Annotated in this window: 55 protein-coding genes and 2 tRNA genes (1 of these 57 cut by a window edge); 32 read left to right on the top strand and 25 right to left on the bottom strand. The window is 69.7% G+C overall.

What is annotated here, in order from left to right; all coding sequences use genetic code 11:
- The 8 genes from AC5Y5E_RS22350 to AC5Y5E_RS22315 all read left to right on the top strand — a co-directional run.
- On the top strand, positions 1-359 hold the 3' portion of the coding sequence (locus AC5Y5E_RS22350) for a hypothetical protein (RefSeq protein ID WP_499905130.1). 40 nt of this gene lie to the left of the window's left edge; the window shows 359 of its 399 coding nt (coding positions 41-399); the start codon falls outside the window, past its left edge; it ends in the stop codon at positions 357-359.
- A 139-nt stretch (positions 360-498) separates the two neighbouring features.
- Positions 499-1146, top strand: a complete 648-nt coding sequence (locus AC5Y5E_RS22345) for a sensor domain-containing protein (RefSeq protein WP_499905713.1) — start codon at positions 499-501, stop codon at positions 1144-1146.
- A gap of 143 nt (positions 1147-1289) precedes the next feature.
- Positions 1290-2558, top strand: coding sequence for an ergothioneine biosynthesis glutamate--cysteine ligase EgtA (gene egtA, locus AC5Y5E_RS22340; protein WP_499905129.1), 1269 nt, complete (start codon positions 1290-1292; stop codon positions 2556-2558).
- Positions 2555-3850 carry an ergothioneine biosynthesis protein EgtB gene (gene egtB / locus AC5Y5E_RS22335; protein WP_499905128.1) on the top strand — a complete coding sequence of 432 codons (1296 nt, stop codon included), beginning with the start codon at positions 2555-2557 and terminating at the stop codon, positions 3848-3850. The genes egtA and egtB overlap by 4 nt, the downstream gene beginning before the upstream one ends.
- A complete protein-coding gene (egtC, locus tag AC5Y5E_RS22330; protein ID WP_499905126.1) occupies positions 3850-4548 on the top strand; it encodes an ergothioneine biosynthesis protein EgtC in 699 nt (232 codons plus the stop codon). Before egtB ends, egtC begins: the two co-directional genes overlap by 1 nt.
- Positions 4545-5510 carry an L-histidine N(alpha)-methyltransferase gene (egtD, locus tag AC5Y5E_RS22325; RefSeq protein ID WP_499905125.1) on the top strand — a complete coding sequence of 322 codons (966 nt, stop codon included), beginning with the start codon at positions 4545-4547 and terminating at the stop codon, positions 5508-5510. Before egtC ends, egtD begins: the two co-directional genes overlap by 4 nt.
- Positions 5507-6637 (top strand): ergothioneine biosynthesis PLP-dependent enzyme EgtE, encoded by a 1131-nt coding sequence (gene egtE, locus AC5Y5E_RS22320; RefSeq protein WP_499905124.1) that lies wholly within the window; start codon positions 5507-5509, stop codon positions 6635-6637. The genes egtD and egtE overlap by 4 nt, the downstream gene beginning before the upstream one ends.
- A gap of 276 nt (positions 6638-6913) precedes the next feature.
- Positions 6914-8302, top strand: a complete 1389-nt coding sequence (locus AC5Y5E_RS22315; protein WP_499905122.1) for a PE family protein — start codon at positions 6914-6916, stop codon at positions 8300-8302.
- A gap of 9 nt (positions 8303-8311) precedes the next feature.
- Here the strand turns inward: AC5Y5E_RS22315 and AC5Y5E_RS22310 are convergent, their stop codons facing one another.
- Positions 8312-8989, bottom strand: a complete 678-nt coding sequence (locus AC5Y5E_RS22310) for a class I SAM-dependent methyltransferase (RefSeq protein ID WP_499905121.1) — start codon at positions 8987-8989, stop codon at positions 8312-8314.
- 7 nt (positions 8990-8996) lie between these two features.
- Positions 8997-10469 carry a glutamate-cysteine ligase family protein gene (locus AC5Y5E_RS22305; protein ID WP_499905119.1) on the bottom strand — a complete coding sequence of 491 codons (1473 nt, stop codon included), beginning with the start codon at positions 10467-10469 and terminating at the stop codon, positions 8997-8999.
- A gap of 124 nt (positions 10470-10593) precedes the next feature.
- Here AC5Y5E_RS22305 and glpK point away from each other — a divergent pair, with 124 nt between their 5' ends.
- Positions 10594-12120, top strand: a complete 1527-nt coding sequence (glpK, locus tag AC5Y5E_RS22300; RefSeq protein WP_499905118.1) for a glycerol kinase GlpK — start codon at positions 10594-10596, stop codon at positions 12118-12120.
- Positions 12121-12206: 86 nt separating this feature from the next.
- Here the strand turns inward: glpK and AC5Y5E_RS22295 are convergent, their stop codons facing one another.
- Entirely contained in the window at positions 12207-12908 is a 702-nt protein-coding gene (locus tag AC5Y5E_RS22295; protein WP_499905116.1) for a PadR family transcriptional regulator, read from the bottom strand.
- 211 nt (positions 12909-13119) lie between these two features.
- On the opposite strand from AC5Y5E_RS22295, the gene AC5Y5E_RS22290 reads away from it, so the two are divergent.
- On the top strand, positions 13120-13509 hold the full coding sequence (locus AC5Y5E_RS22290; RefSeq protein WP_499905115.1) for a hypothetical protein: 390 nt from the start codon (positions 13120-13122) through the stop codon (positions 13507-13509).
- Here the strand turns inward: AC5Y5E_RS22290 and AC5Y5E_RS22285 are convergent.
- A complete protein-coding gene (locus AC5Y5E_RS22285) occupies positions 13506-14372 on the bottom strand; it encodes an RDD family protein (protein ID WP_499905114.1) in 867 nt (288 codons plus the stop codon). The genes AC5Y5E_RS22290 and AC5Y5E_RS22285 overlap by 4 nt on opposite strands.
- A 36-nt stretch (positions 14373-14408) precedes the next feature.
- Here AC5Y5E_RS22285 and AC5Y5E_RS22280 point away from each other — a divergent pair, with 36 nt between their 5' ends.
- Complete coding sequence (locus AC5Y5E_RS22280) at positions 14409-15401, top strand: stage II sporulation protein M (protein ID WP_499905112.1); 993 nt, start codon at positions 14409-14411, stop codon at positions 15399-15401.
- A gap of 10 nt (positions 15402-15411) precedes the next feature.
- On the opposite strand, the gene AC5Y5E_RS22275 is transcribed toward AC5Y5E_RS22280, so the two are convergent.
- Genes AC5Y5E_RS22275 through AC5Y5E_RS22255 form a run of 5 tightly spaced genes read right to left on the bottom strand, consistent with a single transcriptional unit; the run spans position 15412 to position 20694 of the window.
- Entirely contained in the window at positions 15412-16734 is a 1323-nt protein-coding gene (locus AC5Y5E_RS22275; protein WP_499905110.1) for a DUF58 domain-containing protein, read from the bottom strand.
- Positions 16734-17702 carry an AAA family ATPase gene (locus tag AC5Y5E_RS22270; protein WP_499905109.1) on the bottom strand — a complete coding sequence of 323 codons (969 nt, stop codon included), beginning with the start codon at positions 17700-17702 and terminating at the stop codon, positions 16734-16736. Before AC5Y5E_RS22270 ends, AC5Y5E_RS22275 begins: the two co-directional genes overlap by 1 nt.
- Positions 17699-18838, bottom strand: coding sequence for a DUF4350 domain-containing protein (locus AC5Y5E_RS22265; protein WP_499905107.1), 1140 nt, complete (start codon positions 18836-18838; stop codon positions 17699-17701). The genes AC5Y5E_RS22270 and AC5Y5E_RS22265 overlap by 4 nt, the downstream gene beginning before the upstream one ends.
- Positions 18835-19488, bottom strand: coding sequence for a DUF4129 domain-containing protein (locus tag AC5Y5E_RS22260; protein WP_499905105.1), 654 nt, complete (start codon positions 19486-19488; stop codon positions 18835-18837). Before AC5Y5E_RS22260 ends, AC5Y5E_RS22265 begins: the two co-directional genes overlap by 4 nt.
- A 12-nt stretch (positions 19489-19500) precedes the next feature.
- Positions 19501-20694, bottom strand: a complete 1194-nt coding sequence (locus AC5Y5E_RS22255; protein WP_499905103.1) for a DUF7847 domain-containing protein — start codon at positions 20692-20694, stop codon at positions 19501-19503.
- A gap of 142 nt (positions 20695-20836) precedes the next feature.
- Between AC5Y5E_RS22255 and AC5Y5E_RS22250 the strand changes: the two genes are divergently transcribed.
- Together AC5Y5E_RS22250 and AC5Y5E_RS22245 are read left to right on the top strand one after the other, a co-directional pair.
- Entirely contained in the window at positions 20837-21301 is a 465-nt protein-coding gene (locus tag AC5Y5E_RS22250) for a GatB/YqeY domain-containing protein (RefSeq protein WP_499905102.1), read from the top strand.
- Between the two features lie 97 nt (positions 21302-21398).
- Positions 21399-23579, top strand: a complete 2181-nt coding sequence (locus tag AC5Y5E_RS22245) for an FUSC family protein (RefSeq protein WP_499905100.1) — start codon at positions 21399-21401, stop codon at positions 23577-23579.
- A 12-nt stretch (positions 23580-23591) separates the two neighbouring features.
- Here the strand turns inward: AC5Y5E_RS22245 and AC5Y5E_RS22240 are convergent, their stop codons facing one another.
- The 3 genes from AC5Y5E_RS22240 to AC5Y5E_RS22230 form a co-directional block, all read right to left on the bottom strand.
- On the bottom strand, positions 23592-25286 hold the full coding sequence (locus AC5Y5E_RS22240) for a SelB domain-containing protein (protein ID WP_499905099.1): 1695 nt from the start codon (positions 25284-25286) through the stop codon (positions 23592-23594).
- Positions 25274-26575, bottom strand: coding sequence for an L-seryl-tRNA(Sec) selenium transferase (gene selA, locus AC5Y5E_RS22235; RefSeq protein WP_499905098.1), 1302 nt, complete (start codon positions 26573-26575; stop codon positions 25274-25276). The genes AC5Y5E_RS22240 and selA overlap by 13 nt, the downstream gene beginning before the upstream one ends.
- 18 nt (positions 26576-26593) lie before the next feature.
- Positions 26594-26688 (bottom strand) — tRNA-Sec (locus AC5Y5E_RS22230).
- A gap of 19 nt (positions 26689-26707) precedes the next feature.
- On the opposite strand from AC5Y5E_RS22230, the gene selD reads away from it, so the two are divergent.
- The 8 genes from selD (at position 26708) to AC5Y5E_RS22190 (ending at position 35890) form a co-directional block, all read left to right on the top strand.
- Complete coding sequence (gene selD / locus AC5Y5E_RS22225; protein ID WP_499905097.1) at positions 26708-27709, top strand: selenide, water dikinase SelD; 1002 nt, start codon at positions 26708-26710, stop codon at positions 27707-27709.
- 57 nt (positions 27710-27766) lie between these two features.
- A complete protein-coding gene (gene fdh / locus AC5Y5E_RS22220; protein ID WP_499905711.1) occupies positions 27767-31063 on the top strand; it encodes a formate dehydrogenase in 3297 nt (1098 codons plus the stop codon).
- A complete protein-coding gene (locus AC5Y5E_RS22215) occupies positions 31038-32000 on the top strand; it encodes a 4Fe-4S dicluster domain-containing protein (RefSeq protein WP_499905095.1) in 963 nt (320 codons plus the stop codon). The genes fdh and AC5Y5E_RS22215 overlap by 26 nt, the downstream gene beginning before the upstream one ends.
- Positions 31997-33082 (top strand): NrfD/PsrC family molybdoenzyme membrane anchor subunit, encoded by a 1086-nt coding sequence (nrfD, locus tag AC5Y5E_RS22210; RefSeq protein ID WP_499905094.1) that lies wholly within the window; start codon positions 31997-31999, stop codon positions 33080-33082. The genes AC5Y5E_RS22215 and nrfD overlap by 4 nt, the downstream gene beginning before the upstream one ends.
- Positions 33083-33177: 95 nt before the next feature.
- Entirely contained in the window at positions 33178-34167 is a 990-nt protein-coding gene (locus tag AC5Y5E_RS22205; RefSeq protein ID WP_499905092.1) for an LLM class F420-dependent oxidoreductase, read from the top strand.
- A 178-nt stretch (positions 34168-34345) separates the two neighbouring features.
- Positions 34346-34900, top strand: a complete 555-nt coding sequence (locus AC5Y5E_RS22200) for a type 1 glutamine amidotransferase domain-containing protein (RefSeq protein ID WP_499905091.1) — start codon at positions 34346-34348, stop codon at positions 34898-34900.
- A gap of 109 nt (positions 34901-35009) precedes the next feature.
- Positions 35010-35693, top strand: a complete 684-nt coding sequence (locus AC5Y5E_RS22195) for a HemK2/MTQ2 family protein methyltransferase (RefSeq protein ID WP_499905709.1) — start codon at positions 35010-35012, stop codon at positions 35691-35693.
- Positions 35690-35890, top strand: coding sequence for a CDGSH iron-sulfur domain-containing protein (locus tag AC5Y5E_RS22190; protein ID WP_499905090.1), 201 nt, complete (start codon positions 35690-35692; stop codon positions 35888-35890). Before AC5Y5E_RS22195 ends, AC5Y5E_RS22190 begins: the two co-directional genes overlap by 4 nt.
- Here the strand turns inward: AC5Y5E_RS22190 and AC5Y5E_RS22185 are convergent.
- Genes AC5Y5E_RS22185 through AC5Y5E_RS22160 form a run of 6 tightly spaced genes read right to left on the bottom strand, consistent with a single transcriptional unit; the run spans position 35887 to position 41487 of the window.
- Entirely contained in the window at positions 35887-36906 is a 1020-nt protein-coding gene (locus AC5Y5E_RS22185) for an iron-containing redox enzyme family protein (protein ID WP_499905088.1), read from the bottom strand. The genes AC5Y5E_RS22190 and AC5Y5E_RS22185 overlap by 4 nt on opposite strands.
- Positions 36907-36949: 43 nt before the next feature.
- Positions 36950-39166 carry a SpoIIE family protein phosphatase gene (locus AC5Y5E_RS22180; protein WP_499905087.1) on the bottom strand — a complete coding sequence of 739 codons (2217 nt, stop codon included), beginning with the start codon at positions 39164-39166 and terminating at the stop codon, positions 36950-36952.
- Positions 39163-39735, bottom strand: a complete 573-nt coding sequence (locus tag AC5Y5E_RS22175; RefSeq protein WP_499905707.1) for a SpoIIE family protein phosphatase — start codon at positions 39733-39735, stop codon at positions 39163-39165. Before AC5Y5E_RS22175 ends, AC5Y5E_RS22180 begins: the two co-directional genes overlap by 4 nt.
- Before the next feature lie 46 nt (positions 39736-39781).
- A complete protein-coding gene (locus tag AC5Y5E_RS22170; RefSeq protein WP_499905706.1) occupies positions 39782-40192 on the bottom strand; it encodes an anti-sigma regulatory factor in 411 nt (136 codons plus the stop codon).
- Entirely contained in the window at positions 40182-40571 is a 390-nt protein-coding gene (locus AC5Y5E_RS22165) for an STAS domain-containing protein (RefSeq protein ID WP_066938003.1), read from the bottom strand. The genes AC5Y5E_RS22170 and AC5Y5E_RS22165 overlap by 11 nt, the downstream gene beginning before the upstream one ends.
- A gap of 22 nt (positions 40572-40593) precedes the next feature.
- Positions 40594-41487 (bottom strand): STAS domain-containing protein, encoded by an 894-nt coding sequence (locus AC5Y5E_RS22160; RefSeq protein ID WP_499905086.1) that lies wholly within the window; start codon positions 41485-41487, stop codon positions 40594-40596.
- Positions 41488-41641: 154 nt separating this feature from the next.
- On the opposite strand from AC5Y5E_RS22160, the gene AC5Y5E_RS22155 reads away from it, so the two are divergent.
- Together AC5Y5E_RS22155 and AC5Y5E_RS22150 are read left to right on the top strand one after the other, a co-directional pair.
- Positions 41642-42010 carry an STAS domain-containing protein gene (locus AC5Y5E_RS22155; RefSeq protein ID WP_499905084.1) on the top strand — a complete coding sequence of 123 codons (369 nt, stop codon included), beginning with the start codon at positions 41642-41644 and terminating at the stop codon, positions 42008-42010.
- Positions 42011-42127: 117 nt separating this feature from the next.
- The gene (locus AC5Y5E_RS22150) at positions 42128-42634 is read left to right on the top strand and encodes a DUF6328 family protein (RefSeq protein WP_499905083.1); all 507 of its coding nucleotides are present in this window, start codon (positions 42128-42130) and stop codon (positions 42632-42634) included.
- Here the strand turns inward: AC5Y5E_RS22150 and AC5Y5E_RS22145 are convergent.
- On the bottom strand, positions 42602-43294 hold the full coding sequence (locus AC5Y5E_RS22145) for an HAD family hydrolase (RefSeq protein ID WP_499905081.1): 693 nt from the start codon (positions 43292-43294) through the stop codon (positions 42602-42604). The two genes, AC5Y5E_RS22150 and AC5Y5E_RS22145, sit on opposite strands and share 33 nt — an antisense overlap.
- Positions 43295-43437: 143 nt before the next feature.
- Between AC5Y5E_RS22145 and AC5Y5E_RS22140 the strand changes: the two genes are divergently transcribed.
- The 5 genes from AC5Y5E_RS22140 to AC5Y5E_RS22120 all read left to right on the top strand — a co-directional run bounded on the left by AC5Y5E_RS22140 (position 43438) and on the right by AC5Y5E_RS22120 (position 46537).
- Positions 43438-43749 (top strand): hypothetical protein, encoded by a 312-nt coding sequence (locus tag AC5Y5E_RS22140; RefSeq protein ID WP_499905080.1) that lies wholly within the window; start codon positions 43438-43440, stop codon positions 43747-43749.
- Positions 43750-43811: 62 nt separating this feature from the next.
- Positions 43812-44084 (top strand): hypothetical protein, encoded by a 273-nt coding sequence (locus AC5Y5E_RS22135; protein ID WP_499905078.1) that lies wholly within the window; start codon positions 43812-43814, stop codon positions 44082-44084.
- Positions 44085-44210: 126 nt separating this feature from the next.
- The gene (locus AC5Y5E_RS22130; RefSeq protein ID WP_499905077.1) at positions 44211-44507 is read left to right on the top strand and encodes a DUF4193 domain-containing protein; all 297 of its coding nucleotides are present in this window, start codon (positions 44211-44213) and stop codon (positions 44505-44507) included.
- A gap of 92 nt (positions 44508-44599) precedes the next feature.
- Entirely contained in the window at positions 44600-45883 is a 1284-nt protein-coding gene (locus AC5Y5E_RS22125; protein WP_499905076.1) for a cytochrome P450, read from the top strand.
- 60 nt (positions 45884-45943) lie between these two features.
- Positions 45944-46537 carry a restriction endonuclease gene (locus tag AC5Y5E_RS22120; protein WP_499905074.1) on the top strand — a complete coding sequence of 198 codons (594 nt, stop codon included), beginning with the start codon at positions 45944-45946 and terminating at the stop codon, positions 46535-46537.
- Positions 46538-46688: 151 nt separating this feature from the next.
- On the opposite strand, the gene AC5Y5E_RS22115 is transcribed toward AC5Y5E_RS22120, so the two are convergent.
- The 4 genes from AC5Y5E_RS22115 to ponA2 form a co-directional block, all read right to left on the bottom strand.
- Positions 46689-46762: transfer RNA gene (locus AC5Y5E_RS22115), tRNA-Pro, on the bottom strand.
- 53 nt (positions 46763-46815) lie between these two features.
- Positions 46816-47928 carry an L-cysteine desulfhydrase Cds1 gene (cds1, locus tag AC5Y5E_RS22110; protein WP_499905073.1) on the bottom strand — a complete coding sequence of 371 codons (1113 nt, stop codon included), beginning with the start codon at positions 47926-47928 and terminating at the stop codon, positions 46816-46818.
- Positions 47925-48860, bottom strand: a complete 936-nt coding sequence (locus AC5Y5E_RS22105) for a metallophosphoesterase (RefSeq protein WP_499905704.1) — start codon at positions 48858-48860, stop codon at positions 47925-47927. Before AC5Y5E_RS22105 ends, cds1 begins: the two co-directional genes overlap by 4 nt.
- A 151-nt stretch (positions 48861-49011) precedes the next feature.
- Entirely contained in the window at positions 49012-51438 is a 2427-nt protein-coding gene (gene ponA2, locus AC5Y5E_RS22100; RefSeq protein ID WP_499905072.1) for a transglycosylase/D,D-transpeptidase PonA2, read from the bottom strand.
- Positions 51439-51798: 360 nt separating this feature from the next.
- Between ponA2 and AC5Y5E_RS22095 the strand changes: the two genes are divergently transcribed.
- Complete coding sequence (locus AC5Y5E_RS22095; RefSeq protein ID WP_499881476.1) at positions 51799-52149, top strand: WhiB family transcriptional regulator; 351 nt, start codon at positions 51799-51801, stop codon at positions 52147-52149.
- A 356-nt stretch (positions 52150-52505) separates the two neighbouring features.
- Here AC5Y5E_RS22095 and bagB read toward each other — a convergent pair whose 3' ends face one another.
- On the bottom strand, positions 52506-53660 hold the full coding sequence (gene bagB / locus AC5Y5E_RS22090; RefSeq protein ID WP_499905070.1) for an ATPase BagB: 1155 nt from the start codon (positions 53658-53660) through the stop codon (positions 52506-52508).
- A complete protein-coding gene (gene bagA / locus AC5Y5E_RS22085) occupies positions 53657-54679 on the bottom strand; it encodes an ATPase BagA (RefSeq protein WP_499905069.1) in 1023 nt (340 codons plus the stop codon). The genes bagB and bagA overlap by 4 nt, the downstream gene beginning before the upstream one ends.
- 77 nt (positions 54680-54756) lie before the next feature.
- On the opposite strand from bagA, the gene sp36 reads away from it, so the two are divergent.
- From sp36 to AC5Y5E_RS22070, 3 genes are read left to right on the top strand one after another with little or no spacing between them, the layout of a single operon-like run.
- Positions 54757-54918: a Sp36 family protein gene (gene sp36, locus AC5Y5E_RS22080; protein ID WP_007166633.1), complete on the top strand. Its 162-nt coding sequence runs from the start codon at positions 54757-54759 to the stop codon at positions 54916-54918.
- Positions 54919-54920: 2 nt separating this feature from the next.
- Positions 54921-55376: a RidA family protein gene (locus AC5Y5E_RS22075; RefSeq protein ID WP_499905067.1), complete on the top strand. Its 456-nt coding sequence runs from the start codon at positions 54921-54923 to the stop codon at positions 55374-55376.
- Positions 55377-55381: 5 nt separating this feature from the next.
- Positions 55382-56176 carry an MBL fold metallo-hydrolase gene (locus AC5Y5E_RS22070; RefSeq protein ID WP_499905065.1) on the top strand — a complete coding sequence of 265 codons (795 nt, stop codon included), beginning with the start codon at positions 55382-55384 and terminating at the stop codon, positions 56174-56176.
- Positions 56177-56212: the final 36 nt, after the last annotated feature.

Genomic DNA, 56212 nt, shown 5'->3' with positions numbered 1-56212 from the left:
TCGCCGCGGCCCCGCCTGCGTACGCGCCGGTCAAGCCTCCCCGGGTCTATGTCGCCGCCGCGTGGGTGGTGATCGTCGCCGGGATCGTCTTCATCCTCTCGACCGTCTTCTTCGCCGGTGCCATGGTCGTGGGAATCGGCCATCACTGGCACTATTACAAGCACCATCACGGCATGATGTACGGCCCCGGCGGCCCCGGTGGCGGACCGTGGCAGTACGGCGGGGGCCCGGGCATGGTCGTCGGCCCGTGGGGTCCGCCGCCGGGCTTCGGTCCGGGGGGTCCCGGTGGCCCCAGTCAGACGCCGACGCCCAGCGCTCCGGCGCCGGCACCGAACACCCCGGGCAATCCGCGCCCGTAGCCGCCTAGCGAAAGTTGTTGCGCTGATAGCTGAACGGCCTGGCCCAACGTCGAGTTGTTGGGCGGTTTTGGCGCAATTTCGCCCCACAACTCGACGTTGGAGGCCGACGGCCGCCCTGGCATGATCGAAACCCATGACCATGCGCATCCGCGCGGCGGTGATGACCATCGGGGTGGCGGTCGGGGGAGCGTTGGGTGTCCCTGCGGCGGTCGCGCACCCGTCGGAGCCCGGGGTGGTGAACTACGCGGTCCTTGCGAAGGGATCGGTCGGCAACATCGTCGGCGGGCCGATGGGCTGGGAGTCGGTGTTCACGCAGCCGTTCCAGGGTTATTCGGTCGACGTTGCGGTGTGCAACAACTGGGCCGACATCGGGCTGCCCGAGGTCTTCGACGACCCGGATCTGGCGTCGTTCAACGGGGCGACCACCCAGACGTCGGCCAGCGATCAGACCCACTTGGTCAAGCAGGCCATCGGCGTATTCGCCAGCAACGACGCCGCGGCGCGGGCCTTTCATCGCGTGGTGGACCGGACCGTCGGCTGCTCGGGCCAGACGACCGCGATGCACCTGGACAACGGGAGCACGCAGGTTTGGTCGTTCGACGGCGGCCCGGCGACGGGCGCGGACGCGAACTGGACGAAGCAGGAGGCGGGCACCGACCGCCGGTGCTTCGATCAAACCAGGCTGCGCGAAAACGTGTTGTTGCAGGCCAAGGTCTGCCAATCTGGCAACGCGGGACCCGCGGTCAACGTGCTGGCCGGGGCCATGCAGAACGCGCTGGGTCAGTAGCGTGGGTCCGAATCCTCGGGTGGTTCGGTCGTGGAAAAGTCCGGCAGGACGGGAATATGTCGGTGCGATCTGCAAGATGAAGTAGTGGCGTTGAATTTTCCGTTGACTTCGCAACAAGCGGCGCAGCCTGGAGGGATCGTGATATGACGTTCGCCCCGGCCAGCACCGCCCAAGCCGAGATGGTCGACTCCTCGGCCGCCGCGAAGTACATCGCCGAGACCTGCCTTAACGATGCACCGCTGCAGTCCATCGGTCTCGAGCTTGAAGGGCATTGCCACGACCCGGCCGACCCGTACCGCCGGCCCGGCTGGGACGAGATCGCCGACGTGCTCGAGCATCTCCCCCGCCTGCCGGGCTGCAGCGCCGTCACGGTGGAACCCGGCGGAGCCGTCGAACTGTCCGGCCCGCCCGCCGACGGGGTGCTGGCCTCGATCGATGCGATGAACCGGGACCAGGCCGTGCTGAGGTCGGCCTTCGCCGACGCCGGGCTGGGCCTGGTTTTCCTCGGGGCGGATCCGCTGCGGCCGCCGAAGCGCATCAACCCCGGCGCGCGTTACCAGGCGATGGAACAGTTCTTCCGCTCCAGCCGCTCCGGCGAGGCGGGCGCGGCGATGATGACGTCGACCGCGTCGATCCAGGTCAACGTCGACGCCGGGCCTCGGGACGGCTGGGCGGCGCGGGTCCGGCTGGCGCACGCGCTGGGGCCCACGATGATCGCGATCGCCGCCAACTCCCCGATGCTGGGCGGCGAGTTCACCGGTTGGGTCTCCACCCGGCAGCGGGTGTGGGGGGACATGGACTCGGCCCGTTGCGGGCCCATCCTGGGGGCCAGCGGCGACGACCCGGGCACCGACTGGGCGCGCTACGCGCTCAAGGCCCCGGTGATGCTGGTGCACAACCCCGACGCGACCGCGGTCACGGAGTGGGTGCCCTTCGCCGACTGGGTGGACGGCAAAGCGTTGCTCGGTGACCGGCGCCCGACGCTCGCCGATCTGGAATACCACCTGACCACGCTGTTCCCGCCGGTGCGGCCGAGGCAGTGGCTGGAGATCCGCTACCTCGACAGCGTGCCGGACGCCCTGTGGCCCGCCGTGGTGTTCACGTTGGTGGCGCTGCTCGACGACCCGGTTGCCGCCGACATCGCGGCCGAGGCCGTCGAACCGGTCGCCACCGCCTGGGACACCGCGGCCCGGGTGGGCCTGCGCGACCGGCGGCTCTACGCGGCGGCGAACAAATGCGTGGCCATCGCCGCCGAGCGGGCGCCGGCGGAGCTGGCCGACGCGATGCAACTGTTGGTCAGCGGAGTCGAGCGGGGCCGATGTCCCGGCGACGACTTCTCCGACGAGGTGATCGAGCACGGCATCGAGGCGACGGTCTCGAGGGCCGCGCGCTGGTCGCAAGGGGGCCCGTGACTTCTCGGGAAAAGCTGGCCGACGATTTGGCGCGGGCGCGGGCGCGGACGCTGCGGCTGGTCGAGTTCGACGACGCCGAACTGTGGCGGCAGTTCGACCCGTTGATGAGCCCGCTGGTGTGGGACCTCGCGCACATCGGTCAGCAGGAAGAGTTCTGGTTGCTGCGCGGCGGCGATTCGTCCCGGCCGGGGATTCTGCCGCCGGCCGTCGAGGGCCTCTACGACGCCTTCGAACACTCCCGGGCCAGTCGCGTCGAGCTGCCGCTGCTGTCCCCCGAGCGCGCGCGGTCCTACTGCCGCACCGTGCGGTCCGCCGCGCTGGACGCCTTGGACGCCCTGCCCGACGACCCCGCCGGTGCGGAAGCGGCATTCACCTTCGGGATGGTGGTCAGCCACGAAAACCAGCACGACGAGACCATGCTGCAGGCGCTCAACCTGCGCACCGGCACGCCGCTGCTGCGCGACGCCCCGGCCCTGCCCGCCGGCCGGCCCGGTCTAGCGGGAACGTCGGTGCTGGTCCCCGGCGGCCCGTTCGTGCTGGGTGTGGACGCCGCCAGCGAGCCCTACTCGCTCGACAACGAGCGCCCCGCCCACGTCGTCGACGTGCAGGCCTTCCGGATCGGGCGGGTCCCGGTCACCAACGGCGAGTGGCGAGCGTTCATCGACGACGGCGGCTACGACGAGCCGCGGTGGTGGTCCGAGCGCGGCTGGCAGCACCGCCAGACCGCGGATCTGACCGGGCCGCAGTTCTGGAGTTCGGACGGCCGAACCCGCGCGCGGTTCGGCTACATCGAGGACATCCCCGCCGACGAGCCGGTGCAGCACGTCACCTACTTCGAGGCCGAGGCCTATGCGGCCTGGGCCGGCGCCCGGCTGCCCACCGAGATCGAGTGGGAGAAGGCCTGCGCGTGGGATCCGGCGGCCGACGCCCGGCGCCGCTACCCGTGGGGGGAACGGCAACCGTCCGACGACCTGGCCAACCTGGGCGGCGCCGCGCTGCGGCCCGCGCCCGTCGGCGCGTATCCCGCCGGCGCCTCGGCCTACGGGGCCGAGCAGATGCTCGGAGACGTCTGGGAGTGGACCGCCTCGCCGCTGCGGCCGTGGCCGGGGTTCGTCCCGATGATCTACGAGCGCTACTCCCAGCCGTTCTTCGACGGCGACTACCGGGTGCTGCGGGGCGGCTCGTGGGCCGTGGAGCCGGGGATCGTGCGGCCCAGCTTCCGCAATTGGGACCACCCGATCCGGCGTCAGATCTTCTCCGGTGTCCGCTTGGCCTGGGACGTGACCGACTGATGTGCCGACACCTGGGCTGGCTCGGCGCCGACGTGAGCGTGTCCTCGCTGGTGCTGGACCCGCCGTGCGGGCTGCGAGTGCAGTCGTACGCCCCGCGCCGCCAGAAGCACGGCCTGATGAACGCCGACGGTTGGGGCATCGGGTTTTTCGACGGCAACGTGCCCCGGCGCTGGCGCAGCCCGGCGCCGCTGTGGGGCGACGCGTCGTTCGATTCGGTGGCGCCGGCGCTGCACAGCCACTGCGTGGTGGCTGCGGTGCGCTCAGCGACCGTGGGCATGCCGATCGAGGCCAGCGCGACGGCGCCGTTCACCGACGGCCGCTGGTTGTTGTCGCACAACGGAATCGTCGACCGCACGGTGCTGCCGCTCACCTCGTCGGCCGAATCGGCTTGCGACAGCGCCATCCTCGCGGCCACCATTTTCGAGCGCGGGCTGGACGCTCTGGCCGATACCATCGCCGAAATCGGGGCGGCCGACCCGTTGGCGCGGCTGAACGTGTTGGCCGCCAACGGCTCTCGGCTGCTGGCGACCGCCTGGGGCGACACCCTGTTCCTTCTGCGCCGCGACGACGGCGTGGTGCTGGCCAGCGAGCCGTACGACGATGCGCCCGACTGGCAGGACGTGCCGGACCGGCACCTGGTTGAGGTCACCGAGCGGGGGGTCACGTTGACGCCCCTCAATTCGAAAGGCTCTTCATGACGCTGACGCTGTCCAACCACCTCGCCGCCGACTCGGCGTACCATGCGCTGCGCCGCGACGTGCTCGATGGCCTGCAGCAGACACCGAAGTCGTTGCCGCCCAAGTGGTTCTACGACTCGGTGGGCAGCGACCTGTTCGACCAGATCACCCGGCTGCCGGAGTACTACCCGACCCGCGCGGAGGCCGAGATCCTGCGTGCCCGGTCGGGCGAGGTCGCGGCCGCCAGCGAGGCCGACACGCTGGTCGAATTGGGCGCCGGGACGTCGGAGAAGACCCGGCGGCTGCTAGACGCGCTGCGCGACCGGGGCTCGCTGCGCGGATTCGTGCCGTTCGACGTCGACGCCGGCGTGCTGTCGGCGACCGCGACCGCCATCCAGCGCGAGTATCCGGGCGTCGAAATCAGCGCGGTCTGCGGGGATTTCGAGGAGCACTTGACGGAGATACCCGACGGCGGGCGGCGACTGTTCGTGTTCCTGGGGTCGACCATCGGCAACCTGACGCCCGAGCCGCGCGCGCAGTTCCTCGCCACGCTGGCCGGGGTGATGCGGCCGGGGGACAGTCTGTTGCTGGGCACCGACCTGGTCAAGGACGCCGACCGGCTGGTCCGTGCCTACGACGACGCCGCCGGGGTGACGGCGCAGTTCAACCGAAACGTGCTCGCGGTGATCAACCGCCAACTCGACGCCGACTTCGACATCGAGGCGTACCGGCACGTGGCGCGGTGGAACACCGACGAAGAGCGCATCGAAATGTGGCTGCGGTCCGGCCGGCGCCAGCGGGTGCAAGTCGGCGCGCTCGAATTGACCGTCGATTTCGCGGACGGTGAGGAAATGCTCACCGAGGTGTCGTGCAAGTTCCGCCCGGGCGGCGTGAGCGCCGAGTTGGCCGCCGCAGGGCTGCGCCGCATTCGGTGGTGGACCGACGCCGCGGGCGACTTCGGGCTGTCGCTGGCGGTTAAGTGAGCCTGGCCGAGCGATGGCGGGCGGCCCGCCCGCCCGTGGCCGGGCTGCACCTGGACAGCGCCGCCTGCTCGCGCCAGAGCTTCGCGGCCCTGGACGCGGCCGCCAAGCATGCGCTGCACGAGTCCGAGGTCGGCGGGTACGTCGCGGCCGAGGCTGCCGCCCCGGTGCTCGAGGCCGGACGCGCCGCGGTCGCGACCCTGTGCGGCGCGCCCGACGCCGAGGTGGTGTTCACCACCGGCTCCCTGCACGCGCTCGATCTGCTGCTGGGCGCTTGGCCGGCCGATCGGCGCACGCTGGCCTGCCTGCCCGGCGAGTACGGCCCCAACCTGGCCGTGATGGCCGCCCATGGGTTCGAGGTGCGCACGTTGCCGACCCTGGACGACGGCAGGCTGGCGCTGGACGAGGCGGCGTTCGAACTCGAAAGCGACCCACCGGATTTGGTGCATCTGACCCCGCTGGCCAGCCACCGGGGCGTGGTGCAACCGCTCGCCATGGTGGCCAAGCTGTGCCGTCAGCTGAGCCTGCCGCTGGTGGTCGACGCCGCACAGGCACTCGGCCACATCGACTGCGCGGTGGGCGCCGACGCCATGTATTCGTCGTCGCGCAAGTGGATCGCCGGACCGCGTGGCGTCGGTGTCCTGGCCGCCCGGCCCGGGCTGATGGATCGGCTGGTGCCGCGACTGCCGGCGCCGCAGTGGGCGTCGCAGCTGTCGGTGGCGCAGCAACTCGGTTTCGGCGAGGCCAATGTCGCCGCGCGCGTGGGCTTTTCGGTCGCCGTGGGGGAGCATCTGGCATACAAACCGGAAACCGTCCGTGCCCGGCTGGCCGAGCTGGGCACGATCGCCCGGAGCCTGCTGAGCGATGTCGACGGCTGGTTGGTGGTCGAGGAGGCCGAGGAGCCCAGCGCCATCACGACGCTGGCCCCCGTCGACGGCGTCGACCCCGAAGCGGTGCGGGCGTGGCTGCTCGCCGAGCGGCGGATCGTGACGACTTACGCCGGGGTGGCGCGCGCGCCGCGCGAACTGTCCGCCGCGGTGCTGCGGATCTCGCCCCATGTGGACACCACCGCCGACGATCTGGAGACCTTCGCCGAGGCGCTGATCGGGGCCACCGCGGCGACCAGCTGAAATACCGGACTCGTCAATTTCGACTCCGATTTTGACCGGAAGTATGAAAAGGCCTGTTCTTATTGGGCATGTGTGGAGTACCTTTTGGCTTCTGTAGCGCGCGGCGAATCAGGGATCGGGACCTGCAACGGCTTGCCGTCGACGATGCAGCCGGTGAGAAGAGGTGCGGAGATGAATTGCGCAATGTTGCCGGTCGGGCCGGCCCGCGAATTGGCATCGGCCGCAGACTCATTCAGCTCCCTCACCCGTTTGCGGCGTGCGTGAAGGGAGACGGAGATGTCGTATGTGGTCACCGTGGCGGAAGCGGTGCAGGGCGCGGCCCAGGACCTGGCGGGTATTCGTGCCTCGCTGACGCAGGCCGCGGCGATCGCCGGCCCCACGACCGGGATCGCGACCGCCGCCGGCGACGAGGTATCGAGCGCGATCGCGTTGCTCTTCGGCAGCGCCGGCCAGCAATTTCAAGCTCTCAACGCCCAAGCACAGGCGTTCCACGCGGAGTTCGAAAGCCTGCTGAATGCCGGCGCGGCGGCATACGTCAGCGCCGAGGCCGCTAACGCTGGGCTGGCGGCCCCCGCAGCCGTGGCGGCGGCCGTACCCGCCGCGACCTACCGAACCTTCAACCTTTTCAACGGCCTGCTTGACATCAACATCGGGACCGCCGGCATCCAGTTCACCGTCAGCACACCCGGGGTCATCCTGCCGGCCACGCACATACCCCCGATAAGCGTCGCCCCCTTCAATCTGCCCCAGATCACGATCCCGCCGGTGAACATTCCGGCCGGCGCCACGCTCGCGAATCTCACGGTGAGTCCGTTCAATTTGCCGCAGCTGTCGATACCGTCGATCAACATCCCGGCCGGGACGACGCCCGCCAACATCACCGTGGGTGCGTTCAACCTGCCGCAGATCACGACACCCGCCATAAATGTGCCGCCGATCAACCTGCCCGCGGTGACGATACCGCCGTTCCAGACGCCTTTGATCCAGGTTTCGGGCTGGAGCCTGCCTTCGGTAACCGTTCCCAGGATCGATCTTCCCCAGATACAGGTCCCGGATATCAATGTTCCGGGTGGCGGCCAGACAGTAGTCACCCTCACAACGGGGAATATTCTTTTCCCGAACTACAACATCAATCTTTCATCGTTCGATATCGCGCCATCACTCGGCTTCAACACACCCGGCTTTATCACCCAATTCGGGATCCCCAGCATCCAGATCGGGCCGCTCACCCTGCCGATCCTGAGCATCAGCAACCCGAGCGGCGGCAACTACGTGTTCCCGTCCATCGGGCTTTCGGGCTTCAGCATCCCGTCGATCACGGTCCCACCGACTGCCGTCGGCGGTTTCACCCTGCCGCAGGTCAGCTGGCCGGCGTTCGCTACCGCGCCGCTGACCATCCCGCCGATCGGTGTCGGCGGTTTCACGCTGCCGCAGGTCAGCTGGCCGGCGTTCGCTACCGCGCCGCTGACCATCCCGCAGGTCGGCATCGGCGGCTTCAGCCTGCCCGACATCAACGTCCCCAACATCACCGTGGCCCCCGTCCAGCAGTACCAGTTCACGATCCCGCCGATCCCCACCTGGCCGAACGGACTGACCGTCGACGCGAGCAACTTCATCTCGATCATCAACGACGTCGCGGCCAGCCTGCTGGGCACGGGCCCCTGACCCGATACCTCAGCCGGCCTTGTGCGCCGACAGCAGGAAGGCCGGCAACTTCATCCGCCCCTTCTCGTCGCGGTCGTGCGGCGGAAATTCGAACGGCGCGTCGGCCAGTGCCGGGATGTTCGCGTGGATGAAGGCGGGCCGGATCTCGTCGATCTCCCAGTACCTGCTCACCGCGGCACGCAACTCGTCCTCGTCGACCTCGTTCGGCTTGGGCTCCATCTCGGCGGGGAAGGCGCCCTTGGCGAACACCAGCACGAAATAGCTCGCGCCCGGGGCCGCCGCGCGATGGACCGAGCGCAGGTATCCGTCGCGGCCCTCCACCGGCAGCGAATGAAACAGCGTCGAGTCCGCGATCGTGGCGAAGCGTCCGTCGTAGCCGGTGAAGGACGTGATGTCGGCCTGAACGAAGGTGGCGGTGGTCAGGCCCCGGTCGGCGGCCGCCTCGGTGGCGGCGGCGACGGCGGTCGGCGTGAGGTCGATGCCGACCACGGTGTAGCCCTGCGCGGCCAGCGCCAGCGACAGCTCGGCGACCCCGCACCCGGCGTCCAGCACGTCGCTGCGAAACTTTCCAGCCGCGATCAGCGCCGCCAATTCCGGCTGCGGCTCACCGATGTTCCACGGCGGTGGCCCCTGGAATTCGCCCTCCTCGCGGTACGCGCCGTCCCAGTCCATGATGTCGGATGACATGGTTCCCCTATCGATCCCAGGTATGCACCGGCTCGTTGGCATGCATGTGTTCGCAATACCGCCGGAGCATTTCGGCGAGCGCCGCAGGTCGGCTCATGCCGCCGTCCTCCAGCGTACGCACGGTGGACACCTGCCAGCTGGCCCCGTTGCGGCCGGCCCGGGCGCGTCCCTCGATGACACCCAGGAACCGGTCGCGCACCTCGGCGTCGACGCCCCAGCGGCGCAGTCCCTCGTCGGCGATCGGCAGCAAGGTGTCGAGCACCAGCTCCCGCGCCGACACCTTGCCCATGCCGGGCCAGAGCAGCCGGGCGTCCATGCCGTGGCGCGCCGCCTCGAGGAAATTCTCCCGTGCCACAAGGAAACCCATCCTGTTCCAGAGCGGGTCCTCGTCTTCCGACAGGCCGCGCAGCGCGCCGTAGTAGAAGGCGGCGTTCCCCAGCATGTCGATGACGGTCGGTCCGGCCGGCAACACCCGGTTCTCCAACCGCAGATGCGCGCGCCCGTCGACCACGTCGTACACGGGCCGGTTCCACCGGTACACGGTGCCGTTGTGCAGGCGCAGTTCGGGCAGGTGCGGGGTGCGTCCCGCGGCCAGCTCGGCGACCGGGTCCTCGTCGGACACCTCGGGCAGCAGCGACGGGAAATATTGGATGTTCTCTGCGAACAGGTCCAGCACGGAGGTGATCCAGCGTTCGCCGAACCACACCCGCGGCCGCACGCCCTGGGCCTTGAGCTCCTCGGGACGCGTGTCGGTGGACTGGGCGAACACCTCGATCCGGGTCTCCGACCACAGCTGGTGACCGAAAAAGTACGGCGAGTTGGCCCCCAGCGCCAGCTGCGGGCCCGCGAGGATCTCGGCCGCGTTCCAGTTGGCGGCGAACTCCGCGGGGGCGAGCTGCAGGTGCAATTGCATGCTGGTGCAAGCGGATTCGGGCGCGATGGTGGCGGCGTTCCAGCTCAGCGGCTCCGGGCCGGAGATGTCGATCGGGATGTCCTCGCCGCGGGCGGAAAAGATCGAGTCGTTGAGGGCGGCATAGCGCGTCGACTCGCTCATCCACCCCTCGGCGAGGTGTTCGGGCATCAGCGTGGGCAGGATGCCGATCATCACGATGTGCGCGCCGCCCGAGTCGGCCTTGACCTCGGCGTCGTTCAGGCTGGCCCGCACCTCCGCCTCGAGGTCGAGCCCCGTGTGCCCCGGCAGCGGGCGCGGTGGGACGTTGAATTCGATGTTGTAGGCACCCAATTCGGTCTGGAAAGCGGGGTCGGCGATGGCCTCCAGCACGGATCGGTTGGACATGGCCGGCTGGTAGTCCGCGTCGACGAGGTTGCACTCGATCTCCATGCCGGTGAGCGGCCGGTCGGAATCGAAGCGCGACTGGGCGAGCATCGTCTCGAAGACGTTCAGGCACAACCGCAACTTGCGCCGGTATTCCGAGCGTTGCGCGCGGTCATACGTGGTGCGCTTGACCTCTTCGCCCACAACGCCGATGCAACAGGTTTACCGGCGGCAACGCAAGGGCGACAGGCTGACCAGTGCTGACGGCGGCCGGGCGGGTAGACCATCATGGACGTAGGAGTCTCAATCACGGGTGGAGGAGAGCTAGTTGGCCGAGTCCGCTGAATTCGTAGCCGCAATCGATCAGGGCACCACCAGCACCCGCTGCATGATTTTCGATCACGACGGCGCCGAAGTGGCCCGCCATCAGCTCGAGCACGAGCAGATCCTGCCCCGCGCCGGCTGGGTCGAGCACGACCCGGTGGAGATCTGGGAGCGCACGTCGTCGGTGCTGATGTCGGTATTGAACCGGGCCAAGCTGACGCCGAAACACCTGGCGGCCCTGGGGATTACGAACCAGCGCGAAACCACGCTGGTATGGGACAAGCGAACCGGCCGGCCCTACTACAACGCGATCGTCTGGCAGGACACCCGCACCGACCGGATCGCGTCCGCGCTGGAGCGAGACGGCCACGGCGACGTTATTCGCCGCAAGGCCGGCCTGCCGCCGGCGACCTATTTCTCCGGCGGCAAGCTGCGATGGATCCTGGAAAACGTCGACGGGGTCCGCGAGGCCGCCGAACGCGGTGACGCCCTGTTCGGCACCGCCGACACCTGGGTGTTGTGGAATCTCACCGGGGGCCCGCGGGGCGGGGCGCACGCCACCGACGTGACCAACGCCAGCCGGACCATGCTGATGAACCTGGAAACCCTCGACTGGGACGACGAGCTGTTGTCGTTCTTCGGCGTCCCCCGCGCGATGCTGCCGGCGATCGCGGCATCCTCGCCCCTGCAGCCCTTCGGTGTGACGCTGGAAACCGGGCCGTTGGGCGGCGAGGTTCCGATCACGGGGGTCCTCGGTGACCAGCATGCGGCGATGGTCGGTCAGGTGTGCCTCGCCGAGGGCGAGGCAAAAAACACCTACGGCACCGGCAATTTCCTGCTGCTCAACACCGGCGAGGCGATTGTGCGGTCGAGGAACGGCCTGCTGACCACGGTCTGCTATCAGTTCGGCGACGCCAAACCCGTGTACGCGCTTGAGGGTTCGATCGCGGTCACGGGCTCGGCGGTGCAGTGGCTGCGCGACCAGCTCGGCATCATCAGCGGTGCCGCGCAGAGCGAGTCGCTGGCCCGTCAGGTTCCCGACAACGGCGGGGTCTACTTCGTCCCGGCGTTTTCCGGGTTGTTCGCCCCCTACTGGCGATCCGACGCCCGCGGCGCGATCGTTGGGCTGTCACGGTTCAACACCAACGCGCACCTGGCGCGCGCGACGCTGGAGGCGATCTGCTATCAGAGCCGCGACGTGGTGGACGCGATGAAGGCGGATTCCGGTGTGCGCCTTGAGGTGCTGAAGGTCGACGGTGGCATCACCGGCAACGAGCTGTGCATGCAGATCCAGGCCGATGTGCTGGGTGTGGACGTGGTGCGGCCGGTGGTCGCCGAGACGACCGCGCTCGGGGCCGCCTACGCGGCGGGCCTGGCCGTCGGGTTCTGGGCCGATCCGTCGGATCTGCGGGCGAACTGGCAGGAGGGCAAGCGCTGGACGCCGACGTGGGACGACGAGCAGCGCGAGGCGGGATACGCGGGTTGGCGCAAGGCGGTGCAGCGGACCCTGGATTGGGTCGATGTGAACTAGCTTTCCCACCGCGAGCGTGCGTGTCTGGACGGCGGCACGCCGCTTCGACTGGCATTCTGCGCACGCTCGCGGCGGAAAAAGGGACCTCAGTCCTCGCCGAGGATGCCGTAGACCTCGCGGCGGGCGTTGTTGATGATCTCGACGATGCGCTGCTGCTGCTCCTCGGTGGCGGTGTGCGCGGATTGCGCGACCGCCCCGAACAACTGGCCGATCGCCGCGCGCAGGTTGACCGCACCCGGGTCGGCGCCCTCGGCGATCTCGTCCCAGGGCTTGGTCTCGATCTTCTCCGCCGCAGCGCGTCCCTCGTCGGTCAGCTCGAAAAGCTTTTTGCTGCCGTCGGTTTCGCTCGCGTTGATCAGGCCTTCATCGTCCAACAGCTGCAGCGTCGGGTACACCGACCCGGGGCTGGGCCGCCAGATCCCGTTGCTGCGCTCGGCGATCTGCTGGATCATCTCGTAGCCGTGCATCGGCCGCTCGGCCAGCAGGGCCAGGATGGCCGCGCGCACGTCGCCGCGGCGTCCGCGGCCGGAGCCGCCACGACGCCGTCCGCCGCGCCGCCCACCCGGGCCGAACCCGAAGCCGAAGCCCGGGCCGAACCCGGGACCGAAGCCCGGCCCGAAACCGGGGCCGAAGTGGTCGCCGGCGTGGTCGCGGAGGTGTTCGCGGAATTCCCGCCGGGCCTGGCGCCTGGCGTCGTGCAGGGCGCGCCGGTCCACCGGGCCGGGGCCGAAGCCGAAGCCGGGCCGGCCCACGAAGGGTCCCTCGGGGGGAGTGAACGGGTTACTCATGGTTGGTAGTTCCTCTCAATGTTTTGTGGGTAACGCGCCGGTCGCGCGCTACGGAATATCACGATATATCGTAAACTAACGTGATGCAACGGGATATTCCGTCTAGCCGCGCTCAAGGCGCACTGAAATCGCGTTGACCTGGGGAAAGCCGGTTTCACGCCGTTGGCGCCGGGCGGTTTGCATCCCGCGGGCGGCGGGTAGGAACTGAGGGATGAACGCTAACAACAACCTGACGGTCGGCGGCGGAACGCAGAGCGCGGCCGAGCCCACCCGGGGCGACGACGCCCGGGGCCGCGGCGCGTGGCCGTGGGTGAACTGGGGGTTGGCGCTGGCGACGGTGCCGGCCGCGGCCATCGTGATGCTCTTCGCGCTCGGTGCGGTGATGAGCACCGATGGGTGCAGCGACCGCAGTTGCCCCAATCTGGGGCGCGGCGGCATCGACTTCGGTGTCGCGTTCTACGGCGCGCCCGTGGTGGCGGTCGTGGTTCTTGTCATCTCGTTCTTCACCGCAAAGCGCCGCGGCGGCATCGCGGTTCCGCTGGTCGGTTGGGCGCTGCTGGTCGCCGACGTCGCGCTGATGGCGGCGGCCGTCTCGGGCTAGCCGGGCGGCGCGAAGCCGCCGGGATCCGGTTCCGGGGCCGGTTGCTGTTGGGGTTGCTGTGGCCACGGCACGGGCGGCGGGGCCGGCGGTGGCCACGGGCCCGCGGGGGGCATGGTGGGCGGTTGGGGTTGCAGCCGCGCCAGTTCGCGGCGGTGGCGCTCGGCGAGTACCGCCGCGAGCACCAACTCCGGCGGGGCGCCGGGCGGCGGCGGCGGTGCGATGCGCGACACGACGTCGCCGGCGATCCGGTAGGCCATCTGTAGGCGCAGCTGACCGTCGAGTTGCGGTGCGCGGGACAGGAACTGCCGCGCGACCTCGGCCTGCCCGGCGCCCAGTCCCGACAGCTGCAGCGAGGACGCCCACCACGCCAGCGACGGTGGCATCACCGGCGGCGGGCTCAGCCGGGGGCCGCGCTCGCTGACCACGACGGTGCCGGCGAAGACGTCGCCGATGCGCTTGCCCTTGGGGGAGAAGATGCTGCAGATGACCGCGGGACTACCCGCGAGCATCCAAATCTCCACCACCGACGCCAGTGCTCGAAACAGCGCCTGCCGGAAGCGTTCTGGGCCGCCGTCCTCGGACACCACCCGCAGGCCCATCGCGATCTTGCCCACCGACCTTCCCCGCGTGGCGGTTTCGAACGCCAACGGGTAGCCGACGACCACCAGCACCGTGAAGATCAGCAGGACGGCCGTGCTCAGCGCCGTGTCGAACTGGGTCAGGGTGGCCGCCCACAACATCAGGCCGAGCACATAGCAGATGAAGATCACCGTTATGTCGATGAGCGCGCTGGCCGCCCGCACCGGCAACTGGGCGATCTGCACGTCGAGCACCACGGCGTCCCCGGTCACCACCTCCGACATAACACCGAACGGTACAGGCCGATTAGGCTGCGCAGGGTGGACGTCGACGCATTCGTGCTGACCCATCGCGGTACGTGGGACCGCCTCGACCAGTTGGTCAAGAGACGCCGGTCACTGACCGGCGGCGAGGTCGACGAACTCGTAGAGCTTTACCAGCGGGTCTCCACCCACCTGTCGATGCTGCGGTCGGCGTCCTCGGATTCGCTGCTGATCGGCCGGCTATCGAGCCTGGTCGCGCGCGCCCGCTCGGTCGTGACCGGTGCGCATGCCCCGCTGAGCAGCACGTTCGTCCGCTTCTGGACCGTGTCGTTCCCGGTGGTCGCGTATCGCACCTGGCGGTGGTGGTTGGGCACGGCGGTCGCGTTTTTCGCCGTCGTGGTCATCATCGCGATGTGGGTGGCCGGCAACCCGGAGGTGCAGTCCGCCCTCGGAACGCCAAGTGACATCGACGAATTGGTCAACCACGATGTCGCGTCGTACTACAGCGAGCACCCCGCCGCCGCGTTCGCCCTGCAGGTCTGGGTCAACAACTCCTGGGTGTCCGCGCAGTGCATCGCCATGTCCGTCGTGTTGGGGCTGCCGATCCCGATCATCCTGTTCAACAACGCCGCCAACCTCGGGCTGATCGCCGGGCTGATGTTTCAGGCCGGCAAGGGCGGCATCCTGTTGGGCCTGCTGATCCCGCACGGGTTGCTGGAGCTGACGGCGGTATTCCTCGCGGGCGCAACGGGGATGCGGCTGGGCTGGTCGGTGATTTCGCCCGGCGATCGGCCCCGCGGACAGGTCCTCGCCGAACAGGGCCGCGGCGTCGTCTCGGTCGCCGTCGGACTGGTGGGTGTGTTGCTGGTCTCGGGGCTGATCGAAGCGCTCGTTACGCCGTCACCGCTGCCGACGTTCGTCCGGGTGGGCATCGGGATCATCGCCGAGGCCGCATTCCTGTCCTACATCGTGTATTTCGGCCGGCGCGCGTCGAAGGCCGGCGAGACCGGCGACACCGAAGATGCGCCCGACGTGGTGCCCACCGGCTGAGCCGCGAAAGTTACAGCCGCCCGGTGGCTTTCATCGCCAGATAGCGGTCGGCGAGCGCGGGCGCGATCTCGGTCGGCGGGGCGTCGACGACCTCCACGCCGCCGCGCCGCAGCCGCGTCGCGATCGCGCCGCGGTCGTTGCGGGACCGTTCGGCGGCCGCCGCGTCGTAGACGGCGGCCGGGTCCGAGCGCCCGGCGGCCATCTGGTCGACGCGCGGGTCGCCGACGGCGGCGATCATCACGTGGTGTTTGGCCGACAGCTGCGGCAGCACCGGCAGCAGGCCCTCGTCCAGGGCGGTCGCGTTGAGGTCGGTCAGCAGCACCACCAGCGACCGCCGCCGGGTGCGCCGCAGGATGGTGGCAACCATTGCGCGCCAATCGGATTCGATGAGCGCCGGCTGCAGCGGGGCCATCGCGTCGACCAGCTGGGCGAGCAGCTCGGTGCGCGACGCGCCGAACACGCCGGCCCGGCTCACCCGGTCGTGGGCGAGGAAGTCGACGTGATCGCCGGCCCGCGACGCGAGGGCGGCCAGCAGCAGCGCGGCGTCCATCGCCCAGTCCAGCCGGGGCCACCCCGCCGGGTCGGCGGCGGTCGGGTCGACGCCGACGCGACCCGCCGCGGTGCGGCCGGTGTCGAGCGCGATCACCACGCGCCGGTCGCGTTCGGGTCGCCAGGTGCGGACCACCACGTCGGCACGCCGGGCGGACGCGCGCCAGTCGATCGAGCGCACGTCGTCTCCGACGACATACTCACGCAGCGAATCGAATTCGGTTCCCTGCCCGCGGATCAGCGTCGGCAGGAGGCCGTCGATCTCACGCAGCTTGGCGAGCCGCGACGGCAGGTGCTTGCGCGACAGGAACGGCGGCAATACGCGGACCTGACCCGGCACCGGCCGCGAACCCTGCCGTCCGGCCAGCCCCAGCGGCCCGATCGATCGCGCCGTGACCGCGGCCGCGCGCTGATCGCCGCGACGAACCGGGCGCAGCCGGGTCTCGAGCGGATGCGCCTGCCCGGCCGGGATGTTGACGGCGTGCATGCGCGGCTCGGCGCACGTGCTGGGTGGCCAGGCGTCACGGACCTGTCCGCGGAACCGCCGACGCCCGCCGTTGTGCACCTGCAGGCCGATCGTCACCGGCTGCGCGAGCCGGGCCGAGCAGTCCGGTGACCGGGTATAGCGCAACGCGCGGGGGCTGGCCGCCAGCACGGCGTCGACGACCACCAAGGCCACCAGCAACACCAGCAGTATCACGAAAGCCCTTGTGGGCCAGGGTGATACCGCGATGGGCAGGACACCGATCAGCGCCAGCAGCCCGGTGCGTCCGGTCAGGATCACTAGCGGGGCACCGGCACCGACGCCAGGATTCCGTCGAGCACGCCGTCGGGCGTCGCCCCTTCCAGCTCGGCCTCGGGGCGCAGCATCACCCGGTGTCGCAACGTCGGACGGGCCATGGCCTTCACGTCGTCGGGGGTGACGTAGTTGCGGCCCGACAGCCACGCCCACGACCGCGCGGTGCCCAGCAGCGCCGTGGCCCCGCGCGGCGACACACCCAGCTGCAGGGCGGGCGAGGAGCGGGTGGCCCCGACGATGTCGACGATGTAGCCCAGCACCTCGTCGGCGACCAGGACCTGTTGCACCGCCTTGCGCCCGGCCGCGAGCTCGTCCGGCCCGGCCACCGGGTTGATCTCCGACAGGTCGCGGGGATCGAAGCCGTGCGCGTGCCGGCCGAGGATGGCGATCTCGGCGTCGCGCGACGGCAGCGTCACGTTCAGTTTGAGCAGGAACCGATCCAGCTGGGCCTCGGGCAGTTGGTAGGTGCCCTCGTATTCGATCGGGTTCTGGGTCGCGGCGACGATGAACGGGTCGGGCAGCGGTTTGGCCTCGCCTTCGACGCTGACCTGACGCTCCTCCATCGCCTCGAGCAGCGCGGCCTGAGTCTTCGGCGGGGTGCGGTTGATCTCGTCGGCCAGCAGCAGGTTGGTGAACACCGGACCCGGCCGGAACACGAAGGCGGCGGTGCGCGCGTCGTACACCAGCGAGCCGGTTACGTCGCCGGGCATCAGGTCGGGGGTGAACTGTACCCGCTTGAACTCCAGCTGCAGCGCGGCCGACATCGCCCGCACCAGCAGCGTCTTCGCCACGCCCGGAACGCCTTCCAGCAGCACGTGACCGCGGCACAACAGCGCGATCACCAGGCCGCTGACCACCCCCTCCTGCCCGACGACGGCCTTGGCGAGCTCGGCCCGCAACGCCAGCAGCGACTCGCGCGCCGACTCAGCGCCGGGGATTTGTGTTTGCGTCACGTTCGTGTGACCTGCCTTTCGATGTCGTCGAGCGCACGGGCAAGTTGTAGTAGGTCGTGGTCGGTGGCCGGCGGTGGCCCGAACAGCTGGTAGGAAACGAATCCCGGGTCCGCGCCGCAGCGTTGGGCCACGGTCTGGACCACCGCGGGCGCCGGCGCGCCCGGGCCGAGGCCGAGCCGGGGCAGCAGCCGCTGCACCGTGGCGGTGCGCAACGCCGCGGCGGCGCGGTCGCGGGCCCGATGGGACCGGTAGAGCCGGCCGCGGCCCTCGACGGTCTCCGACGCGCGCACCACGACGGGCAGTTCCTCGGCCACCAGCGGTCCCGGCCGGCGGCCCTTCCACAGGGCGACGAGGAGCACGACCAGGCACAGCTGCCAGACGATCCAGGTCACGTTTTCCGGGATCAAATCCGAAATCGATGCGGGGGAAGATGTTTCGCCCTCGATGCGGTGGGGCGCGTACCAGATGAGCCGGGGCCGCGCGCCCGCAAGGTTCATCGCCAGCGCGGCGTTACCCGCCTGCAGCAGGCTCCCGTTGGTCATGAAGTCGGTGCTTCCGACCGCCGTGACGGTCCGCCCGTCCTCCCGGTACCGGACGAGTACCCCGTCGTAGCAGCTCGTCATGTCCCGACGGTCGGTGGCACGATAGGTTTCGCTGGGTCCGAACCGCACCGTTCCGGCGCGATTCGCCTCTCGCAGCGAGCAATTCGGGCTCTTGTCGAACGACGTACTGCCGGCCGACATGCGCACCCCCGGCATCAGCGCCTCCCGCGCGCGCACCGTCGGCTCCACCAGCAGCAGATCGCCGGGGGCGTTGCCCAGCCGGTCCAGCAGCGCGGTGTCCGTGAGGTATTGGCTCTGCGCCACCAGGATCTGGGTGCCCGGCCGCGCCGCGCGCTCGACGTCGGCGACGGTGTCGGCCACCACCACCTCGACGCCGCCGTCGCGCAGCAGCGTCACCAGGGCGCGCGCCCCGTCCGGCTCGGTCGATTTCGGATCCATCCGGGCGCCGGGCCGCGGTGCGGTCAGGTAGGCGCCGATCCCGGCGATGACGGCGAGCGCGACGATGGTGAGGACCGCCCAGGCCCACGTTCGCCACCGCTGCGCCGGCGCCGCCGCCGGATGCGTCGCCGTCATCGGACCTGCGCCCAGGAGTCGGTGGCCTCGGGCCGGCCCGCCGCCGGCGCCGCGGCGGCCGAGCGCGAGCGCAGATGGTCATCGAGGGCGGCGATCATTCGATAGGCGGCCTCGGTTCCGGGTCGCTCGCCGTAGGTCACGTCGTTGAATGCCGTTGCGGCCTCGGATAGTTCGCTGCCCAGGTGCGGCAGCGCCGCGCCGGCGTCGGAGGCCAGCTCGTTGGCGGTGCGGCCCGGTGCCGGTTCCAGCACGCCGGTCTCCTCGAGCTGGCGCGCGACGGCGCGCAGCCGGTGCCGGATCGCCGCCGCCCAATCCCCTTGCGCGGCGTAGCTTTCCGCGGTGGCACGATGCTGCGCCGCAGTGAGCTGGGCGGCGTCGAACAGCTGGTAGTCGCCGCCGCGGTTGGTGCGCATGGTGCGTCGTGCGATGCGGACGGCGACGACGACTGCGATCGCGAGCAGGATGAGCAGCACGCTGGTGGTGAACCAGCCGCCCGGTATCGAGGCGGTCTTCTCCAGCAGCCGGTAGATCAGTTCGTTGACCCACTCGGCGAATTGTTGGGCGGCCGAACCTTTCGAGTAGATCGGTTTGCCCAGCTCGACCTGTGCGGCCTGATGTGCGGCATCGCGGTCGATGTCGATGGAAGGCACTGTCCGCTGATCCTAAACCGGCCGGGTCAGCCAGAGGTTGTCGGTGGACGCGCCCGCGTAGGGTCCGCCGGCGGCGCCGGTCTGCAGCACCAGGTCGAACGCCTCGGCCCGCATGCGGCGGTCGGTGTAGAGCAGCGTGATGACGCCGGCGTTGAACGGGGCGATGATGATCTGGCCGATGGCCGACCCGACCGACGCGATCGCGCTGCTCAGCAGCAGCCCCCCGGTGGACGGGGCGCCGCCGCTGATGAGAAATATTTGGCCGACGATGCTGAACGGCAGCGCGACGGCGTTGCCGATGAACGACGCGACGATGAACGTCAGCGTCCGGATCCCCAGCACTCGCCAGAAGCCGCTTCGGACCAGCCGGAACGATCGGGTGATCGCCTCCATGACTGGCAGCCGCTCCAGCACGATCAGCACCGGCGCGAACAACACCATGGTGTAGAGGTAGACCAGCGCCACGATCGCCGCGAGCACCAGTGGGAGGCCGAAGAGGACCGCCAGCGCCGGGGCGCCGGCGACCGCCAACAGCGCGATGATCACCGCCACCAGCCCGAAAATGGCCGCCACGGCTACGCCTTCCAGCAGCGCCAGCCCGAGCAACGAGAGCAGCCGCCCCCGAATCTTGACCCAGGTTTCACCGATCGTGATCGGGGATCCGAACACCGCGCGCCCGACGATGACGGTGAGCATGCCGGACAGCAGCATCCCGCCGAGCCAGGTGACCACCATCCCCGCCGCCATCGAGCCCAGCCACGCGCCGACGACGCCGCCGCTGAGCTCGCTGGAGCGCGCGACGGTGATCCTGCCGTAGGCGGCCAGCGGGCCGAACGCCGCGAGCATGGAGATGAGCTGCATGACCACGACCACTATCGCGGTCAGTCCCAGCGTCGCCCTGGGGTTGGCCCGGATGAACCCGACCGCGCCGTTGAAGATGTCGCTGAGGGTCAGGGGCCGCAGCGGGATGATCCCCGGCTTGAGCGCCCCGGGTACCAACTGCGGCGGGCCGTAGCCGGGCGGTGGGCCGTAGCCGGGCGGTGGGCCGTACCCGGGCGGTGGCGCGCCGTAGCCGGGCGGCGGGCCGTAGCCGGGCGGTGGGCCGTATCCCGGTGGGGGGCCATACGCGACGGGCGGGTAGCCGGCGGGCGCGTATTGGCCGGGCGGGGGGTACGCCGGATAACCGGGCGGCGGGGGCGCGTTCACCGTTTGTTACGGCCTTCAAGGCCGTTCAGGCCTGCATAACCGGGTTTGCGGCCGGGCCCGTCATTCGTCATGGGCTCCATCCTGTCGGCGGTCCGGGCATTTCTCAATCTTGACCGGCGCCACGGCGCGTAGCGTCTGGGCCATGGCGGAACTGAAATCCCGGCTGCGGACCGACCTCACCCAGGCGATGAAGGCCCAGGACAAGTTGCGAACCGCGACTCTGCGCATGCTGCTGGCCGCGATCCAGACCGAGGAGGTGTCCGGCAAGCAGGCGCGCGAACTCACCGACGACGACGTCATCAAAGTGCTGGCCCGCGAATCGCGCAAGCGCGCCGAAGCGGCCGAAATCTACACCCAGAACGGTCGCGGTGAGCTCGCCGCCAACGAGCACGCCGAGGCGCGGATCATCGACGAGTACCTGCCCACGCCGCTCACCGAGGCCGAGCTGGCCGACGTCGCCGATACCGCGATCGCCCAGGTCGCCGAGGAGATCGGCGAGCGGCCGGGCCCCAAGCAGATGGGGATGGTAATGAAGGCGGCCACCGTGATCGCGGCCGGCAAGGCCGACGGCGCGCGGTTGTCGACCGCGGTGCGGGAGCGCCTGTAGGCCGAATCGGCCTGTGCCACTCGGGGATCGGGCGACCGAGCGGGGCGCCCACCGTTTCGCCGCGACCGCCGCCGGGCAACGGCCCTATCATCCAGTCATGCTGACCCGGATCTCGCCGGTCCGGCGCGCCTTTCAGGTGCTGCGCACCAAGGATCCGGAGCGCGACGCGCTGCGCCGCGCCGTGCGCGCGGCGATCATGGTGCCGTTCACGGCCGGGTTCGCCTTCGTCGTCGTGGGCGGCAAGGTAATTCCCCTCTATGCGTTGCTCGGTGCCTTCTGGCTGCTGGTGGTCACCGAATTTCCGGGCAACCGCCCGCAGCGCGCGGTGGCCTACCTCGGTTTGGCCGTCAACGGTTTCCTCCTGATCACCGTCGGCACGCTGGTGGCACCCGTGGCCTGGCTGGCGGTGACGCTGATGTTTTTGCTCGGTGTGGCGGTGGTTCTGGCCGGCATGCTCAGCGCGACGATGTCGGCCGGCCAGCGCGCGACCCTGTTGTTCTACATCTGGCCGGTCTGCACGCCGGGCGGCCCGATCCACGAGCGGCTGCTCGGCTGGGTGATCGCGCTGGCGCTGTGCGTGCCGGCGGCCCTGTTTCTCCTTCCCCCGCGGCAGTACGGCGAACTGCGTCGCCGGGCCGCGAAAGTGTGTGCGACGCTGGCCGATCGGATCGAGGGTGTCGGCTCGGCCGCGGAGGTGTCCGAGGCGATGGACGCGCTGCGGACCAATTTCATGGCCGCCAACTTCCGGCCGGTCGGCCTGAGCGCGGGCAGCCGCGCGCTGGTGCGCCTCGTCGACTTTCTCGAACTGGCGGTCCACCTCGTCAACGACGACGCGGGGTCGACGCTGGGGCCGGTGCAGCCGCCGGCCGTCGACGTCCTGCGCTGCTGCGCCCGCCTGCTCGACGTGTCGCAGTCGGGCCAACTCGCCGCCAATCGCGCCGCGCTCGACCGGGCGCTGCCCGAATTGCGCTCGCACGCGCGGGGCGCCTATCGCGACGACGTGGTGCTGATCCTCGGTGCCCCGGACGACGCGGCGGCGGCCGCGATCGGCGAGCGGCTGCTGACCTGCCGGGTGGTCGCGGCGACCGTCAGCCTGACGGGCCGGGTCATCGCCGCCGCCGCGACGGCCGATGCCCGACCGGTGTGGGCGCGGGCCCTCGGCCTGCAATTGCCGCCCACCGGCTTCGCCGACCGGCTGTCGCCGGAAACCGTCGCCGGCACGGCGATTGTCACCTCGTTTCTGACCACCCGCTCCGTGGCGGCGCACAACGGCCTGCGCATGGGCGTCGGGTTGGCCCTGGCCGTCGCCGTCACCCATCTGCACCTGCTCGACCGCGGCTTCTGGGTCGTGGTGGGAACGATGCTGGTGCTCAGCAGCAGCGCGCTGTGCACCCGAACCAGGGTCGTGCAGGCCGTGGTGGGCACGGCTTTGGGCATCATCCTGGGCGGGTTGTTGCTCGCCGCCGTCGGCGCCGAACCGGTGGTGCTGTGGCTGCTGATGCCGGCGACGGTGTTCGGCGCGACCTACCTGCCGCGTTTCGTTTCCCTGACCGCCGCGCAGGCGATGGGCGCGTTGAATCTGTTGATCATCCTCGGCCTGACGATCCCCACCGGCTGGCGCATCGGACTGGTTCGCGTCGAAGACGTCGCGGTGGGTGCGGCGGTGGGCATGGGGGTATCGCTGCTGCTGTGGCCCAGGGGGGCGACGGCCGCGGTGTCCGCCCTGATCGATGCCGCGCGCGACGTGAACGTGCGGTATCTCCGGGCCGCCGTACTGCGCGTCACCCACACCCGCCCGGAGGGGCCGGACGAGGCCGACGACGCCTACCTCGCCGCCCTGAGCCACGATGCGGTGGTGGGTAGCCGGAAGGTCGATGACGCTGTGCGCCACTACCTTTCGGAGACCGGCAACGGGGCCAACCTGCGCAGCCCGGTGGTGCGGGCGGCGAACCGGGCCACCTGGGTGCGGCTGACGGCGGACATCATCGCCGACATCAGGACGCTGCCGCCGGCCGGGGCCTACCCGTCCACCCGGGCGTTGCTGGACGCCCACCTGGAGTTCGCCGCCAACCAGATCTCCGGGCGCGACACCGCGACGGGCCGTCAGATGGCCGCGGAATTCGTACGGGCGCTGCGCGCGGAAGCGGGCGGGCAGGACGAGGCGGCCGACGCCGCGCAGCCGCTCGTCACGGTGGCGGCCAACCTCGCCCAACTCGAGCTGGTTTCGGCCATCGAATACGAAAGTAGCTCTCCCGCAACGACTTCCGCCGTCAAGTGATTCGCGGCCGGATCAGGCCATCGTCCGGGTGCCGTCGCTTGCCCGTCTGGTGACGCGCAGGTCGTCGAGCCGCTCGAGCAATGGCACGGCGACCCGGCGGGTGGTGCCCAGCGCGCGGCGGGCCTCGCTGACGGTGAACGGCTGCGGCAGCTTGGCCAGGACGCCGGCCGCCCGGTCGAACGCGTCGGGACCCAGCACCACGCCGTCGGCGATCCGGGTCAGGCGCCCGGCGCGCACGGCGGCGGCCAGCTCGCGGGGGCCGAGCTTGAGGTCGGCCAGTTCGTCGGCCTCCGGCGCGCGGAAAGGCTCGGCGGCCAGCCATTCCTCGATCGCGCGCACCGCCTTGTCGACGCGGGCCGGCAGGCCCGCTCCCGGCGGGCGGACCAGCCCGTCGGACACCTCGAGGCCAGTCCCGGCGAGCAGCGGCGGCAGCAGTTCCGCGGCGGGCAGCCCGGCGCGTTGCCGCAGCGTCTCGAACGGCATGCCCGCCGCGACGTCGTGGTCGTCCGCCCACTGCCGCACCGCCGCGGTCGCGCGGTCGCGCCGCTCCGCCCACCACTGCGGGTCCACCACCCAGTCGCCCACGCGCTGCCCTCGCGCCGGCAGGCCCATGGCGCGCAGTTCGCCCGCCCGCGCGCAGTCGGGGGGACGGGCCCGGCCGGTCGCCAGCTCGGCGGCGCGGTCCCGCGCAGCGCCCCGACGGCGCAGCCCGGGCGGCCGGACGTCGAGCACCTCGATGCCCGCCGCGATCCGGTGCTCACCGGGATCGCGCAGCAGCCCGACGTCTCCGACGCGCAGCGGCAGCGGCCCCGCCAGGCGCAGCCGCGCCGCGGCGGTCCCCAGCTGGCGTACCTGGACCGGCACGGCGGCGGACCCGACATGCAGCACCAGCTGGCGGTGCAGCGCGCCGGCCGAGCGCAGCCCGACGTCGATCTCCGCGGTGTCCAGCCACACGCCCGGCGTGCGAACGGTGTCCCCGCGGCCGATGTCGTGGCGGTCCACGCCGCGCAGGTTCAGCGCGACGCGCGCCACCCCGCCGACCGCGGTCTCCTCGCGGCCCAGCGATTGCAGCCCGCGAACCGTGACGCGCCGGCCGGCGTGTTCCAGCTCGTCGCCTACCCGGATCGTGCCGGCCGCCAGCGTTCCGGTCACCACCGTGCCGGCGCCGCGGACGGTGAACGACCGGTCGACCCACAGCCGCACGTCGGCGTCGAGGTCCGGCGGCGGCAGCCGGTCGATCAGCGCCGCCAGCCCCGCGCGCACCCGCTCGAGGTCGGTGCCGACCGCGACGGGCACGTCGCCGAGCGAGGTGGCGGCGAAGCGTTCGCGCGCCCGCTCGATGGCCGGGCCGGGATCGGCGAGGTCGGCCTTGCTGATGACCAGCAGCCCGTGCCGGACCCCGAGGGCGTCGAGCGCCGACAGGTGCTCCTCGGACTGCGGCATCCAACCCTCGGTGGCGGCGACGACGAACAAGACGGCCGGTACCGGGCCGACGCCCGCGAGCATGTTCGCGACGAACCGTTCGTGGCCGGGCACGTCGACGAACGCGACTTGACGGCCGCCGATCTCGGTCCACGCGAAGCCGAGGTCGATGGTCAGGCCCCGGCGCCGCTCCTCGGCGAGCCGGTCGGGCCACATGCCGGTGAGCCGGTGCAGCAGGGTCGACTTGCCGTGGTCGACATGGCCGGCGGTGGCTACGACGAACACGCCCGCACCGCCGCCGCCAGCAGCCCGTCGTCCTCGGGCGCCACCGTGCGCAGGTCGAGCAGGCAGCGGCCGGATTCCAGGCGGCCGACGACCGGCGGGCTGCCGGCGCGCAGCGCGGCGGCGTAGGTCTCGGGCAGGCTCACCGCGGCGCTGGGCAACTCGACGCCCGGCGCACCCCCGCCCCCGACGGCGGCGACGCAGTCGACCGCCATTGCTCCGATGTGGTCGGGCAGCTGGGCGGCGAGGGATGCGGCGCGGGCCCGCAGCCGCGCCACGTCGGCGCCCAGCGCCTGGGCCACCGGCGTCGGCGGGCCGGTCAGCGTCGCCTCCAGCGCGGCGAGGGTGAGCTTGTCCACGCGCAGGGCGCGCGCGGCGGGATGACGGCGCAGCCGCTCGATGAGCTCGCCGTCGCCGAAGAGCAGGCCGGCCTGCGGACCGCCGAGCAGTTTGTCGCCGCTCGCGGTGACCAGGCTGGCGCCGTGGCGCAGCATCGACGTGGCGTCGGGCTCGTCGGGCAGCAGCGGGTGTGGCGCCAGCAGCCCGGAGCCGATGTCGACGACCAGCGGCACCCCGAGGCCCGTGAGCTCTGTGACGTCGACGGCCGACGTGAACCCGGTGACGTGGAAGTTGGATGGGTGCACCTTGAGCACGAAACCGGTGTCGGGCCCGATCGCGTCGGCGTAGTCGCGCAGGCTGGTGCGGTTGGTGGTGCCGACCTCGCGCAGCCGCGAACCGGTGGACGCCAGCAGCTCGGGGATGCGGAACCCGTCGCCGATTTCGACCAGCTCGCCGCGGCTGAGCACGATCTCCTTGCCCCCCGACGAGCCCCCAGCCAGCGTCAGCGCGGTGAGCAGCAGCGCGGCGGCGTTGTTGTTGACCACGTGCACGCCGCCCGCGGTGGGCACCGCCGCGGCCAGCGCGGCCAGCGCCCCCCGGCCGCGCCGCGCGCGCCGGCCCGTCGCCAGGTCGAACTCGACGTCCGTCGTGCCGGCCGCGGCGACCACCGCGTCCACCGCGGCGCGCGACAGCGGCGCCCGGCCCAGGTTGGTGTGCACGACGACGCCGGTGGCGTTGAGGACGGGCCGCAGGCTCGACGCGGTGGCGGGCAGCGCGGCGACCGCGTGCTCGGCGACGCGCTCGGGCTCGATCTCCCCGGCGCGGGCCCGCCGCTGAGCCTCGACGATCACCGACTTCACCAGCGCGCGGCCCAGCACCCGCTGCGCCTCGACCAGGCGCGGATCGGCGAGCAGGACGTCGGTGCCCGGCACCCGCCGGCGCGCATCGCTCATGTCAGGTCCGAAGGAGTATGGCGGAGGCGGACGGGAATCGAACCCGCCAGCGGCAGCGTCTGCCGTTCGACGGTTTTGAAGACCGCGCCGGTCACCAGACCGGACACGCCTCCTCGGACCATGTCGACAAGTATGGACTTCGTGACATACCGACTGACCCAGTACGCCCACGGCGGCGGCTGCGCCTGCAAGATCCCGCCTGGTGAGCTGGAGGACGTCGTGCGGGGACTCGGGGCGGCCGCCCCGCGCGACCCGCTCGGCGAATTGTTGGTCGGGCTCGACCACGGCGACGACGCGGCCGTCGTGCGTCTCGAGAACGGCACGGCGCTGATCGCGACGACGGACTTCTTCACCCCGGTGGTCGACGACGCCTACGACTGGGGCCGCATCGCGGCCACCAACGCGCTGTCCGACGTGTACGCGATGGGCGGGCGCCCGGTGGTCGCGGTGAACCTGCTGGGCTGGCCGCGCGACGTGCTGCCGTTCGAGCTGGCGGCCGAGACGCTGCGCGGCGGCATAGACGTGTGCGGCCTCGCCGGCTGCCACCTCGCCGGCGGGCACAGCGTCGACGACCCGGAACCCAAATACGGGCTGGCCGTCACTGGGATCGCGGACCCGAACCGGTTGCTGCGCAACGACTCCGGCAAACCCGGCACGCCGCTGTCGCTGACCAAGCCGCTGGGCGTCGGCGTGCTGAACAGCCGGCACAAGGCCACCGGCGAGCGCTTCGAGCAGGCGATCGACGCGATGACCACGCTCAACGCCGGCGCGGCCGCCGCGGCGCTGGCGGCGGGCGTCGAATGCGCAACGGATGTAACGGGTTTCGGCCTACTGGGGCATCTGCACAAGATGGCGCGGGCCAGCGGCGTCACCGCGGTGATCGACGCGGCGGCGGTGCCCTACCTGGATGGCGCGCGGGAGGCGCTGGCGGCCGGGTACGTCAGCGGCGGCACGCGGCGAAACCTCGACTGGGTGGCGCCGCACGTCGACCTGTCCGCGGTCGGCGAGGACGAGGCCCGGCTGCTCGCCGACGCGCAAACCTCCGGCGGTTTGCTGATCGCCGGCGAGATTCCCGGCGCACCCGTCATCGGGGAGCTCGTGCCGCGCGGTGAGCACACGATCGTGGTGCGCTGAGCGGGCGGGGTTTCGGCCGCGCGCACTAGGCTTAGGGGCATGGCCCCAAAAAAGACGATGCGCAAGCTTTTCCTGGAGTGGCCCGTCGTGCGTCAGCTGCGCTCGGGGGACAAGCTCGGCCGCGGGTCGGCGGTGACGTCCAAGCACACCCGCAGTCTCGCCCCGCGCACCGCCACCGCCGACCGGGTGGTGCAGAGCGTGTGCCCGTACTGCGCCGTCGGCTGCGGGCAGCGGGTGTACGTCAAGGACGAGCGGGTGGTCCAGATCGAGGGCGACCCCGACTCGCCGATCTCGCGAGGGCGGCTGTGCCCCAAGGGCTCCGCCAGCGAGCAACTCGTCAATTCGCCCGGCCGGCAACTGAAGGTGCTGTACCGCGCGCCGCGAGCCACCGAATGGCAGCCGCTCGAACTGAACACCGCGATCGACATGATCGCCGACCGCTTCCTGGAGTCCCGCCGCCACACCTGGCAGGACATCGACAAGAAGGGGCAGTTGCTGCGCCGCACCATGGGCATCGCCTCGTTGGGTGGCGCAACGCTGGACAACGAAGAGAATTATCTCATCAAGAAGCTCTTCACCGCCGCCGGCGCGATCCAGATCGAGAACCAAGCTCGCATTTGACACAGCTCAACGGTTCCCGGTCTGGGGACCTCCTTCGGGCGCGGCGGCGCCACCCAATCACTGCAAGACATGGCCAACGCCGATTGCATCATCATCCAGGGCTCGAACATGGCCGAGTGCCATCCGGTCGGGTTCCAGTGGGTGGAGGAGGCCAGGGCCCGGGGCGCCCGGGTGATCCACGTCGACCCGCGCTTCACCCGCACCTCGGCGGTGTCGGACCGGCACATCCCGATCCGGGCCGGCTCGGATGTGGTCCTGCTCGGCGCGCTGATCAACCACGTGCTCGCCAACGACCTGTGGTTCAAGGACTACGTCCTCGCGTACACCAACGCGGCTACGCTGATCAACGAAAACTTCCGGGACACCGAGGATCTCGGCGGCCTGTTCTCCGGTTTCGATCCCGAGACCGGGCAGTACGACACGTCGACGTGGGCGTACGACGAACCGGGCGACGCCGGGCCCGGGCCGGCCGGCGAGCACGGCGCCGAGTCGTCGGCGCGCGCGGCCGGTGACGAGCACGGCAGCGGCGGTCCACCGCTCGCGCACGCCCGGGTCAAGCGTGACGAAACCCTGGCGCATCCGCGGACGGTTTTCCAGATTCTCAAGCGGCACTACGCGCGCTACACCCCGGAGATGGTCCGGGACGTCTGCGGCATCGGCGCCGAGGATTTCGACTACCTCGCGCGCTCCATCGTCGAGAACTCCGGGCGCGAGCGCACCACCTGCTTCGCATACGCCGTCGGGTGGACACAGCACACCCTCGGGGCCCAATTCATCCGTACCGCAACCATTTTGCAGCTGCTGATGGGCAACGTGGGCCGGCCGGGCAGCGGCATCATGGCGTTGCGCGGTCACGCCAGCATCCAGGGCTCCACCGACATTCCCACGCTGTTCAACCTGCTGCCGGGATACCTGCCGATGCCCAAGGCGGGGACGCACGACACCTTCCGGGCCTACCTCGACGCGGTGGGATCCAAACGGCAGAAAGGCTTTTGGGCCAACGCCGACACCTACGCGATCAGCCTGCTCAAGGCGTGGTGGGGCGACGCGGCCCGCGCGGACAACGACTGGGCCTACGACTACCTGCCGCGCCTGACCGGCCCGCACGGCACCTACCAGACCGTCACCGGGATGTTGGCCGACGAGGTGGAGGGCTACTTCCTGCTGGGTCAGAATCCGGCCGTCGGTTCGGCGCACGGCCGGATGCAGCGCATGGGCATGTCCCACCTCAAGTGGCTGGTGGTCCGCGACCTCAACCTGATCGAGTCGGCCACCTGGTGGAAGGACGGCCCCGAAATCGCCTCCGGCGAACTGAAAACCGAGGACATCGAGACCGAGGTGTTCTTCCTGCCCGCGGCGACGCATGTGGAGAAGGCGGGGTCGTTCACGCAGACGCAGCGACTGCTGCAGTGGCGCCACAAGGCGGTCGAGCCGCCCGGCGACTGCCAAAGCGAATTGGCCTTCTTCTACGAGCTGGGCAAGCGCATCAGGCAGCGCCTGGCCGGCTCGACCGACGAGCGGGACCGGCCGCTGCTGGACCTGACGTGGGACTACCCGACCGACGAGCACGGCGACCCCGACGGCGAGGCGGTGCTGTCCGAAATCAACGGATATCACGTCGGCTCAGGTGATCCCCTGTCGTCGTACACCGAGTTGCGCGCCGACGGGTCGACCGCGGCCGGCTGCTGGATCTACACCGGGGTGTACGCGAACGCCACCAACCAGGCCGCGCGCCGGGTGCCGCACGGCGGTGAGTCGCCCAGCCAATCGGAGTGGGGCTGGGCGTGGCCCGCGGACCGGCGGATCCTCTACAACCGCGCGTCCGCCGACCCGGACGGCAGGCCGTGGAGCGAGCGCAAGCGATACGTCTGGTGGGACGAGCGGATGGGTCGATGGGTTGGATATGACGTGCCCGACTTCGTCGCCGACCGGGCGCCGGGCGCCCGGCCCGACCCCGACGTCGGCGGCCCGGACGCACTGGCCGGCGACGACCCGTTCATCATGCAGGCCGACGGCAAGGGCTGGCTGTTCGCGCCGAAGGGCGTGCTGGACGGGCCGCTGCCCACGCACTACGAACCGCAGGAGTCGCCGGTCGCCAACGCGCTGTACCCCCAGCAGCGAAACCCGGCGCGAATCACGTTCCCGCGCAAGGACAATCTGAGCGCGCCCAGCGCCGGGGAACCCGGGGCCGACGTGTACCCGTACGTGTTCACCACCTACCGGCTCACCGAGCACCACACCGCGGGCGGCATGAGCCGGTGGCTGCCCTACCTGTCGGAGCTGCAGCCGGAGATGTTCTGCGAGGTGTCCCCGGAGCTGGCGGCCGAGCGCGGCCTCGAGCCGTACGGGTGGGCCACGATCGTCTCGCCGCGCGCGGCGATCGAGGCCCGGGTGCTGGTCACCGAGCGGATGGCCCCGCTGGTCATCGGCGGACACACGGTGCACCAGATCGGGTTGCCGTACCACTGGGGCGTCGGCAGCGACGCCGTGGTCAGCGGGGACGCGGCCAACGACCTGCTCGGCGTGACACTGGATCCCAACGTGCAGATCCAGGAATCGAAGGCCGGGTCGTGCGACATCCAACCCGGCCGCAGGCCCCAGGGCGAGGAACTGCTGCGCCTGATCGCCGAATACCAGTCTCGCTCGGGCGCCACCGCCGAGACCGGCAATGTGGCCGTCAGCGACGGCGTCTGGGAAGGGGGAGCCGATGGGCCAGCTGAGCGGACCGACTGACCCGGCCAGCGACGCGGGATGGGCGGATCGCAAGCCGCGCAAGGGATTTTTCACCGACACCTCGATCTGCATCGGGTGCAAGGCCTGCGAGGTGGCGTGCAAGGAATGGAACCGCAACCCGCAGGACGGGGAGCTGGAGTTGCTGGGCTCGTCCTACGACAACACCGGCGCATTGGGCGCCAGCACGTGGCGGCACGTGGCGTTCGTCGAGCAGGGCCGCGACCGCATCGAGGAGGCGCGCGAATCCGGTCGCGCCCTAATCGATTTGGGCATGCCCGCCGCCCCCGCGCCCCCGGACACCACCCCGCCGGACACCCCGGAGTTCCGCTGGCTGATGTCCTCCGACGTGTGCAAGCACTGCACGCATGCCGGGTGCCTGGACGTCTGCCCGACGGGCGCGTTGTTCCGCACCGAGTTCGGCACCGTCGTCGTGCAGGACGACGTCTGCAACGGATGCGGAACCTGCGTCGCCGGATGCCCGTTCGGCGTGGTCGAGCGCCGCAGCGACGGCACGTACACGACGCCGGCGCAGCGACCGGGCTCCCCGGGCGAGAAGCCCGTCACCGGGGTGGCCCAGAAGTGCACGCTGTGCTACGACCGCCTCGTCGAGGACCAGACACCGGCGTGCGCCCAGACCTGCCCGACGACGTCGATCAAGTTCGGCGACCACGACGACCTGGTGGTCAAGGCGCGTGAGCGGGTCGCCGCGCTGCACGCACAGGGGCTGACGGAGGCCCGCCTCTACGGCGCCAACGAGCACGACGGGGTGGGCGGCACCGGTTCGATCTTCTTGTTGCTCGACGAGCCGGAGGTCTACGGCCTGCCGCCCGACCCGCGGGTGTGCACGGCCGACCTGCCGCAGATGTTCAAACGGGCCGGCCTGGCCGCGGCCGGGATGTTCGGCGCCGCGGTGCTGGCGTTCTGGAGGAACAAGTGACCACCTCGGAATTCGACAGCGTGCGCCCGCCCGAGCCGACCGGCGGGCGGCGTCGCAACGGGAAAGGCAAGGGGCGCAAGGGCGGTGCCGACGGCTCGCGCGAGATGCCGATGGTCCCCGAAGCGCAGTTCGGCTCCTACTACGGGCGTCCGGTGGTCAAGCCCGCGCCCTGGGGACACGAAGTGGCCGCATACCTGTTCCTGGGCGGCGTCGCCGGTGGGTCGGGCCTGCTGGCGGCCGGCGCTCAGCTCACCGGTCGGGCCAAGTTGCGCCGCAACACCAGGCTGTCCGCCCTGATCGCGGTGATGCTGGGCGCGGTCGCGCTGGTGAAGGACCTCGGCCGGCCCGAGCGGTTCGTCAACATGCTGCGCACGATCAAGCTGACCTCGCCGATGAGCGTCGGGTCGTGGATTCTGAGCCTCTTCAGCGCCGGGATCGGCGTCGCCGCGGTCTCCGAGATCGACCGGATGACCGGCGCGCGAATCCCGCTGGGCCCGCTGCGGCCCGTCCTGCGCGCCGTCGAGGGACCGGCCGGGCTGGAAGCCGCGGTCCTCGCGCCGCCGCTTGCCGTCTACACCGCGGTGTTGCTCAGCGACACCGCCACCCCGACGTGGAACGCCGCCTATCGGGACCTGCCGTTCGTGTTCGCCAGCTCGGCGAGCCTGGCCGCATCGGGATTGGCGATGATCACCACCCCGGTCGCCGAGGCCGGGCCCGCCCGCAGGCTGGCTGTCATCGGCGCGGTGAGCGATCTGGTCTCCGCCAGGTTCACCGAACACCGGATGGACCCGGTGACCAGGGAACCGCTGCACCACGGCAGGCCCGGCCGGTTGCTGGCGGGCAGCGAATGGCTCGCCGCCGCAGGCGGTTTGGGCGCGTTGCTCGGCGGGCGGAACCGCGGCGTCGCCGCCCTGTCCGGGGTGGCGCTGCTGACGGCGTCGGCCATGCTGCGGTTCGGTTTCTTCGAGGCGGGGCTGGAGTCGACCCGCGATCCCCGCTACACGATCGAGCCGCAGAAGCGCAGGCTGGCGGCGCGCCGGGCGGCCGGCGTCACCGGGGACTCCATCACCACCGCGGACTAGCCGTTCACGGTCCGCGGGCGTAACGAGAGGGCGATTTTCAGTCCGATTTTTCGTCCTGGCGTTACGCCCGCGACGGGCCGGGTACCCCCTCCGCTATGACGAATTTTGGCTACACTTTGATGACCGAGCAGAGTGGACCCAAAGACCTTGTGCGGCATGCAATTTCGGCCGAAGATCGTGGGTTCGACTTCGAGGTGTGCAGTGACCATTTCTCGCCCTGGCTGACCTCGCAGGGACACGCGCCGAACGCCTGGGCGGTGTTGGGCGCGGTGGCGCACGGCACGGAACGGGTGGACCTCTACACCTACGTGACCTGCCCGACGATGCGGTATCACCCCGCGATCGTCGCGCAGCAGGCCGCCACCGTGCAGATCCTGTCCGACGGCCGGTTCACCCTCGGCTTGGGCAGCGGCGAGAACCTCAACGAACACGTCGTCGGAAGGGGCTGGCCGACCGTCGAGCGCCGGCAGGACATGCTGCGCGAAGCCATCAAGATCATTCGCGAGCTTTTCGGCGGCCAACTGGTGAACTTCAGCGGCGAGCACTTCCAGGTGGACTCGGCGCGGCTGTGGGACCTGCCCGAGGTTCCGGTCGCCATCGGGGTGGCGATGTCCGGCGCGAAGGGCGTCGACAAGTTCGCCAAGCTGGCCGAACACCTGATCGCCGTGGAACCCGACGGGGAACTCGTCCGCGAGTGGCACGCCGCCCGCCAGGCCGCCAACCTCGCCGGGGGCGGGCGGGTGGTCGGCCAAATCCCGGTGGCCTGGGACCCGGACCGCGACGCCGCCATCCAGCGCGCACACGACCAGTTCCGCTGGTTCGGCGGTGGCTGGAAGGTCAACGCCGACCTGCCCACCCCGGCCGGCTTCGCCGGAGCGACCCAATTCGTGCGACCCGAAGATGTCGCCGACGCCATCCCGTGTGGGCCCGACCTGGATGCGATCGTCGAGGCCGTCCGGCCCTACTGGGAAGCGGGGTTCACCGACATCGCGCTCGTCCAGATCGGCGGCGAGACGCAGGAGCTCTTCCTCAAGGAGGCCGCCCAGCCTTTGCTCGAGGCGCTGCGCGACGCGTCCGGCGGATGACGAGTTTGGGCCGTTCCTGGCGGGGTATCCGAGTGCCAACGTGGGCCTCGGGCAACCACCGGGAGTCGATCGGACCAACACGGGCGGACGGGGGCCCGCAAACCCGCTGTGCAGCAGCCGTTTTGTGCCTGCGCGCGCTCGGCTGGGAAGGAAGTCGACGGTAAAGGGAGGTAGCGCGATGTCAAATGAGTTGCAAGGGACAAAGATTGCCATCCTCGCGGCCGACGGTGTGGAGAAGGTTGAGCTCGAACAGCCACGCGCCGCCCTGGAGCAGGCCGGCGCCCAGGTCGAGGTGTTGTCGCTGAAGCCCGGCGAAATCCAGGCCCGCAACCACGATCTCGAGCCCGCAGGCACTTTCGCCGTCGACCGCGCGGTGTCGGAGGCGTCGGTCGGCGATTTCGGCGGCCTGGTGCTCCCCGGCGGCACGGTGAACCCGGACAAACTGCGTCTCGACGACGCCGCGGTCAAGTTCGTCCGCGACTTCGTCGTCTCCGGCAAGCCGGTCGCCGCGATCTGTCACGGGCCATGGACGCTGGTGGAGGCCGGCGTGGCCGTGGGGCGCACGCTGACCTCGTATCCCAGCATCCGCACCGACCTGCGCAACGCGGGCGCGCACGTGGTGGACGAAGAGGTGGTGGTCGACGGCAACTTGATCACCAGCCGCTCGCCGGCGGACCTGCCGGCGTTCTGCGACACCATCGTCAAGCAATTCGCCCACGGCACTGGCGGATAGCCGCCGCTGATCCGCGACCGCACCGTTTAACCCGCAAGTTTGCGGGCATTACACAGGTCAGGCCGTGCTCGCCGCGGCGATCTCTGCCAGGATGACCGAAAGGCCCACGTTGACAACGACCTATCCAGAACCGGCGATCTCGGTCGCGCATAACGTGTACCGGCCCCAGGAGGATTCCCGGTTGCTGGTCGACGCGATGCACCACACGGCGCTCATTCCGGGACGGCGGGTCCTCGACCTTTGCACGGGCAGTGGATTCGTCGCGATCGCCGCGGCCGAGATGGGCTGTGCCAGCGTGACCGCCTGCGACACTTGCCCCCACGCGGTGCGTTGTTCGCGCGGCAACGCCGCTCTGGCCGGCGTGCAGGTGGACGTCCGCAAGGGGTCTTGGACTGAGGCCGTCGACTGGGCGCCGTTCGACGTGGTGGTGACCAATCCGCCTTATGTCCCGGCCCCGCCACACGGCGAGCCGGCCCGCGTGAGCGCCGGACCCTCGTGGGCCTGGGACGCGGGTCCCGACGGGCGGCTGGTGTTGGATCCGCTGTGCGAATCGGTGCCAAAGTTGCTGTGCGACGGCGGTTCCCTGCTGCTCGTGCACTCGGCGATCGCCGGCGTCCAGCAATCCCTGGACCGCTTGAAATGGGCCGGCCTGAGGGCCGAAGTCATAGCGTCCAAATGGATTCCGTTCGGTCCCGTCATGTCGGCGCGGGCCGACTGGCTGGAGGACACCGGGCGCATCCCGTTTGGGCGCCGCGAAGAGGAACTCGTGGTGATCCGGGCGGACAAGCCATGACCACGCGGGTGCAGGTGATTGCCGGCGGGCCCGTACTGGTTTCCGGGCCGGTGCGGGTGGAAACGCCCGGCGGCGACGTCGTCGAGTCGGACCGCTTCATGGTGGCGATCTGCACCTGCCGGCGCAGCGACGACTATCCGTTGTGCGACACCAGCCATCGCCGATGCCGGGGCGTCAAGAAGCAGAAGAAGGCCTAGTCCACGGGCCTGCGCAGCGACGTGCGGCCCTGCTTCCACGCCTCGATGAGCTTGTCCGCCAAGCGGTTTTCCACCGCGGCGTGCGCGCGGATCCCGAAGACGACGTCCGGGTCGAGGTGCGGTTCCCGGTCCACGAGGTCGCCCACGACGTCGATGCGCACCACCTGTTCGTGGACGGCGTCGGCTTCCACGTGCTCGCTGTAGAAGCCGACGCAGGCCGGCGGCGCGGCCATCCTCTCCAAGGCTTGCACCATTCGCCGCGACCCGGGCGGTGAGGTGATCTCCGTCGAGGCGAAATGCCCGATCGCGGCGCCCCGCAAGCGACGGTGCAGCCCGAACAGCGACATGAGATTCACGACGGCCAGCGCCTCGGCGGGGACGGCGTCGAGGTAGCCGAGATAGGTCGCGTCCAGCCCGGCCGCCGTCAACAGGTCCGCGAAGAGCTGCTGGTGCAGGCGCGGGCCCTGGCCGGCGCCGTACTCGTCGAACTCGACGGCCACGAATGCGGCTTTGGCGGTGCCCATCAGCCGCGGGATCGCCCACGCGTGCGGGTCGCCCTCTTTGAGGTGATACAGCGACCGGTGCACGAAATATTCGCGCATCTGCTGCCAGCTTCCCTTGTCGCGCAGGAAATACGACGGCCCGTCACCATCGGCGGGCTCGACGGAAATCGCCTCCATTTCGGCTTGCGCGGTCTGCCCGGGATCGATGGGGCCGACGTCGCGTCGCACCCCAGCCAGGAACCCGCGTTCCAGCTCCGCGCGCAACCGCAGCAGCGCGGGGTTCCACTCCCAGGCGGGATCGACGCCCGCGAAACCCCGGTAGTGCAGCTCGTAGCACATGCACAGCGCTAGCTGCAGGTCGAGGCCGAACGGGTCGGAGTCCCGCACGGACGCGCCGATGCGCATCAGGCTGTCGTGTGCGGGTGGCCCTGACAGCGCGCGGCGGACTGCCGTCGACAGCGGTCCATGCGCCGCGGGCAGGGCGGGCTCGACCGTGATTGATGCGCGAGTCACGCCGATGACTACCCGAGAATCGGGCCCGGCAAACGGCGGCCCGTCAGCTGGTGCGCTCGGGAATTCGGAACGTGGTGCCGACGGTCGTGCCCTCCGGGCTGCTGTGCACTTCCATCGTGTCGCTGAGGGCCCGCATCAACACCAGGCCGCGACCGCTGTTGCCCGGCTCGGCGGCCGGCGTCTTCCACGAACCCGCGTCGGTGATCCGCGTCCCGACGTGGCCATCGGTCACTTCCGCCTCGAGCAGCATCGTGCCGACCTGGTGTCCGAGGTAGGCGTGCTCGACGCAGTTGGTGCACGCTTCGTTGACGACCAGCACGATGTCGGCGGCCAGCGCCTCCGGGATCTCGGCGGCGCGCAGCCAGGTGGCCAGCCGATGCCGGACGTCGACCAATTGCCCGGCGACTGCCTCGTTTTCGAGTCGGAACCGCGTCGGCCGGTGCCGGTATATCACCATCGCGACGTCGTCGTCATAGCCCGACGGGGGCGCCAGCGCGCGGACTACGGTCTGCGGGACGGCCTCCAGGGGCAGGTTCGTCGTATCGAGCAAAATGTCTGCGGCGCGGGCGATTCCGATATCGATCGACTCGTGTTTCCGCTCGACCAGGCCGTCCGTGTACAGCATCAGCGTCGAGCCCGCCGGCAGCACCCGCGAGGCTTGCGGCCGCGGCTCGTCCCGGCGCACCGCGAGCGGCACCGAGGCGGCGTCGGTCACCACGGTCGTGGTCGCGGGCCGCGGACCGGCGACCATCGCGGGCATGTGGCCGGCATTGCTGTATTCCAGCACGCCGGTTTCGGTATCCAGGATCGCGAGAAAGACCGTGGTGCAGTAGGCATTCGGGATGAGCGACGCCGCGAGGTCGAGTTGTTCGAGCACCAGCGCCGGTTGGGCGCCGTTGATCAACAGCGCGCGCGCCGAGCTGCGCAGCTGGCCCATCACCGCGGCCGCCGGCAAGCCGCGGCCGACGCAGTCGCCGACGACGATGCCGATGCGGTTGCCGCCGATCGGCAGCACGTCATACCAGTCGCCGCCGATTTCCAAGGGCGGCACGGCGGGCTCGTAGCAGACGGCGAAGCCGGCGGGCGGCTGGACGGTGGGTAGCATGGCGCGCTGCAGGGTCAGCGAGGTTTCGCGGGCGCTCTCGAACTGGCGCACGTGCTGCATCGCCAGGCTCAGGTGGCCGATGAGCACCGTGACCAGCAGTCTGTCCTCGGCGCTGACCCACCGGGGCGTGCGCAGCTCCAGCCAGAGCGCGAGGTCTCCGGCGTTGGACAGCACCGCCACCAATCCCTGTGCCTTGCCGGGATTTTCGGGCCGATCGACCGTCTTGGCCGTCAGCGGCAGCTGATGGCGGGCATCCTGGAAGGTATTACGCAGCCAGGGATCCAGTTCGCGCCAGGAGGATTCGGGAGGATCGCCGGCAACCTGGACGGTCGGTTCGCCCCCGGCCCCCGGCCACGAGACGGCGATCACCCGCTGGACATCGATCGCCGCCCGGCATTCGTCCAGGGTGATGGCCAGCAGCTCGTCGACACTCTTGGCCACCGCTACCGCCGTCGCGAGCCGCAGTACCGCACTCTCCCGGGCCGCAAAGGCCCGCTCCGCGGTGATGTCGCGGATCGTGCCCACGTAGACGTCCCGGTCGTTGCCTACCTCGCTGACCGCGCTGATGCTGACCATCACCCACGCGAGGTGTCCGTCGCGATGCCGGATCGGGGTTTCGTACTGGGCGCTTCCGTTGGAGCGGACGAGTGCTTGCTGCTCGCGCGCGGTCTTCTTGTCGACCAGCCAGGGGTGCGGCCACCGATATGGCAGCCCGTCGGCCGGATAGCCGAGGATCTCGATCAAGGCGCTGTTCATCTCGATCACCGCGCCCTCGTGATCGGCGACGAAGAAGCCCTCCTGCAGCGAATCCACCAGTGCGGTGCGGAACCTGTCGCGATCGGCCAGCCCCTCGGCGCGCGCCCGCTCCTGCGCGAAACGCCTTGTGCCATCGAGGAATCCGCGAGTCGCGACGTCCAGGGGGGCTAGCGTCTGCAGCAGGAATTCGAGCGCGGTGGGCCGGTCGACCGACGAACGCTCGGCGAGCGCCTGGACCAATCGGAAGTGGTGCTCGATGATTTCGAGCACGCTGATGTCTTCCTGCAGGGCGCGCCGTCCGAGCTCGTGGCCGACGGCCAGGGTGTCCTCATCGCGCGCGTCCAGGTAGCCGTGCAGCGCGACGGTGTACTCGGCGTGAAAGTCGTGGTTGCCGCTCATTTCGAGGCTCCCCGGTGACGAGCGGCCAGCACCATGGCGTCGTCGGTCTCCTTGGCGTGCTTGCCCAGGAGTCCTTCGGCGATGACCACCGCGGTGGCCGCGAAGTCGATGTGGTCCAGGTAATCCTCGGCGATGCCGTCGGTGCTCATCACGAGCAGGTCACCGGGGCGGATCGGAACCACCTGGGCGGGCCTGATTTCCGGCATCCGGTAGCCGACGATGCCCCCGGTGAGGCGCGCACTGGATCGGACTTGTAACCCGGTCGGCGCCTTGGCCACCAGCTCGGCGGTGACGTTGCCGACGCCCGTCCACGACAGCGTCCCGGCCGCAAAGTCCACCCGCGCCAGCGTCATCGCGACTCCCCTCGTGCCGTCCAACATGCGATGGCAGAGCTGGACCAAGACTTCCAGCCGCTCGGCACTGGAGCGCTTGACCGTGTCGACGGCGCGCAGCGCGGCGGCCGCGGCATCCGGGCCGTGCCCGAGGCCGTCCACCACGCCGAACAGCGCGGCGCCATCGTCGATGCCGATCGCGATGCCCTGGTCGCCGGACGTGTACTCGCCGGGCAGAGGGCGCCCCGCCCTTGCCCACTCGATCGGACCCAGCCGGCCGTTCTCATGCACGGGCGGGAACCCACTTCCACATCTCGATGACCGTCCCGCGACCGAGTTTCGAGTCCACGACCAGCCGGTCCATCAGGCGGCGGGCGCCGGGCAGGCCCATCCCCAGCCCGCGTCCGGTTGAGTACCCGTCCTCCATCGCGCGCTCGATGTCGGCGATGCCGGGTCCGTCGTCCTCGGCGCGCACCACCAGGGCCCGGCGCCCCTCCCGGTCGGCCACCGTGATCCGGACGGCGCCGCGCCCCGCGTAGCTGGTGATGTTTCGGGCGATTTCGGAGATCGCCGTGGCGATCATGGTGACGTCGGTCAGCGAGAATCCGAGATCGAGTGCGAGCTGATGTCCGGCCTTGCGGGCGGCGACGATGTCGTCGGAGCTGTGAATGTCGACGACGATGTCACCCGCCACCATCGCGCCCGATCGTCGACTTCCCCACTCCGCCTTGGCGATTCAGCAGTGCGAGGCCCTCTTCGAGATCCAGTGCGGTGTTCATGTCGTCGAACGCCAGGCCCAGTTGCACCATCGCGAAGGCGACCTCCGGTTGCAGACCCACGATCACGGTGTCCGCGCCGCGCAGCCGGGTCATGTGGGCGATGGTCCGCAGCGAGCGGGCGGCGAACGAGTCCATCACGTCGATGGCGGTGACATCGACGATGATTCCCTGGGCGCGGAACCTGCTGACCCGTTCCATCAGGTCGAAGCGGAGACGTTCGGCGTCGGAGTCGGTGAGCGCCGACTGCACCGAAGCGATCAGAATCGCGCCCTGTTTCAGAATCGGTACTGGCATGGGGTGCTCGTGCTAATGGTGGTTATCCGGTCTGTTCGCCGGTGCGTGTGACTTCGTAACCGAGCAGGCGTTCGGCCTCTTCGATGCCGCCCTGCAGGTCGCCTACGGCGTTCATCTTCGACAGGTCAAGCCCGATGGTGACCAGAGTCAGCGCGATTTCGGAGGACAGGCCGGTGATGATGACGCTGGCGCCCATCAGGCCTGAGGCGTCGACCGTCTGCACCAGGTGGTTGGCCACGGTGGAGTCGATGGTCGGCACACCGGTGATGTCGATGACGACCACCTTCGCGCGGTTCGCGCGGATCGCGCGCAGCAGCTGTTCCGTGACCTGGCGGGCCCGCTGGCTGTCGAGCACGCCGATGATCGGCAGGATCAGCAGCTGCTCGCGCACTTGCAGGACCGGCGTGGAGAGCTCGCGGATGGCCTCCTGCTGCTGGCGGATGATGCGTTCGCGCTCCTGGACGAAGGACACGCCCACGGTGTTGGCGATGCGGTTGGCCGCCGGCTCGTAGGCGTCCAGCACCCGGTTCAGCATCTCGAACTCGGCTTGGTACTTCTCGAACAGGGAGCGGGCCAGCACGTCACGCAGCAGCAGCACGATGCCGAGCACCTCGTCTGTTTCCACGCCTCGGGGAATGATGCGCTCGGACAGGTCGCGGGCGTACGCCTGCAGCGCCTCGACGCTACCGGTCTCGAGCACCTCGACGTAGTTGTCGTACACGGCGGTCGCCTCGGAGAAGAGTTCCTCGGGCGTCATCGCGGTGAGAAGTTCGGCCTCGGTGATCCTGCGGGCCCATTCCTCGCGCAAAACGGTGCGGTTCTGCCGCAGGTGCTGGACCAGCTGGGGCAACAGGCCCTCGCTGACCGTCTGCGCGGCGGTGCTGGTGGTTCCGAGATCCAACGGCGAATCTGACATCTGGCCTCCCATGTGCCGCGTCGCGCCCCGCAGTATGTCTATGGGGAGACTAGCCTGGGCAATCGCGTCGCAGGTGTCGAGGGCATATTCTTCTCGCGGTTCGCATGGCAGGCTAGGCTTGCACCACACTCAAGGCCCGGACAAAGGATGGCCATTGTCAGCTCCTGATTCGATTACCACGCTGGTTACCGACCACGACGGTGTGTCCGTGGTCAGCGTCAGCGGCGAAATCGATCTGGTCACCGCTCCGGCGCTCGAGCAGGCCATCAGCGCCGTCCTCGCGGACGGTCCGACGGCACTGGTCATCGACCTTTCCGCGGTGGAATTCCTGGGCTCGGTCGGGCTGAAGATCCTGGCCGCGACGTACGAAAAACTCGGCAAATCCACCGAGTTCGGTGTCGTCGCGCGCGGGCCGGCGACCAGGAGGCCGATCCACCTCACCGGCCTGGACAAGACCTTCCCGCTGTACCCGACGCTGGACGACGCGTTGACCGCCGTCCGGGACGGCAACGTCAACCGCTGACGCGCCCGCCGAGGGGCCCCTCTCGCAGCAGGGGGACGTTTCGCCAGAAGTTGGGCTTGGGCGCTCGGGTTGGTGAGCGCGGACTTAAATAAGGCGTCCGGTGGAATGATCGGTGCTATGGGTGACGACGTCGATCATCCCGAAGATGACCAGCAGTGGGATCGCAGTGAGCGCGGCGAGACCGAAATCGAGCGGCTGGACCGCAATTGGAACAGCCTGCTGCAGGAGCTGCGCGTGGTGCAGACCGGCGTGCAGCTGCTGACCGGTTTCCTGCTGACGCTGCCGTTCCAGCAGCGCTTCGACGTCCTCGACGAACCGATGCGGGTCGCGTACCTGGTGACGGTCGGTTGTTCCGTGGGGGCGACGGTGCTACTCGTCGCCCCGGTCGGCATTCACCGGCTGCTGTTCCGGCGGCATCGCCTCCAGGTCCTGGTGTCTGCGGCGCACCGATGCGCGTACGCCGGGCTGGCCCTGCTCGGCACGGCCCTGACCGGGGTGACGATCATCGTTTTCGACTCGGTCGCCGGACGTAGCGCCGGTCTCATTGCGGGAGCTTGTGCGCTGGCGTTGTTTGCGTTCTTTTGGTGGGTCTTACCGCTGTTGCTGCGCACTCGCGGTATGTAGTGCGCCGATTCGAGTGGATTCCAGATGGTCGAGGAGATCCTGGGGATCGGTGAAAATCGGTGACGCGCCGGCCGACTCCAATTCGGCGCGCGAGATGCCGCCGCTCAGCAGTCCGATGCACGGCAGTCCCGCGGCCGCGGCGGCGTGGGCGTCCCACACGGCGTCGCCGACGAACACGGCGTGCTCGGGGTCCACGCCGGCCCGGTCCAGCGCCACCTGCACGATGCCGGGGTCCGGCTTGGCGGTGTCGACGTCGCGTGACGACGTCTTCAAGGCGATGACGTCATCGCAGTCGAGCGTCTTGAGCAGGACCTCGAGTTCGTCGTCGGGCGCCGAGGTGGCCAGCACCACTTGCAGCCCGAGGCCGGCGACGCGGCGCAGCAGCTCGCGCGCCCCGGGCAACGGTGCCAGCAGCGGGGTGACCTCTCGATAGTGGCGGCTGTGCCCGTCGCTGAGCCGGTCCTGCACGTGCTCGGGCGCGTCGTTGGACAACGTGCGCACCAATGTGTCGCCGTCCATGCCGATGCAGCGGTGGATCTGCCACGCCGCGACGGGCATGCCTTCGGCGTCGAACGCGCGCTGCCAGGCATAGACGTGCAGATAGTTGGAGTCCACCAGGGTTCCGTCCACGTCGAACAGGACGGCGGGCGCTCTGTGCATTCGCGCCGCATACCCGCGCGGGGACCCGCTGACACTCCGGCGTCGTTTGGCCCGTCGGGGCGGCGGGTAGACGCAGGCGAGCCTTCGGTGCGGTCTACCTTACGAACCGCCCTGCCACCCAAGCTTTTTCACGAGGAGGGCAGTTGGACACCCCGAAAACTGACCCGGTTGACCACCACCGCACTTCTCGGCGGCACGCCGGTGAATCGCTCACGAACGGCGCCAATGCGCCCGGCCTCGCGTGGGCGGCCCTGGCGGTGGTCGCCCTGGCCATCGGCTTGTACGCGCTCGCGGCCGGGCACGTCCTGATCGGGTCGGTCGTGGTGCTGCTGGCCGCCGTATCAGGTGCCGCGGGGGTCGCCTGGCTGTTGCAGACCCACCGCAGAGTGCGCGGCGCCGAAGTGCGCTGGCAGGCAAGGAATTCCGATCAGCCTGCGCCTCCGCCCAGCAGCTGACCGTTGCCCGGGCGACGAAACCGAAACGTTTAATTTTCGGCCTGACCGGGTAAAAGGGGCCCATGCTCGACACATCCGGTCAAGCACGTCCCAGCATCCCGGGACTGGTGGCCGCCGGCGTCTGGGCGGTCGGCCTGGCTGTCGGCGTAATCGCTCTGTTGACCGGGCATGTGGGGCCGGCGGTCGTCGCGCTGCTTCTTGCAGTCGCGGCGCCGTGGTTCGGCCTGGCGTGGGTATCACGGAGTCAGCGCCGGGCCTTCAACGTCGCATTGTTTCTGCATGGCCCGAGGGCCGACGGCTCCGCCGCGCACGCCAAGGCGCCGATCGCCTGCTGAGCCGGCCCGCAATGGACATCTTTTTGGGCGGATTAGGTGTGATCGGCATCCGATTGGGGTATCGACTGTGCCACGGGTGAGTACGGGCAAGTGCGTGCGCCCGTCGTTCAGCAGGAAGGAACAGCTATGACGACCGCAAGCGATTACGACGCACGCCGCGTATCCGACGTCGAGACCCCGGATGCATCCGCCCTACGCGAACTCGCGACCGCCGGAGCACCCACCGCGGTCGTCGACGAGGACCCCAACGATGTGGTCTTCTTCGAGCTGCCCGGCGCGGATCTCTCCGGCGAAGAACTGTCGGTGACGGTGATACCCCAGCGCTCCGACGAGTTCACTTGTTCGAGCTGTTTTTTAGTGCAGCACCGCAGCCGGTTGCGCGCCTCGAGCTCCGGGCTTCCGGTCTGCGCCGACTGCGCGTAACGGCGGCGCGGGCGGCCTTGACCAACTAGGCCCGCCGTGTTTCTGTCGTCAGCGTGCCCTTGAGCCGTCCGCCCGGCCTGCCGGCTCCGCGCATGCTTCGACCGGCGTTCGCCGCGGCGTATGCGATCGCCTATCTCGTGGGCGGCGAACGGCGGATGCTGCGGTTGATCCGCCGATACGGACCGATCATGACGATGCCCGTCCTCAGCCTGGGCAACGTGGCGATCGTGTCCGACCCCGAACTGGTCAAGCAGGTCTTCACCGCGCCGCCGGACGTGCTGGTCGGCGGCGAGGGCGTGGGACCGGCGGCGGCCATCTACGGCTCCGGATCGATGTTCGTACAGGAGGAACCCGAGCATCTGCGGCGGCGCAAACTCTTGACGCCCCCGCTGCACGGCGCGGCGCTGAGCGGTTACGTGCCGATCATGCAGAACTCCGCCCGCGCGGCGATGCACAGCTGGCCCGTTGACCGCCCCTTCGAAATGCTCAGGGCGGCACGGGCGCTGACGCTGGACGTGATCGTCAGGGTCACCTTCGGCGTCGACGATCCCGACGAGGTGCACCGGCTCGGCCGGCCCTTCGAGCGCTTGCTGAACCTCGGCGTCTCAGAGCAATTGACGGCCCGATACGCGCTGCGCCACCTGGGCGCGTTGCGAGTGTGGCCGCAGCGGACGAGGGCCAACCGCGAGATCGACGATGTCGTCATGCCGCTCATCGAGCGGCGGCGAGCAGACCCGAGCCTGGGCAACCAACCCGGCATCCTCTCGTTGCTGATGTGCGCGCGCGGCGACGACGGAGAACAGCTGTCGGACAGCGAGATTCGCGACGACCTGATCACCCTGATGCTGGCGGGCCACGAGACCACCGCGACGACGCTGGCCTGGATCTTCGACCTGCTTCTGCACCACCCCGATGCGTTAGAGCGAGTGCGTGACGAAGCCCTGAGCGGGGAGGAAGCCTTCACGACCGCGGTGATCCACGAGACGCTGCGGGTCCGGCCGCCGGCCCCGTTCACGGCCCGTGTTGCGGCGCAGCCGTTTCCGATCGGCGGCTACCTCGTCGAGGCAGGTACGCGGATCGTCGTCCACATCATCGCGATCAACCGCAACCCCCACACCTACGAGTTCCCCAACGAGTTCCGCCCGGAGAGATTCCTCGGCGCCCGACCCGAGACCTACGCGTGGGTCCCGTTCGGCGGCGGCGTGAAACGTTGTCTGGGCGCCGCGTTCTCGATGCGCGAGCTGATCACGGTGTTGCACACGCTGCTGCGCGAAGGGGAGTTCAGCGCCGTCGACGAGGAACCGGAGCGGATCGTGCGGCGCTCCATCATGCTCGCACCGCGCCACGGCACCAGGGTTCGGTTTCGCCTCCGCTGAATTGTCGTAGCCCTCCGCTACGTTTCATCACACGAGTCCGCATCGCCACCGTGAGGAGTCATGCAGCTAATCGCCGGGTCCTTGCTCCTGCTGGGGTTCGCTGTCCCTTGGTATTTCACCCAGCAGGCCACCGGCAGCGTCCCGGCGGGATTTTCGGCCGGCCTGGTCGGCCTTGCCCTGACCGTCGTCGGCCTGTTGTGGCTCGGCGTTCGGCGCGACCGCTACAGCGTCGGGCGGCAGCTCAGGCGCGACCTGCGGTACGCGGCGTCGGACCTGGCGGCCATCGATGAAATGTCGGGCGTCGAATTCGAGGAATTCGTTGCGGCCCAGCTTCGGACCGTGGGCTGGAGCGTCGCGCACACCGCCAGCACGGGTGACTACGGTGTGGACCTGATCGCGAAGCGGGACGGCGCGTGCATGGCGGTCCAGTGCAAGCGACAGGCGAAGGCCGTCGGGGTGGCCGCCGTCCAACAGGTGGTGGCCGGCGCGCGGCAGCACCGGTGCAACCAAACGGTCGTGGTGACCAATCAGGGGTTCACCAAGGCGGCCCGCCAGTTGGCGAACACCCACCGGTGCCGCCTCGTCGGGCGGGAGCAGGTCCAGATCTGGGCGCGGGCCGATCGTCGGCGCGTCCAACCGGAGTTAGAGGCCTAAGCGCAGCGCGGGCACGACATTCACTCGCGCGGCTTCGCCGCACCGGTAGGCGTGAGCGCGACCACCGGGATGGTCCGCGATGTTTTGCGTTCGTATTCGGCGAATCCGGGAAACCGCCGTCCTCATATATAGGACGCCGGACAATCAACAGTCGGGGTGGCGGGATTCGAACCCACGGCCTCTTCGTCCCGAACGAAGCGCGCTACCAAGCTGCGCCACACCCCGCTTGAAGCCACGACAGCGTATCGCACCGCCCCGCCGACTCGCCAAACCGCAGGCTATGGGCTCGACCACGCGCAGCTGCGCTCGAATTCGCCCAGCGCCTCGGCCGGCCCGGCCGGATCGAGCCCCTGCGCGCTGACCCACTCGTCGCTGAAATAGGTGTCGGCGTAGCGGTCGCCGCTGTCGGCGAGCAGGGTGACCACCGATCCGCCGCGGCCCTCGGCGACCATCTCGGCGAGCAGCCCGAAGGCGCCCCACAGGTTGGTGCCCGTCGACGGGCCCACCCGGCGGCCCAGCACGGCGCTGACGTGGCGGGCGGCGGCGATCGACGCCGCGTCGGGGACCGCGACCATGCGGTCGACCACGTCGGCCAGAAACGACGGCTCGACCCGGGGCCGGCCGATGCCCTCGATGCGAGAGGACCCGGACATCACGATGTCGCAGCGGCCTTCGGCGTAGGCGGGAAAGAAGGCGGAGTTCTCCGGATCGACGACGCACAGCCGGGTGGCGTGCCGCCGGTAGCGGATGTAGCGGCCGATGGTCGCGCTGGTCCCGCCGGTGCCTGCGCCGACCACGATCCACTCCGGGATGGGATGCGTCTCCTCGCCCATCTGTTCGTAGATCGACTCGGCGATGTTGTTGTTTCCGCGCCAGTCGGTGGCGCGCTCGGCATTGGTGAATTGGTCCAGGTAATGGCCGCCGGTGTCGCGGGCGACGCGCTCGGCCTCGGCGTACACCTCGCCCGAGTCAGTCACGAAATGGCAACGGCCGCCTTGGGATTCGATCAGCGCGACCTTGGAGGCGCTGGTCGACGCGGGCATGACGGCGACGAACGGCAGCCCCAGCAGGGCCGCGAAGTAGGCTTCCGACACCGCCGTCGAACCCGAGGAGGCCTCGACGACCGTGGTGCCCTCGCCGATCCACCCGTTGCACAGCGCGTACAGGAACAGCGAGCGCGCCAGCCGGTGCTTGAGGCTGCCGGTGATGTGCGTGCTCTCGTCCTTGAGGTACAGCGCGACGTCGGCGTCACCACCCCAGGCCGACGGCAGCGGGTAGCGCAGCAGGTGGGTGTCGGCGCTGCGGCGCGCGTCGGCCTGGATCAGCCGGATCGCGTCGTCGGTCCAGCTTCGTGGCAGGGTGCGGACCGCGATCCGGGTCCGGTGACTCAACGCACCGAAGCGGTCGGCTGCGAACGGCTCAGGTCGCTGGTGGAATCGCGGTCGCCCATCGGGCTGGCGATCAGCGTCAGCAGGGTCGCCTCGGGCCGGCAGCAGAACCGCACGGGCGCAAAGGGCGACGTGCCGATCCCGGCGGAGACGTGCAGCGCCATGTTCGCGCCCCAGCGCGACGGCCCCTTGGCCCGCGAGCGGTCCAAGCCGCAGTTGGTCACCAGGGCGCCGTAGAACGGCAGACACAGCTGCCCGCCATGGGTGTGCCCGGCCATCACCAGCTGGTAGCCGTCGGCGGCGAAGCGATCCAGCACCCGAGGCTCGGGCGAGTGCGTCAAACCGAGCCGGAGGTTCGCGGCCGGGCTGGCCGGCCCCGCGATCGCGTCGTAGCGGTCCCGGTCGATATGCGGGTCGTCCACGCCCGCGGCGGCGATGTGCAGCCCGGCCACCTCGAACTCGCGGCGGGTGTGCGTCAGGTCGAGCCAGCCGCGCTCGGTGAACGCCGCCCGCAGGTCCTGCCAGGGCAGGGGCTCGCCGCGGACCCGGTGCGACGGGTTGGTCAGGTAGTTCAGCGGGTTCTTCAGGCGGGGCCCGAAGTAGTCGTTGCTGCCGAACACGAAGACGCCTGGCCGCGACAGCAGGTCGCCCAGGGTCTGCACCACCGCGGGCACCGCCTTGGGGTGCGCCAGGTTGTCGCCGGTGTTGACGACCAGGTCGGGCTCCCAGGCCGCCAGCTCGCGCAGCCAGGCCTGTTTGCGGCGCTGGTTGGGCAGCATGTGGAGATCGCTGATGTGCAGCACCCGCAGCGGCGTGGAGCCCGGGCTCAGGACGGGCATGGTTATCTCGCGCAGGACGAACGCGTTGCGCTCGACGAGCGCGGCATAACCGATGCCGGCCAGGGTCGAGCCGACCGCGACGGCGCCGGTGCGCATCAGGACGGGCAGCGCCCCGCGACGATGCGGTCCGCGTAGCGGACCGAGGAGAAGCGGGGCAGTCGGGCGAACGTCAGCCATGCAGGAAGCCTACTGCCGGTTGCGGTCTCGGCGCGTATAGCTTGCGCCACAACACGCTTATGCGGGCCCCTTATGGAGGGGGCGCCCCGGGCGGCGGCGGCGGCGCCAGCAGCGGAATCGTGATCGGCGGCAGGCCCGGAATCTCGACCACCTGCGACCCCACCACCGGCGGCGCGCCCTCGGGCGGCGGGGGCGGCGCCGGCGGGATGCCGTTGCTGACCTGGATCGTGATGATCGACCCCGGAATCGTCTGGCCGGACGGCGACGTCCCGACCACCTCGCCCAGCTTCGCGGTGCTGTTCACGGAGTTGGTCTGGTCGGCGACCGGGAAACCGGCCTCCTTGATGCGCTGGCGGGCCGCGTCGACGTCCAGGCCGGTGACGGCGGGCACCCGCGAAGCGGGGGAACCCTCGACGTAGCGGGGGTCGGTCGGCGGCAGCTTCACCTCGCCGAAGCTGGTCGCGATCGGTTTCATCGCGGTGAACCAGGTGCGCGCCGGCTCGTTACCGCCGTAGAGGTCCCCCTCGCCGCAGTGACGCAGCGGGGCGGAGCACAAATCCGTCGGATTGGGTGAATCGTCGTAGATGTAGTTGGCGGCCGCGTAGTGGCTGGTGAATCCCACGAAGCCGGACGAGCGGTGGGCCTCGGTGGTGCCGGTCTTGCCCGACACCGGCAGGTCCCAGCCCGCCGCGCCGGCCGAGCCCGCCGCCGTGCCGCTGCCCACGGCGTCCTTGCTCATCGCGTTGGCCATGGTGTTGGCCAGCCCCTCGGGCACCACCTGATCGCAGGTCTCGGTCGTCACGGAGACCTCGTTGCCGTTGCGGTCGATCAACTTGTCGATCGGGTTCGGGGGGCACCACACGCCGCCGGAGGCCAGCGTGGCCGCGACGTTGGACAACTCCAGCGCGTTCACCTCGATCGGGCCGAGGGTGAACGAGCCGATGTTCTGCCGTTTGACGAAGTCGGCCAGGCTCTCGTTGCTGTCGCGGTTGTAGTCGCGCGCGGTGCCCGGATCGGCGTAGGACCGCAGCCCCAACTTGATCGCCATGTCCACCGTGCGGCTAACGCCCACCTGCTGGATCAACTTGGCGAACGCGGTGTTGGGCGAGGTGGCCAGCGCGTCGGTCACGTTCATGGAGCCCCGGTAGTTACCTGCGTTGACGACGCACCAGGTGTCCTTCGGGCAACCCTTGGCGCCGCCGCTTCCCATGCCCTTGGCCTGGAACCGGCCCGGAACCTCGAGCGTGGCGTTGATGCCCATGCCCATGTCCAGCGCGGCGGCGGTGGTGAAGATCTTGAAAACCGACCCGGCGCCGTCGCCGACGAGGGAGAACGGTTGCGGTCGCATCGTCTCGCCGGCGTCGAGGTTCAGGCCATAGGTGCGGTTGCTGGCCATCGCCATCACGTGGTGGGACGTCTTGCCCGGCTCGATCACGCTCATCACGCTCGAGATGCCCGGCAGGGTCGGGCTGGCGTACTTGTCGATGGCCGCCTTGACCGGGATCTGCACGTCCGGGTCCAACGTGGTGCGGATCAGGTAGCCGCCCTTGGCCACCTGTTCCTTACTGATCCCGGCGCGGGACAGGTACTCCTGGACATAGTCGCAGAAGAAGGCGCGGTCGCCGGCCGCGATGCAGCCGCGGGGCAGTTCGTTGGGTTGGGGCAGCACGCCCAGCGGCGTGGCCTTGGCGGCGCGCAGGGCGTCGGCCTCCTGGGGCAGGTTCTCGACCATGGTGTCGAGGACCAGGTTCCGTCGGGCCAGGGCGCCGTCGGGGTTGGTGTACGGGTTGAGCGCGCTGGTCGACTGCACCATGCCCGCGAGCAGGGCCGCCTGCTGCCAGTTCAGGTCCGACGCATTGATGCCGAAGTAGGTCTGGGCCGCGTCCTGCACGCCGAACGAGCCGTTACCGAACGACACCAGGTTCAGGTAGCGCGTCAGGATCTCCGGTTTGGTGAAGGTCTTGTCCAGCGTGAGCGCCATCCGGATCTCGCGCAGCTTGCGCGCCGGGGTGGTTTCAACCGCCGCGCGCTTCTCGGCATCGGTCTGGGCGGTCACCAACAGTTGGTAGTTCTTGATGTACTGCTGTTCGATGGTCGAGCCGCCCCGGGTGTCCACGTCGCCGGAGGCGTAGCCGGCCAGCCCCGTCAGCGTGCCCTTCCAGTCCACCCCGTTGTGGTCGGCGAAGCGCTTGTCCTCGATCGAGACGATCGCCAGTTTCATGGTGTTGGCGATCTTGTCGGTGGGCACCTCGAAGCGGCGCTGAGAGTACAGCCACGCGATGACGTTGCCCTTCTTGTCGACCATCGTCGACACCGCGGGAACCTCGCCTTGCGTCAGCTGGGCGGACCCGTTGGCGACGACCTCAGAGGCCCGATTGGACATCAGCCCGATTCCACCGGCGAGCGGAAACATCAGGGCCGTGGCGACGACGCTGGCCAACAAACAGCACCCCGCGAGCTTGAGAACCGTGAGGACGGCCGGCGGACGGTCTGACATGCGTACTAGGGTAGCCGCCCCGGGTCACCCGGCCAGGCCCCGCGATGAGCAGAGGCCTTCCCACACCGTGACCAGCGAACTTACCATTAGGGATGGTAAAAAATTGTCGCCGCCGTCACTGATGAGCCGTCGGGGTAAAGTGCGCGGTGCCGTGCTCGGGTTTATGCTTTTCGGCAAGACTGCACGCCCGTCCCAAAAAAAGCGTTATGAGACTGTTGCGCAATTGCCACCTGACCACCTAACTTAGACACACGGTGAGATTCAGATAACACCGATTTGCATGGTGTGGCGTAGATCGCAGCAGGGTCTGCACCCGAGGAGGGCGGCCGCGACTGGCGGTCGGAAGGAAGGGAACAGCTCGTGTCAGGTTCACGGCCAGCCGCGCGTCGAACGAACATCGCGGCTGCTCAGGGCGTATTACACAGTGTTGACGCCGAGGAACGGATCGCATGGGTTTCAAAGGCGCTATGTCGGACCACTGACCCCGACGAACTGTTTGTTCGCGGGGCCGCCCAGCGCAAGGCGGCGGTGATCTGCCGCCACTGCCCCGTGATGCAGGAGTGTGGGGCGGACGCGTTGGACAACAAGGTCGAGTTCGGGGTGTGGGGCGGGATGACCGAGCGCCAGCGCCGGGCCCTGCTCAAGCAGCATCCCGAGGTCATCTCCTGGCAGGACTTCTTCGAGAAGCGCCGCGGCCGCAGCGTCGGCTGACCGGAGTATTATACGAACGCGTCAGGCAATTCCTGGCGCAAGCGAACTGACGGTCCTGAAAGTAACTGTTTTCATGATTACGGAACTGTTACACCCTAAGCGGACCTCTTAATCATCGTGTGTTCAATATAGCTCTGGCTCGTGTTGGATGCGAGCTGGCTTGTGCCCAATAGGAATTCGACAGCAACGCACCGGCCGGTTTTGACCAAGGCTGGCACGTGTCGAATAGCGTCTGCGAGCGCCTGACTGGCGGCTGCTCAAGAAATTGATTCGCTCGGCGGGCGCTCACCGAGCGTTCTCAGCGCCCCACAGCGCGGGCCGCCTCGTCGCCGACGGGGTTCGGATGCGCCGGCTCCTCAGCGCCCCACAGCGCGGGCCGCCTCGTCGCCGACGGCGGTGATCTGATCGGCGAGCGCCCGCAGCGCGTCCAGGTCCGAAACGTCGAACGGCAGCGACGGAACCCCGACGACCGGCACGTGCGGGTGGGCCCCGGTGAAGCGAGAGAGCAGCCTGATTTCCCGCTTGGCGGTCTGCGCACGGTCGGCATGGATCCTCAGCACGGAGGAAGCCAGCGCGGCGGCCTCGGAATCGAGCGCGTCCAGCGTCTCGCTGCCGTCGATCGCCCGCTCGACCGGCAGGGAGCACAGCGTCGGGTGGGTGCGGTTCAGCACCAGCCCCGCGAGCGGCATGCCCTCCTGCGACAGCCGGTCAACGAAGAAGGCCGCCTCGCGCAGCGCGTCGGGCTCGGCGGCCGACACCACGACGAACTGTGTGCCGCGCCGCTTCAACAGTGAGTAGGTGCGGTCGGCCTTTTCCCGCCAACCGCCGAAGGTCGATTCCAGTGACTGCACGAATGAGCCGATGTCGCTGAGCAATTGAGAGCCCATGATCGTGGACATGCCCTTCATCGCCAAACCCATTGCGCCGGTGACCAATCGGCCGATGCCGCGGCCGGGTGCGAGCAGCAGTCGCCACAGCCGGCTATCCATGAAGCTGCCCAACCGTTTCGGCGCATCCAGGAAGTCCAGCGCGTTGCGCGACGGCGGGGTGTCCACCACGATGAGGTCCCAGCGGTCCTGGCTCAGCAATTGGCCGAGCTTCTCCATCGCCATGTATTCCTGCGTGCCGGCAAGCGACGTCGCGACCGTCTGGTAGAACTGGTTGTTCAGCAACGCCTCTGCCCGCTCGGGGCCGGAGTACTGCATCACCATCTCGTCGAAGGTGCGGCGCATGTCAAGCATCATGGCGTGCAGCTCGCCGGATACCTCGGGCGCCAAGGGCACCCGCTGCGGGGCGTTGCCAAGGTCGTTGACCCCGAGCGCCTGTGCCAGGCGCTTGGCCGGGTCGATCGTCAAAACACACACGGTGCGGCCATATTCGGCGGCGCGCATCGCCATGGCGGCCGCGGTGGTCGTCTTGCCGACCCCGCCGGCGCCGCAGCACACGACCACCCGGTTGGACCGGTCGGCCAGGATGGCGGCCATATCAAGGGTTTTCGCTGTGACGCTCATCGGACCCCCTGCTGCGCAAGCGTTTCCGACAGCTCATACAGGCTGCCGAGGTCGATGCCGTCGGAAATCGCCGGCAGTTCCAGCCGCGGAACCTTCAGCGCATCGAGTTGCTGCGCCGTCTCCGCGCGTGCGGCGATCCGGGTCGCGTGCTGAATGGTTTCCGTGAGCAGGCCCGCGAAGTCGGTGTCGCTGAGCTTGATTCCGGCCATCTGAAGGCCGGCCCGCACGGAGTCCGCGTCCACGTCCCCCTCGGCGGCCTTCGCCAGATCGCGCGGCTCGAGGAACGAGGGGATGTTGCGGTTCACGATCACGCTGCCGATCGGCAGTTCCATCTCGGCGAGCTCCTCGATGGCTTCGAGCGTTTCCTGCACCGGCAGCGCCTCCAGCAGCGTGACCAAATGGATGGCGGTCTGATCGGAGTGCAGCAGCCTCACCACACCCTCGGATTGCGAGTGCACCGGTCCGCCCTTGGCCAGGTCGGACACCGCCTTGGTGACATCGAGGAAGCGCGCGATGCGGCCCGTCGGCGGCGCGTCGACGACCACCGCGTCGTAGACCGGGTTCTTGGCCCCCTTGTCGAGGCGCACCACCGACTCCTTGATCTTGCCGGTGAGCAGCACGTCGCGCAGGCCGGGCGCGATCGTCGTCGCGAACTCGATGGCGCCGATACGGCGCATCGCGCGGCCCGCGATGCCCAGGTTGTAGAACATGTCCAGGTATTCCAGGAACGCGGCCTCGATGTCGATGGCCAGCGCGTTGACCTGCCCGCCGCGCTCGGCGGTGGCGATCTTGACCTCCTCGTAGGGCAGCGGCGGGACGTCGAAAAGTTGTGCAATCCCTTGGCGGCCTTCGACTTCGACGAGGAGGACCTTACGGCCGCCCGCCGCCAGCGTCAGGGCGAGCGCGGCCGCGACCGTCGACTTACCCGTCCCGCCTTTGCCGGTTACGAAATGTAGGCGCGCCTTCGACAGGCGCGCGGGCCAACCGACGGAACTACCGCCGCTTTCAGTGGATGCCACCTTCGCATGCTAGCCCGACCGCCGCACCGCACTTGGGCTGGCCAGAGCCGTTGACGGCCGACCGATAAGCTCGCGTCATGAGCCAACCCACCGCATGGGAATACGTCACGGTCCCGCTGCTGACGCACGCCACCAAACAGATCCTCGACCAGTGGGGCGCCGACGGCTGGGAGTTGGTGTCCGTCCTGCCCGGACCCACCGGCGAGCAGCACGTCGCGTACCTGAAGCGCCCCAAGTAGAGATGAGCGCGTCCGCCCGGCTCGGGCAGCTCGGCCTCGCGCTGCCGGAGGTGGTTGCGCCGCTGGCGTCGTACGTTCCCGCGGTGCGGGTCGGCAACCTGGTCTACACGTCGGGCCAGCTACCGATGGAGGGCGGCAAGCTCCCGCGGACCGGCAAGGTCGGCGCCGATGTCAGCCCCGAGGACGCCAACTCGCTGGCGCGGATGTGCGCGCTCAACGCGCTGGCCGCGGTGCATTCGCTGGTGGGCATCGACACCGTCGCGCGGGTGGTCAAGGTCGTCGGGTTCGTCGCATCGGCTCCGGGTTTCAACGGCCAGCCAAGCGTCATCAACGGGGCGTCCGACCTGCTCGGCGAGGTGTTCGGTGACCAAGGCGCGCACGCGCGTTCGGCGGTCGGCGTCTCCGAGCTGCCGATGGACGCGCCGGTGGAAGTGGAGCTGATCGTGGAGGTCGGCTGACGGCCGTGACCGAGACCGCTGAGTCGTTGACCCATCCCGCATACGGCATGTTGCGGGCGGTCACCGACACTGCCTCGGTCCTCTTGGCCGACAACCCGGGCCCGATGACGCTGGAGGGCACCAACACCTGGGTGCTGCGCGGTCCGCGCAGCGACGAGCTGGTGATCGTGGATCCGGGCCCCGATGACGACGGGCACATCGCCCGGATCGCGGCGCTGGGCCGCGTCGCGCTGGTCCTGATCAGCCACCGGCACCCCGACCACACCGACGGCATCGACAAGCTGGTGGAGCTGACCGGGGCGACGGTCCGGTCCGCGGGCAGCGGATTCCTGCGCGGCCTCGGCGGTCACCTCACCGACGGCGAGGTCATCGACGCGGCCGGCCTCAAGATCAAAGTCATGGCGACACCCGGCCACACCGCCGACTCGCTGTCGTTCCTGCTCGATGACGCCGTGCTGACCGCGGACACCGTGCTGGGCCGCGGCACCACCGTCATCGACAAGGAGGACGGCAGCCTGGCCGACTACCTGGAATCGCTGCGGCGGCTACGCGGTTTGGGCCGGCGCACGGTGCTGCCGGGACACGGACCGCAGCTGGCCGACCTGGAATCCGTCGCGTCCGGCTACCTCACGCACCGGCACGAACGTCTGGAGCAGGTGCGTGCCGCGCTGTGGGATCTCGGTAACGAGGCCACCACGCGCGAGATCGTCGAATACGTCTATGTCGACGTCGACGAGAAGCTCTGGGATGTGGCCGAATGGTCGGTGCAGGCTCAGCTGGACTACCTGCGTCGCGACTGAAACCGCGAGCAGACACAGACTCGCACGCCAAAGGCG

This window comes from Mycobacterium sp. NGS54 (assembly GCF_059812465.1).
The sequence above is the reverse complement of the archived record's forward strand: the minus strand, read 5'-3'. Positions and strand labels throughout refer to the sequence as shown.

Bases quoted from the DNA above. Each gene is read 5' to 3' on its own strand.
- AC5Y5E_RS22345 (WP_499905713.1), top strand. From the start codon at position 499: ATGCGCATCCGCGCGGCGGTGATGACCATCGGGGTGGCGGTCGGGGGA.
- egtA (WP_499905129.1), top strand. From the start codon at position 1,290: ATGACGTTCGCCCCGGCCAGCACCGCCCAAGCCGAGATGGTCGACTCC.
- egtC (WP_499905126.1), top strand. From the start codon at position 3,850: ATGTGCCGACACCTGGGCTGGCTCGGCGCCGACGTGAGCGTGTCCTCG.
- egtD (WP_499905125.1), top strand. From the start codon at position 4,545: ATGACGCTGACGCTGTCCAACCACCTCGCCGCCGACTCGGCGTACCAT.
- AC5Y5E_RS22315 (WP_499905122.1), top strand. From the start codon at position 6,914: ATGTCGTATGTGGTCACCGTGGCGGAAGCGGTGCAGGGCGCGGCCCAG.
- AC5Y5E_RS22310 (WP_499905121.1), bottom strand. From the start codon at position 8,989: ATGTCATCCGACATCATGGACTGGGACGGCGCGTACCGCGAGGAGGGC.
- AC5Y5E_RS22295 (WP_499905116.1), bottom strand. From the start codon at position 12,908: ATGAGTAACCCGTTCACTCCCCCCGAGGGACCCTTCGTGGGCCGGCCC.
- AC5Y5E_RS22290 (WP_499905115.1), top strand. From the start codon at position 13,120: ATGAACGCTAACAACAACCTGACGGTCGGCGGCGGAACGCAGAGCGCG.
- AC5Y5E_RS22285 (WP_499905114.1), bottom strand. From the start codon at position 14,372: ATGTCGGAGGTGGTGACCGGGGACGCCGTGGTGCTCGACGTGCAGATC.
- AC5Y5E_RS22265 (WP_499905107.1), bottom strand. From the start codon at position 18,838: ATGACGGCGACGCATCCGGCGGCGGCGCCGGCGCAGCGGTGGCGAACG.
- AC5Y5E_RS22250 (WP_499905102.1), top strand. From the start codon at position 20,837: ATGGCGGAACTGAAATCCCGGCTGCGGACCGACCTCACCCAGGCGATG.
- AC5Y5E_RS22245 (WP_499905100.1), top strand. From the start codon at position 21,399: ATGCTGACCCGGATCTCGCCGGTCCGGCGCGCCTTTCAGGTGCTGCGC.
- selA (WP_499905098.1), bottom strand. From the start codon at position 26,575: ATGAGCGATGCGCGCCGGCGGGTGCCGGGCACCGACGTCCTGCTCGCC.
- selD (WP_499905097.1), top strand. From the start codon at position 26,708: ATGGACTTCGTGACATACCGACTGACCCAGTACGCCCACGGCGGCGGC.
- AC5Y5E_RS22215 (WP_499905095.1), top strand. From the start codon at position 31,038: ATGGGCCAGCTGAGCGGACCGACTGACCCGGCCAGCGACGCGGGATGG.
- AC5Y5E_RS22205 (WP_499905092.1), top strand. From the start codon at position 33,178: ATGACGAATTTTGGCTACACTTTGATGACCGAGCAGAGTGGACCCAAA.
- AC5Y5E_RS22200 (WP_499905091.1), top strand. From the start codon at position 34,346: ATGTCAAATGAGTTGCAAGGGACAAAGATTGCCATCCTCGCGGCCGAC.
- AC5Y5E_RS22190 (WP_499905090.1), top strand. From the start codon at position 35,690: ATGACCACGCGGGTGCAGGTGATTGCCGGCGGGCCCGTACTGGTTTCC.
- AC5Y5E_RS22180 (WP_499905087.1), bottom strand. From the start codon at position 39,166: ATGAGCGGCAACCACGACTTTCACGCCGAGTACACCGTCGCGCTGCAC.
- AC5Y5E_RS22165 (WP_066938003.1), bottom strand. From the start codon at position 40,571: ATGCCAGTACCGATTCTGAAACAGGGCGCGATTCTGATCGCTTCGGTG.
- AC5Y5E_RS22160 (WP_499905086.1), bottom strand. From the start codon at position 41,487: ATGTCAGATTCGCCGTTGGATCTCGGAACCACCAGCACCGCCGCGCAG.
- AC5Y5E_RS22150 (WP_499905083.1), top strand. From the start codon at position 42,128: ATGGGTGACGACGTCGATCATCCCGAAGATGACCAGCAGTGGGATCGC.
- AC5Y5E_RS22145 (WP_499905081.1), bottom strand. From the start codon at position 43,294: ATGCACAGAGCGCCCGCCGTCCTGTTCGACGTGGACGGAACCCTGGTG.
- AC5Y5E_RS22135 (WP_499905078.1), top strand. From the start codon at position 43,812: ATGCTCGACACATCCGGTCAAGCACGTCCCAGCATCCCGGGACTGGTG.
- AC5Y5E_RS22130 (WP_499905077.1), top strand. From the start codon at position 44,211: ATGACGACCGCAAGCGATTACGACGCACGCCGCGTATCCGACGTCGAG.
- AC5Y5E_RS22125 (WP_499905076.1), top strand. From the start codon at position 44,600: ATGCTTCGACCGGCGTTCGCCGCGGCGTATGCGATCGCCTATCTCGTG.
- AC5Y5E_RS22120 (WP_499905074.1), top strand. From the start codon at position 45,944: ATGCAGCTAATCGCCGGGTCCTTGCTCCTGCTGGGGTTCGCTGTCCCT.
- AC5Y5E_RS22105 (WP_499905704.1), bottom strand. From the start codon at position 48,860: ATGCGCACCGGCGCCGTCGCGGTCGGCTCGACCCTGGCCGGCATCGGT.
- ponA2 (WP_499905072.1), bottom strand. From the start codon at position 51,438: ATGTCAGACCGTCCGCCGGCCGTCCTCACGGTTCTCAAGCTCGCGGGG.
- bagB (WP_499905070.1), bottom strand. From the start codon at position 53,660: ATGAGCGTCACAGCGAAAACCCTTGATATGGCCGCCATCCTGGCCGAC.
- sp36 (WP_007166633.1), top strand. From the start codon at position 54,757: ATGAGCCAACCCACCGCATGGGAATACGTCACGGTCCCGCTGCTGACG.
- AC5Y5E_RS22075 (WP_499905067.1), top strand. From the start codon at position 54,921: ATGAGCGCGTCCGCCCGGCTCGGGCAGCTCGGCCTCGCGCTGCCGGAG.